This window comes from Weizmannia acidilactici, assembly GCF_008974185.1.
Taxonomy (GTDB): domain Bacteria; phylum Bacillota; class Bacilli; order Bacillales; family Bacillaceae_C; genus Weizmannia; species Weizmannia acidilactici.
The window spans coordinates 57,672-115,342 of record NZ_BKZP01000003.1 but is presented as its reverse complement, the minus strand read 5'-3'; the positions used below and the strand labels follow the sequence as shown (position 1 = coordinate 115,342).

47 protein-coding genes, 1 tRNA gene, 6 pseudogenes and 1 riboswitch (2 of these 55 cut by a window edge) are annotated in these 57,671 nt (G+C 45.5%); of the genes and pseudogenes, 51 read left to right on the top strand and 3 right to left on the bottom strand.

Annotated features, from left to right (window positions below; all coding sequences use genetic code 11):
- From cls to BpJC4_RS02265, 11 genes and pseudogenes are all read left to right on the top strand, one after another.
- Positions 1 to 606, top strand: partial view of a cardiolipin synthase gene (gene cls / locus BpJC4_RS02315; RefSeq protein ID WP_172967418.1) — the end only. The gene continues 843 nt to the left of window position 1, outside the view; only the last 606 of its 1,449 coding nucleotides appear in the window; its start codon lies off the left edge, out of view; it ends in the stop codon at positions 604 to 606.
- A gap of 138 nt (positions 607 to 744) precedes the next feature.
- A riboswitch (SAM riboswitch) is annotated at positions 745 to 852 on the top strand.
- 136 nt (positions 853 to 988) lie between these two features.
- The gene (locus tag BpJC4_RS02310) at positions 989 to 2,287 is read left to right on the top strand and encodes an O-acetylhomoserine aminocarboxypropyltransferase/cysteine synthase family protein (protein ID WP_151679988.1); all 1,299 of its coding nucleotides are present in this window, start codon (positions 989 to 991) and stop codon (positions 2,285 to 2,287) included.
- Between the two features lie 29 nt (positions 2,288 to 2,316).
- A complete protein-coding gene (gene metX / locus BpJC4_RS02305; RefSeq protein ID WP_253693506.1) occupies positions 2,317 to 3,375 on the top strand; it encodes a homoserine O-acetyltransferase MetX in 1,059 nt (352 codons plus the stop codon).
- A gap of 2 nt (positions 3,376 to 3,377) precedes the next feature.
- Entirely contained in the window at positions 3,378 to 4,358 is a 981-nt protein-coding gene (locus BpJC4_RS02300; RefSeq protein WP_151679986.1) for a homoserine dehydrogenase, read from the top strand.
- 118 nt (positions 4,359 to 4,476) lie between these two features.
- Positions 4,477 to 5,913 (top strand): S41 family peptidase, encoded by a 1,437-nt coding sequence (locus tag BpJC4_RS02295; RefSeq protein ID WP_151679985.1) that lies wholly within the window; start codon positions 4,477 to 4,479, stop codon positions 5,911 to 5,913.
- A gap of 84 nt (positions 5,914 to 5,997) precedes the next feature.
- The gene (locus BpJC4_RS02290) at positions 5,998 to 7,194 is read left to right on the top strand and encodes a PDZ domain-containing protein (protein ID WP_253693502.1); all 1,197 of its coding nucleotides are present in this window, start codon (positions 5,998 to 6,000) and stop codon (positions 7,192 to 7,194) included.
- 410 nt (positions 7,195 to 7,604) lie between these two features.
- Positions 7,605 to 7,838: pseudogene (locus BpJC4_RS16455) on the top strand (aldo/keto reductase); the annotation flags it as partial.
- 280 nt (positions 7,839 to 8,118) lie between these two features.
- Positions 8,119 to 9,063, top strand: a pseudogene (locus BpJC4_RS02280) (ABC transporter permease).
- Positions 9,056 to 10,005, top strand: a pseudogene (locus BpJC4_RS02275) (iron chelate uptake ABC transporter family permease subunit). The pseudogenes BpJC4_RS02280 and BpJC4_RS02275 overlap by 8 nt, the downstream one beginning before the upstream one ends.
- Positions 9,999 to 10,742 (top strand): annotated as a pseudogene (locus BpJC4_RS02270) (iron ABC transporter ATP-binding protein); the annotation flags it as partial. The pseudogenes BpJC4_RS02275 and BpJC4_RS02270, both read left to right, overlap by 7 nt.
- A 12-nt stretch (positions 10,743 to 10,754) precedes the next feature.
- Positions 10,755 to 11,314, top strand: a pseudogene (locus BpJC4_RS02265) (siderophore ABC transporter substrate-binding protein); the annotation flags it as partial.
- A 238-nt stretch (positions 11,315 to 11,552) separates the two neighbouring features.
- Here BpJC4_RS02265 and fdxA read toward each other — a convergent pair.
- Positions 11,553 to 11,789 carry a 4Fe-4S ferredoxin gene (gene fdxA / locus BpJC4_RS02260; RefSeq protein ID WP_172967415.1) on the bottom strand — a complete coding sequence of 79 codons (237 nt, stop codon included), beginning with the start codon at positions 11,787 to 11,789 and terminating at the stop codon, positions 11,553 to 11,555.
- Between the two features lie 299 nt (positions 11,790 to 12,088).
- Here fdxA and BpJC4_RS02255 point away from each other — a divergent pair, with 299 nt between their 5' ends.
- Positions 12,089 to 12,787, top strand: coding sequence for a response regulator transcription factor (locus BpJC4_RS02255; protein ID WP_151679981.1), 699 nt, complete (start codon positions 12,089 to 12,091; stop codon positions 12,785 to 12,787).
- 30 nt (positions 12,788 to 12,817) lie between these two features.
- On the top strand, positions 12,818 to 14,605 hold the full coding sequence (pnpS, locus tag BpJC4_RS02250; RefSeq protein ID WP_151697488.1) for a two-component system histidine kinase PnpS: 1,788 nt from the start codon (positions 12,818 to 12,820) through the stop codon (positions 14,603 to 14,605).
- A gap of 237 nt (positions 14,606 to 14,842) precedes the next feature.
- Here pnpS and hemG read toward each other — a convergent pair whose 3' ends face one another.
- Positions 14,843 to 16,249: a protoporphyrinogen oxidase gene (hemG, locus tag BpJC4_RS02245; protein WP_151697487.1), complete on the bottom strand. Its 1,407-nt coding sequence runs from the start codon at positions 16,247 to 16,249 to the stop codon at positions 14,843 to 14,845.
- 224 nt (positions 16,250 to 16,473) lie between these two features.
- On the opposite strand from hemG, the gene BpJC4_RS02240 reads away from it, so the two are divergent.
- The 28 genes and pseudogenes from BpJC4_RS02240 (at position 16,474) to BpJC4_RS02100 (ending at position 46,688) form a co-directional block, all read left to right on the top strand.
- A complete protein-coding gene (locus tag BpJC4_RS02240) occupies positions 16,474 to 17,373 on the top strand; it encodes a phosphate ABC transporter substrate-binding protein (protein ID WP_151679978.1) in 900 nt (299 codons plus the stop codon).
- A 118-nt stretch (positions 17,374 to 17,491) separates the two neighbouring features.
- A complete protein-coding gene (pstC, locus tag BpJC4_RS02235) occupies positions 17,492 to 18,430 on the top strand; it encodes a phosphate ABC transporter permease subunit PstC (RefSeq protein WP_151679977.1) in 939 nt (312 codons plus the stop codon).
- Positions 18,430 to 19,314 carry a phosphate ABC transporter permease PstA gene (pstA, locus tag BpJC4_RS02230; RefSeq protein ID WP_151679976.1) on the top strand — a complete coding sequence of 295 codons (885 nt, stop codon included), beginning with the start codon at positions 18,430 to 18,432 and terminating at the stop codon, positions 19,312 to 19,314. Before pstC ends, pstA begins: the two co-directional genes overlap by 1 nt.
- Positions 19,315 to 19,331: 17 nt before the next feature.
- Positions 19,332 to 20,177: a phosphate ABC transporter ATP-binding protein PstB gene (gene pstB, locus BpJC4_RS02225; protein WP_151679975.1), complete on the top strand. Its 846-nt coding sequence runs from the start codon at positions 19,332 to 19,334 to the stop codon at positions 20,175 to 20,177.
- Positions 20,178 to 20,205: 28 nt separating this feature from the next.
- The gene (gene pstB, locus BpJC4_RS02220; protein ID WP_151679974.1) at positions 20,206 to 20,991 is read left to right on the top strand and encodes a phosphate ABC transporter ATP-binding protein PstB; all 786 of its coding nucleotides are present in this window, start codon (positions 20,206 to 20,208) and stop codon (positions 20,989 to 20,991) included.
- Positions 20,992 to 21,006: 15 nt separating this feature from the next.
- Entirely contained in the window at positions 21,007 to 21,666 is a 660-nt protein-coding gene (gene phoU / locus BpJC4_RS02215) for a phosphate signaling complex protein PhoU (RefSeq protein WP_151679973.1), read from the top strand.
- A 153-nt stretch (positions 21,667 to 21,819) separates the two neighbouring features.
- Positions 21,820 to 22,464 carry an HD domain-containing protein gene (locus BpJC4_RS02210; RefSeq protein ID WP_151679972.1) on the top strand — a complete coding sequence of 215 codons (645 nt, stop codon included), beginning with the start codon at positions 21,820 to 21,822 and terminating at the stop codon, positions 22,462 to 22,464.
- Positions 22,465 to 22,551: 87 nt separating this feature from the next.
- Positions 22,552 to 22,797 (top strand): CsbA family protein, encoded by a 246-nt coding sequence (locus BpJC4_RS02205; RefSeq protein WP_151679971.1) that lies wholly within the window; start codon positions 22,552 to 22,554, stop codon positions 22,795 to 22,797.
- 174 nt (positions 22,798 to 22,971) lie between these two features.
- Complete coding sequence (gene uvrB, locus BpJC4_RS02200) at positions 22,972 to 24,954, top strand: excinuclease ABC subunit UvrB (RefSeq protein ID WP_151679970.1); 1,983 nt, start codon at positions 22,972 to 22,974, stop codon at positions 24,952 to 24,954.
- Positions 24,955 to 24,959: 5 nt separating this feature from the next.
- Positions 24,960 to 27,824: an excinuclease ABC subunit UvrA gene (gene uvrA, locus BpJC4_RS02195; RefSeq protein WP_151679969.1), complete on the top strand. Its 2,865-nt coding sequence runs from the start codon at positions 24,960 to 24,962 to the stop codon at positions 27,822 to 27,824.
- A 324-nt stretch (positions 27,825 to 28,148) separates the two neighbouring features.
- Positions 28,149 to 28,547 (top strand): glycerol-3-phosphate cytidylyltransferase, encoded by a 399-nt coding sequence (gene tagD / locus BpJC4_RS02190; RefSeq protein ID WP_151679968.1) that lies wholly within the window; start codon positions 28,149 to 28,151, stop codon positions 28,545 to 28,547.
- Positions 28,540 to 29,736, top strand: coding sequence for a CDP-glycerol glycerophosphotransferase family protein (locus BpJC4_RS02185; protein ID WP_151697486.1), 1,197 nt, complete (start codon positions 28,540 to 28,542; stop codon positions 29,734 to 29,736). Before tagD ends, BpJC4_RS02185 begins: the two co-directional genes overlap by 8 nt.
- A gap of 28 nt (positions 29,737 to 29,764) precedes the next feature.
- A pseudogene (locus BpJC4_RS02180) lies at positions 29,765 to 30,970 on the top strand (CDP-glycerol glycerophosphotransferase family protein); the annotation flags it as partial.
- Complete coding sequence (locus BpJC4_RS02175) at positions 30,967 to 31,770, top strand: ABC transporter permease (RefSeq protein ID WP_151697484.1); 804 nt, start codon at positions 30,967 to 30,969, stop codon at positions 31,768 to 31,770. The pseudogene BpJC4_RS02180 and the gene BpJC4_RS02175, both read left to right, overlap by 4 nt.
- Positions 31,771 to 31,933: 163 nt before the next feature.
- Entirely contained in the window at positions 31,934 to 34,582 is a 2,649-nt protein-coding gene (locus BpJC4_RS02170; RefSeq protein ID WP_172968342.1) for a CDP-glycerol glycerophosphotransferase family protein, read from the top strand.
- 173 nt (positions 34,583 to 34,755) lie between these two features.
- Positions 34,756 to 35,889 carry a DUF4097 family beta strand repeat-containing protein gene (locus BpJC4_RS02165; RefSeq protein ID WP_151697482.1) on the top strand — a complete coding sequence of 378 codons (1,134 nt, stop codon included), beginning with the start codon at positions 34,756 to 34,758 and terminating at the stop codon, positions 35,887 to 35,889.
- A 97-nt stretch (positions 35,890 to 35,986) separates the two neighbouring features.
- Entirely contained in the window at positions 35,987 to 36,340 is a 354-nt protein-coding gene (locus BpJC4_RS02160) for a phage holin family protein (RefSeq protein WP_151681330.1), read from the top strand.
- A gap of 247 nt (positions 36,341 to 36,587) precedes the next feature.
- Complete coding sequence (gene hprK / locus BpJC4_RS02150) at positions 36,588 to 37,529, top strand: HPr(Ser) kinase/phosphatase (protein WP_151681326.1); 942 nt, start codon at positions 36,588 to 36,590, stop codon at positions 37,527 to 37,529.
- Between the two features lie 92 nt (positions 37,530 to 37,621).
- Positions 37,622 to 38,434, top strand: coding sequence for a prolipoprotein diacylglyceryl transferase (lgt, locus tag BpJC4_RS16290; protein ID WP_151697480.1), 813 nt, complete (start codon positions 37,622 to 37,624; stop codon positions 38,432 to 38,434).
- Positions 38,435 to 38,452: 18 nt separating this feature from the next.
- Complete coding sequence (ppaX, locus tag BpJC4_RS16285) at positions 38,453 to 39,106, top strand: pyrophosphatase PpaX (protein ID WP_151697479.1); 654 nt, start codon at positions 38,453 to 38,455, stop codon at positions 39,104 to 39,106.
- Positions 39,103 to 39,612 carry an acyltransferase gene (locus BpJC4_RS02135; RefSeq protein WP_151681323.1) on the top strand — a complete coding sequence of 170 codons (510 nt, stop codon included), beginning with the start codon at positions 39,103 to 39,105 and terminating at the stop codon, positions 39,610 to 39,612. The genes ppaX and BpJC4_RS02135 overlap by 4 nt, the downstream gene beginning before the upstream one ends.
- A 99-nt stretch (positions 39,613 to 39,711) precedes the next feature.
- Complete coding sequence (locus BpJC4_RS02130) at positions 39,712 to 41,220, top strand: tetratricopeptide repeat protein (protein WP_151697478.1); 1,509 nt, start codon at positions 39,712 to 39,714, stop codon at positions 41,218 to 41,220.
- Between the two features lie 237 nt (positions 41,221 to 41,457).
- Positions 41,458 to 42,402, top strand: a complete 945-nt coding sequence (trxB, locus tag BpJC4_RS02125) for a thioredoxin-disulfide reductase (RefSeq protein WP_151681321.1) — start codon at positions 41,458 to 41,460, stop codon at positions 42,400 to 42,402.
- Positions 42,403 to 42,944: 542 nt separating this feature from the next.
- Positions 42,945 to 43,403 (top strand): NUDIX hydrolase, encoded by a 459-nt coding sequence (locus BpJC4_RS02120; protein WP_151697477.1) that lies wholly within the window; start codon positions 42,945 to 42,947, stop codon positions 43,401 to 43,403.
- Between the two features lie 40 nt (positions 43,404 to 43,443).
- Positions 43,444 to 44,334, top strand: a complete 891-nt coding sequence (rapZ, locus tag BpJC4_RS02115) for an RNase adapter RapZ (protein ID WP_151697476.1) — start codon at positions 43,444 to 43,446, stop codon at positions 44,332 to 44,334.
- A complete protein-coding gene (gene mgfK / locus BpJC4_RS02110; RefSeq protein ID WP_151681318.1) occupies positions 44,331 to 45,308 on the top strand; it encodes a gluconeogenesis morphogenetic factor MgfK in 978 nt (325 codons plus the stop codon). The genes rapZ and mgfK overlap by 4 nt, the downstream gene beginning before the upstream one ends.
- Before the next feature lie 109 nt (positions 45,309 to 45,417).
- Positions 45,418 to 46,371, top strand: coding sequence for a DNA-binding protein WhiA (gene whiA / locus BpJC4_RS02105; RefSeq protein WP_151697475.1), 954 nt, complete (start codon positions 45,418 to 45,420; stop codon positions 46,369 to 46,371).
- 62 nt (positions 46,372 to 46,433) lie between these two features.
- Positions 46,434 to 46,688: an HPr family phosphocarrier protein gene (locus BpJC4_RS02100; RefSeq protein WP_151681316.1), complete on the top strand. Its 255-nt coding sequence runs from the start codon at positions 46,434 to 46,436 to the stop codon at positions 46,686 to 46,688.
- A gap of 488 nt (positions 46,689 to 47,176) precedes the next feature.
- On the opposite strand, the gene clpP is transcribed toward BpJC4_RS02100, so the two are convergent.
- On the bottom strand, positions 47,177 to 47,818 hold the full coding sequence (gene clpP / locus BpJC4_RS02095; protein WP_151681329.1) for an ATP-dependent Clp endopeptidase proteolytic subunit ClpP: 642 nt from the start codon (positions 47,816 to 47,818) through the stop codon (positions 47,177 to 47,179).
- A 189-nt stretch (positions 47,819 to 48,007) separates the two neighbouring features.
- On the opposite strand from clpP, the gene BpJC4_RS02090 reads away from it, so the two are divergent.
- The 10 genes from BpJC4_RS02090 to gpmI form a co-directional block, all read left to right on the top strand.
- Positions 48,008 to 48,079, top strand: a tRNA-Arg gene (locus BpJC4_RS02090).
- A 672-nt stretch (positions 48,080 to 48,751) separates the two neighbouring features.
- Positions 48,752 to 49,264, top strand: a complete 513-nt coding sequence (locus BpJC4_RS02080) for a DUF3231 family protein (RefSeq protein ID WP_151681315.1) — start codon at positions 48,752 to 48,754, stop codon at positions 49,262 to 49,264.
- A gap of 250 nt (positions 49,265 to 49,514) precedes the next feature.
- Positions 49,515 to 49,760, top strand: coding sequence for a WGxxGxxG family protein (locus BpJC4_RS02075; RefSeq protein WP_151697474.1), 246 nt, complete (start codon positions 49,515 to 49,517; stop codon positions 49,758 to 49,760).
- Positions 49,761 to 50,458: 698 nt separating this feature from the next.
- Complete coding sequence (rpoN, locus tag BpJC4_RS02070; RefSeq protein ID WP_151681313.1) at positions 50,459 to 51,796, top strand: RNA polymerase factor sigma-54; 1,338 nt, start codon at positions 50,459 to 50,461, stop codon at positions 51,794 to 51,796.
- A 19-nt stretch (positions 51,797 to 51,815) separates the two neighbouring features.
- Positions 51,816 to 52,061, top strand: a complete 246-nt coding sequence (locus BpJC4_RS02065) for a glutaredoxin family protein (protein WP_151681312.1) — start codon at positions 51,816 to 51,818, stop codon at positions 52,059 to 52,061.
- Positions 52,062 to 52,194: 133 nt separating this feature from the next.
- A complete protein-coding gene (locus tag BpJC4_RS02060) occupies positions 52,195 to 53,223 on the top strand; it encodes a sugar-binding transcriptional regulator (protein ID WP_151681311.1) in 1,029 nt (342 codons plus the stop codon).
- Positions 53,224 to 53,290: 67 nt separating this feature from the next.
- On the top strand, positions 53,291 to 54,298 hold the full coding sequence (gene gap / locus BpJC4_RS02055; protein ID WP_151681310.1) for a type I glyceraldehyde-3-phosphate dehydrogenase: 1,008 nt from the start codon (positions 53,291 to 53,293) through the stop codon (positions 54,296 to 54,298).
- A gap of 90 nt (positions 54,299 to 54,388) precedes the next feature.
- Positions 54,389 to 55,576 (top strand): phosphoglycerate kinase, encoded by a 1,188-nt coding sequence (locus BpJC4_RS02050; RefSeq protein ID WP_151681309.1) that lies wholly within the window; start codon positions 54,389 to 54,391, stop codon positions 55,574 to 55,576.
- A 39-nt stretch (positions 55,577 to 55,615) separates the two neighbouring features.
- Entirely contained in the window at positions 55,616 to 56,377 is a 762-nt protein-coding gene (tpiA, locus tag BpJC4_RS02045) for a triose-phosphate isomerase (protein ID WP_151681308.1), read from the top strand.
- On the top strand, positions 56,370 to 57,671 hold the 5' portion of the coding sequence (gene gpmI / locus BpJC4_RS02040) for a 2,3-bisphosphoglycerate-independent phosphoglycerate mutase (RefSeq protein WP_151681307.1). It continues 234 nt past the right edge of the window; the window shows 1,302 of its 1,536 coding nt (coding positions 1–1,302); the start codon lies at positions 56,370 to 56,372; its stop codon lies off the right edge, out of view. Before tpiA ends, gpmI begins: the two co-directional genes overlap by 8 nt.

Sequence of the window (57,671 nt, the reverse complement as noted above, 5' to 3'; positions counted from 1 at the left end):
TCGCCGAACGATATTAAAAATGAAGAACGGTACTTTCCGGTGATCGAGCCGCAAGGGGAAACGGATATCCAAATTGTCTCAAGCGGCCCCGATTCCGAATGGGAGCAAATCAAAAACAGTTATATCAAAATGATCAATTCCGCCAAAAAATATATTTATTTGCAAACGCCTTATTTTATTCCAGATGACAGTTTGCTGAACGCGCTGAAGCTTGCGGCCTTATCCGGGGTTGATGTCCGGATCATGATCCCGAACAAGCCTGACCATATGTTTGTATATTGGGCGACGCTTTCGAATATCGGTCAGCTTTTAAAAACTGGCGTGAAAGTGTACATTTACCAAAATGGTTTTATCCATGCAAAAATGATTGTGGTGGATGGGAAAATTTCCTCTGTCGGGACGGCCAATATTGATGTACGCAGCTTCCGCCTGAATTTCGAAGTGAATGCTGTGCTGTACGACCGCAAGCTTTCGGGCAGGCTCTCCCACATTTTCAGAAAAGATATGGCGGATTCAACCGAACTGACGCTGCAAGATTATCAGAAACGCCCGCTTGTGATCCGTTTCAAAGAATCGATCTCCCGCCTGTTATCGCCAATTTTGTAAAAGTGTGCAAGGGGCGGAAACATCCCCCCCGCATGATCGAAAAGAAAAATTGAAAAAATGGGTTGACGATTCAGAAATTGTAATCTATAATTTTTACCAATGAGTCATTTAAAAATTTTCATAATTTTAATTGAAACACTCTTATCAAGAGCGGCGGAGGGACTAGGCCCTGCGAAGCCCGGCAACCTTCAGGCATATGCTTGAAAAGGTGCTAATTCCTACAGACATTCGTCTGAAAGATAAGGGGAGGAACTTACATAACGTAGCCCTCTTCCTTATGAAGAGGGTTTTTCTATTCCTCTTCTAAAAAAGTGCCTTGTCTTGTCGGAATTGTTTTTTATCTTTTCCTAGGCAAATTTTACTATAGTAGGAGGAATTGTAAATGACAGAAGAATCTTTACGCCCTGAAACTTTATTATTGCACGGAGGACAGGAACCGGACCCGGCCACAGGTTCGCGCGCGGTACCTGTATATAGAACGACCTCTTACGTTTTTAAAGATACGGATTACGCGCAGGGCGTCTTCAATTTAACGCAAGAAGGCTTTATCTATACACGGATCGGCAACCCGACTCTGGATGTATTTGAAAAACGCGTGGCGCAGCTTGAAGGCGGCACGGCGGCGGTTTCCTTTTCATCCGGCGCGGCGGCGATCGCATTTTCAATTTTAAACATTGTGCGGGCAGGGGATGAAATTGTTTCGGCCAGCAACCTGTACGGCGGCACGTACAATTTGTTCTCCGTCACGCTGCCGAAATACGGCATCAATGTCAAATTTGTCGACGGTTCTGATCCTGAAGCGTTCAGGAATGCCATTACCCCGAAAACGAAAGCATTGTACGCAGAAATTATCGGCAACCCGAGCCTGCAGGTGCTGGATATCGAAAAAGTGGCGGAAATTGCCCATGAAAACGGGATTCCATTAATTGTAGACAATACATTCGCATCCCCATACTTGTGCAACCCGATCAAATGGGGGGCGGATATTGTCGTCCACTCCGCCACAAAATGGATCGGCGGCCACGGCACGGCAATCGGTGGCGTTGCGGTCGACGGCGGCCATTTTGACTGGAATACGGAAAAATTCCCGGACTTCAGCGAACCGGATCCGAGCTACCACGGATTGCGTTACGGCGTCGATACGGCGGAGGCAGCTTTTGCTACGAAACTCCGCGTCCAATTGCTGCGCGATTTCGGCCCGACATTAAGCCCGGATAACGCATTCCTGTTCCTGCAAGGGCTCGAAACGCTGCATCTGCGTGTCGAAAGGCATAACGAAAATGCTTTGAAAGTGGCGAAGTTCCTGCAAAACCATCCGGACGTTGCTTGGGTGAACTACCCTGGGCTGAAAGATCATCCTTCACATGAACTGGCGAAAAAATATTTAAAAGGCGGTTTCGGTTCGATTGTCAACTTCGGGGTTAAAGGCGGCCGGGAAGCAGGCAGAAAAGTGATCGACAATATTAAACTGTGGTCGCATGTTGCCAATGTCGGCGATGCCAAATCGCTCATCATTCACCCGGCAACAACCACGCATTCGCAGCTGAGCGACGAAGAACTGAAAAAATCGGGCGTAACGGAAGACTTGATCCGCTTGTCTGTCGGCCTGGAAGCAGTTGAAGATATAACGGCCGACCTAGATCAGGCAATACGAAAAGCAACGGCAGTTACAGCACAATGACAAAAAATGTACTGTATGGGGGGAAGAAAGTGAAAAAGGTAGAAATCGGTACGTTGGTGCTGGAAAGCGGAAAAAAGATCCCTCATGCAGAATTGGCATATGAACGGCGTGGCCCTTTGGACGCGCCGGTTCTTTTAATATGCCATGCCTTAACCGGCAGCCAGTATGCGGTCGGGACTGATCAAGAACCCGGCTGGTGGGGCGGATTGATCGGTAGGGGCAGGCCGGTTGACACGGAAAAATACCAGATGATTACGTTTAATGTGATCGGCGGCTGTTACGGCAGTACCGGCCCGCAATCGATGAACCCGGAAACCTCAAAGCCTTACCGGATGGATTTCCCGGCCATTACGATCCGTGATATGGTGCATGCGGAGCGGAAAGCACTCGACAAACTCGGAATCGGGAAAATCAAAGCGGTGATCGGCGGATCGCTCGGTGGGATGCAGGCACTCGAATGGGGGCTTTTATACCCGGATGATATGGAGCAGATTTTTGTGCTCGCTTCAACCCCGTATTACAGCGATTACGGCATTGCATTCAATGAAATCGGCATTGCTGCAATTGAAAACGATCCGGCATGGAAAAACGGGCATTACCGGTCTTCAGCGGAAGTCAAGGGGCTTGAGATTGCGCGCATGGCCGGCATGGTCACGTACCGCAGTGCCGCTTTGTTTAAAAACAGGTTCGGTCGGGCAGTCAAAGAAACGAAAAACGGGGTGTCGGTATTTGAGACGGCTTCCTATTTGAGATACCAGGGAAAAAAACTGTCCGCCCGTTTTGACGCAAATAGTTATTTGTATTTGCTGCGCGCGATGAATACCCATGATATCGGTGTCGGACGCGGCGGATGGAAAAAGGCGGCGGCACGATACAAAGCGGAAGTGTTTGCATACAGTTTCGAGCATGATCTGCTGTTTCCTCCGGAGGAAATTGAGACATTTGCCCGCACTGTGAAACACGGGGAATATTTTTTCATTCCGACCGAATACGGACATGACGGATTTTTAGTCGAATTTGAGAAATGGGGCCATCTGATTACCCGGGCATTGGAGAAAAAGGACAAAATTCTGGTAGGGAGGTCATGATCATGGGGACCATTAAAGCAGCGCTGCTCGGCTTCGGGACAGTCGGCCAAGGTGTGTACGAAGCGGTCCGAAGTCATCGGCAACAGCTGAAGGCAAGGCTTGGCGCCGAAGTCGAAATTGTTGCGGTACTGATTAAAAACCCTTATAAAAAACGGGATGTCGGCCGTTCCGTGCTTGTCACAACCGATTTTGAAGAAATCCTTGCGATTCCGGGCCTTGAAGTGGTGTTTGAAGCCATTGTCGGGGAGGAGCCGGGTTTTTCCTATTGTATGAAGGCCATTGAAAAAGGTTGCCATGTGATTACAGCCAATAAAGTCATGTTTGCCAAATACGGGGAAATTTTATTGGAACATGCAAAAGCACATGGCGTGTATGTCGGCTACGAAGCGACTACGGCAGGCGGCGTCCCTGTCATCCGGACGATCGCTCATCAGTTGCAGGTGAATGATATCCAGCGTGTGCAGGCCATTTTAAACGGTACTTCCAATTTTATTTTAACGGAAATGCGGGAAAAACATCTGCCCTTTGAAGAAGCGCTTGCGATTGCTCAGCAGCACGGATATGCGGAAGCGGATCCGGGCAATGACATCGAAGGGAAAGACGCCTTTTGCAAGCTGATGATTTTGAGCAGGCTTGTCTTCGGCGGCCAGCCGGACTGGAAAGAAGTCGAAGTGGAAGGCATAAATGCGCTGACACTTGCCGATGTGGAAAAAGCGGAAAAAAAGGGGCTCCGTTACAAACATATTGCCGACGTCTACCGTTATGGGGATACGTTGAAAGCATCCGTCAAACCCGTTCTCGTCCCTCCTGAACATGCCCTCTATGCGATTGAAGGCGTCAATAATGCTGTGACCATTTACGGCAGCCTGATCGGAAAAATCACCCTAGCCGGACCGGGTGCCGGAAAATTCCCGACCGCAAGCGCGATGATCGAAGACCTTGCCGGAGGCTACCGGCGGATTCCGCAAATGAACGCCATATAATTCCCTTCTGCTTCTGCGAATATACCGGCATAAGAAACCCTGCTTGTACATATATTGAATTACCGAAAGGAAGAGCCCCGGTGCCGGCGGCTCTTCTTGTACAAGGAGGGCATCTTCCATGAAACGAAAATGGCTGTCGCTTGTCATCTCGGGTTCACTGTTTGCAGGCGCGGGAGGCGGTTACGCGGCGGGCCAATGGTTTTCACATGTGGACCATACAACCCCCGCCCGGCAAGAAGCATCTGGCAAAAAAAGCGATATCCCGGATTTAACGAAAATTGCCCAGGCATACCATTTAATTAAAAGTTCCTACGTCCAAAAAGTAGATGATGAAAAACTGGTGGAAGGCGCGATCAAAGGAATGGTCAGCACGTTAAACGATCCGTATTCCGTCTACATGGACAAAGAAACTGCCGCGCAATTCAATGGCTCTTTAGACTCCTCTTTTCAAGGCATCGGCGCCGAAATCACTAAGAAGAACGGAAAAATCATGATCGTCTCTCCTTATAAAAATTCTCCGGCAGAAAAAGCGGGGCTCCGCCCGGAAGATGTCATTGTGAAAATCAACGGAAAAAGCACGGCGGGCATGGATTTATATGAAGCGACCAAGCGCATTAGGGGGAAAAAGGGTTCAACCGTCACGCTTGGAATCATACGGGGCGGGACCGGAAAACAGATCACCGTTACAGTGGAACGCGACGAGATTCCGATGAAAACCGTTTTTGCCAAAATGGAGCGGGAAAATGGAAAAAAAATCGGTTATATCGCCATTACCCAGTTTTCTAAAGACACGGCGGAAGATTTTACAAATCAGTTGAAGAAACTGGAAGCCGGGAAGATCCAAGGGCTGGTGATTGATGTCAGGGGAAATCCCGGCGGCCTGCTTTCGAGCGTGGAAGATATATTGAAGCAATTTGTGACAAGGGATAAGCCTTATTTTCAAATCGAGGAGCGCAGCGGCCACCGTGTGCAGTATGTGTCCAAATTAAAAGAGAAAAAATCATATCCGGTTGCGGTGCTCGTCGACAACGGCAGTGCGTCCGCATCCGAGATTTTGGCGGCGGCGCTTCATGAAGCGGAAGATTATCCTTTAATCGGTGTCAGAACGTTCGGCAAAGGGACGGTACAGGAAGCGGTCCCGATGGAAGATGAGAGCATCATCAAGCTCACCATGTTTAAATGGCTGACGCCGGACGGCCACTGGATCCACCATAAAGGCATTGCACCGACGATTGAAGTCAAGCAGCCCGAATTTTTTAACGTCCAGGCTTTACAGGTGAGCCGCACTTTAAAAAGGGATATGAACAATGCGCTAGTTAAAACTGCCCAGCAAATATTAAACGGGCTCGGCTTTGCGCCGGGTAGGGAAGACGGCTATTACGATATCCAAACCGAAAATGCCGTGAAAGCCTTCCAGTTTGATAAAGGGTTGCCGGCAACTGGAGAAATTGACCAAAAAACGGCGGAGCAGATGGAAAAATCGCTCTATGCCGCGGCCCACGAAGAAAAAAATGATTTGCAGCTGCAAGTGGCTCTGAAAGTTGTCAGCAAATAATTTGTTCTATCCGCCTGCCCCTATAGAGATTTTTCGCCAAAATCTGCTAAAATAAAACTACAAGTATTGTACGTGCAGGGGACGGTGTTACGGTTGGAACAGCTTTGGCTCACAGAAATTTTGAAAAGCATTGGAAGGTTTTTTCTGCATCCGGTTTTCTATTATGCTATCATTCTCGCACTGGTTGCCGGGGCGGCCCGGGTAAAGCGGGAAAGAAACGATTTCCATATCAGAATTTACAGTAGTTTTCTCGAATTGCGCGATTTGTTTCCGGCCGGGCTACTCGCCGGCCTTGTCCTTTCCGCCGTCTCGGTTGCAGTAGGAGTTGCGGTTCCGCTTACGGTCCTCGCAGCTGTGGCAGCGCTCACGATTGTATTTTCGCTCGCCGGCAACTTCCGCTTTTTGTCGCCGGCTTTTACCATCGGCATTCCGATCCTTGCGTTTTCTGCTGTAAAATGGTTGCCGGCAGGGGTTCAGGAAAAGATTGGCAGTCCATCGTTTGGGATGCTGGCGGGGATTTCCGTGATGACGGGTCTCCTTCTGATTGCGGAAGGATTCTTGATGCTGACAAGCGGAGCCAAGAACATTCCACCGAAACTGCGGAAAAGCAGGCGCGGTTTAACGGTCGGCGCGTTTTCGGCTAAGCGGCTCTGGCTTGTCCCGGTTGTCTGTTTCCTGCCGTCCGGCCTGATTTCACTTCCTTTTTCGTGGTGGCCGGTAATGGGGTGGGGCGGGCATACCTTTTCGCTTGTGCTCGTGCCGTTTTTGCTCGGGTTTCAGCACCAAATCCAAAGCACCTTGCCTGCACCTGCAGTGAAGAGGATCGGAACCCAAGTCATTTGGGCAGGGGTGTTGACTGCCGCGATCGGTGCGGCGGGAATATGGCTACCTTACCTTCCTGTGTCGGCAGCCGGCTTTGCCGTTTTGGCAAGAGGCTGGATCTCGATCCGCCACCGCATACGCGAAAATAATGCATCGTATTATTTTACACAGCAAAACGACGGCATCATCGTTTTAAGCGTCATCCCCGGGTCGAAAGCCGACAAAATGGGGCTTGTCACAGGCGAAATCATCTCCAAGTGCAACGGGCAGGCTGTCCGCAATATGGATGAATTTTACCGTGCCCTGCAAATAAATCCGGCATATTGCAAGCTGGAAGTTATCGATACAAACGGTGAAGTGCGGTTTGCCCAGGGGGCGCTCTATGAAGGGGAACATTATGAACTCGGCATTTTGACGGTAGAGAATAAAATGAATTTGGAAACGGATGAAGCTTTATGATTGGGGGCTGTTTTGTCAGCCTCTTTTTTTTGATGGATCCGAGATTGCAATGGGCATGAAAAATTGAAAGGGTTCCGAAAACTTTGTAAAGGCCTAAATTCATGTCCGGAAACAAAGAAATGTCTTTTAGAAGTGTTTAACTAGACAACAGGGGCATCCCGCGAATAAAAAAACCACTAGAAGCAATGAAAATGACAAAATCCCAACCTGGAATCCTAATAAAGTCCTAAAGATTTCCACGATGGAAAATTTTACTTTTTTAGTAAAAGTTTCTGCCAAAGCTAGATTTTGATGCGTTATGATAAAATGGACTTGCGAAAACGCTTTGATATCGAATAAAGAAAATAGGCTTTTTCCTTGAAAAACATTCCGGGGGAGCCCTGCAAGCATCCGAAATTGCGCTTGGCTGCATGCGAATGGCGGAGCTTTCCGAAATAAGAAGCCGGCATTCATTTCTTTGACCATACCGATATTTACGGCGACAGCAAATCGGAGGAAATTTTTGTCAAAGTAATCGGCATGAACCATGTATCAGCGAAAAAATGCTGATACAGACAAAATGCGGCATCCGTGAAGGTTTCTATGATTTTTCAAAAGAACATATTTTGGAAGCGGTTGACGGCAGTTTGAAACGGATGAAAACATCATCGGTATGACCAATACGTGAAGGTTCCAGGAAATTGTGGAGGCGCCGGATGTCTATTTGACTAGGCAGGAATGGTATGAAATTTACCGTGCTGCCGGGGACAAACAGTCATAACTAAAAAACGGGGTGCCATGCTTACAGGGGTGCCCGCCCATTTGTTAGTATTTTAAGAAAATACTACAGAAATACTAATTGGTAATGATTATCAATATCATTATAATTGATAATGAGAATCAATTTCAATCATGAACAAAGGGAAACGGGGGAGTACGGATGAAATGAAAAAAAGATATTTAGTGCCCCTGCTTGCCGTATTCTCAGTAATCTCGATATTTATCGGCGCTGAGGATATCCCGCCGGCTGAAATGCTGCACTTAAGCAAAGAGCAGGTTGAAATTTTGTTGGCAAGCCGCCTGCCACGTTTAATCAGCATCATCATTGCAGGTATGGGCATGAGTATCTGCGGATTGATTATGCAGCAATTAACGAAGAATAAATTTGTCTCCCCGACTACTGCGGACACGATGGATTGCGCCCGGTTCGGGATTTTAGTATCCATCATTCTATTTTCTTTGGCCAGCCCGCTTGTCAAAATGATGATTGCCTTTTGTTTCGCCCTGTCCGGAACCTTTTTATTTATGAAAATATTGGACCGGATCAAATGGAACGACACGATTTTTATTCCCCTTGTCGGGTTGATGTAATATCGTTAGCTCGATATCGACTTTTTTTGCGTATAAATACGATTTAATCCAAAGTTTATCGGCTTGGCTGCAGGGCGACTTTTCCGGCATGCTGAAAGGCAAATATGAAATGCTGTGCTTAACGGTTCCTGTGGTCATTGTCGCTTATCTGTTTGCAAACCGGTTTACCGTCGCCGGCATGGGGGAAGATTTTGCGAAAAATTTAGGGCTGAACTATAAACAGGTGGTAAATATCGGCCTTATTCTCGTTGCACTGATTACTTCAGCTATTGTGCTTACGATTGGCACCATCCCGTTTCTCGGTCTGATCATTCAGAATATCGTTTCCATTTACCGCGGCGACCATATGAAAAAAACATCACGATGACTGCGCTGCTTGGTGCGGTGTTCCTGCTGTTTTGTGATATTTTGGGGCGCATCGTCATCTATCCGTATGACGTGCCGATCAGTTTGACAGCAGGTATGATCGGAAGCGGCATTTTCGTGTATTTGCTGCTGAGGAGACAGGTCTATGCGTAATCGTTCAAAGCTTTTTATACTTACCGTTACCGCGGTGGGGCTCATCACGGCATATATCTGCATCGGCTCTTATTGGGATCGGAAATACATTATCCCGTCGAGAATCGGGAAAATTTCCGCCATTGTATGACAGGCTGCGCCATTGCTTTTTCAAGCCTGATTTTCCAAACGATTACGAACAACCGGATTTTGACGCCGAGCGTGCTTGGCCTTGATTCACTTTACTTGCTGATCCAGACGGCAGTTGTATTTGCAATGGGGGATAAAGCGCTTACTATGATACAGAGTCATGTGAATTTTGCGGTTTCGCTTGCGGCAATGGTGCTGTTTTCTGCAATCCTGTTCCATCTCATTCTCAGCAGGGGAAGGCAAAACGTTTATTTTCTCCTGTTAATCGGGATAATTTTTGGAACCTTGTTTGGAAGTTTTTCCTCTTTTATGCAGATGCTGATCGATCCGAATGAATTCCAGGTGTTGCAGGATAAAATGTTTACAAGTTTTAACAATGTGAATGTGAGCCTGCTTTGGGTTTCGTTTGTGCTTGTTGTGTTTTCAGGGCTGCATTATATGCGATTTGCCCGTTATATGGATGTGATGCTGCTCGGCATGGACCAGGCTGTGAATTTGGGCGTCGATTATAACCGTGTGGTGCGCCACTTGCTGCTGATCGTTGTCATTCTCGTTTCTGTATCTACAGCTTTGGTCGGCCCGATTACGTTTCTCGGCCTGATCGTTGTCAATGTCGCCTACCAGTTTTTTTATACATACCGGCATAAAGTCCTGATTCCCGGGAAGATGCTGATCAGTGTTGTCTTCCTGACAGGCGGGCAGCTGGTGGTGGAAAGGATTTTCCAGTTTTCAGTGCCGCTGAGTGTCATCGTTAATTTTATCGGGGGCATCTATTTTATCTACTTACTGTTAAAGGAGAGTTGTGCATGGTAAATGTGATGAACGTCTTAAAAAACTATGGGAATAAGAAAGTCATTGATCATGTGTCCGTGAAAATTCCAAAGGGGAAAATCACCGCCTTCATCGGGCCGAACGGTGCAGGAAAAAGTACGTTGCTTTCGATTATCAGCAGGCTTGAATTTTCGGACGAGGGCGACGTTTACATAGACGGGGAGGCCGTCAGCCGGGCTGACAACAAAGAACTGGCCAAAAAAATCTCCATTTTGAAACAGTCCAATCATATGAATATCCGGTTAACAGTGCGTGAACTCGTTGCATTCGGCCGCTTTCCGTATTCGCAGGGGCGGCTGAATAAAGAAGATGAAAGATTGATAGATGAAGCGATTGCCTACTTGGGGCTCGAAGAATATGGGGACCAGTATCTCGGCCAATTGAGCGGCGGGCAGCGGCAGCGCGCCTATATTGCGATGGTGCTTGCCCAGAATACGGAGTACATTTTGCTGGATGAACCGCTCAACAATTTGGATATGAAGCATTCGGTGCAAATCATGAAAGTGCTGAGGGAGCTTGCCGATGAGCTGGGAAAAACGATTTTAATTGTCATCCATGACATAAATTTTGCCTCTGTTTATTCGGACTACATTGTCGCGATGAAAAACGGCAAAATCGTGAAGCAGGGAAAAACGGAAGAAATCATCCGGCCGTCTGTGCTCAAAGAAATTTATGACATGGATATCCATATTCAAAATTACTGCCAAAATAAAATTTGCTTTACCATAGATAAAGTCACAGGTGTGCCGCAGGATAATCTCCCGGCTTATTTGAAAAAATACAAGAGCAGCAAATACGAAAATGTCGGAAGTACATCGAACCGGATTTTGATAAAATCAGCCAAATCCACCCTGATTTAATCATCATTCCGGAAGGCAGAGAGACAATTACAACGAGTTCAAAAAGATTGCCCCGACAATTTATATTGGCGTGGACGACCGGCGGAAAAGTGAGCGCGTACGGCCCAGGCTCCCGATTCGGCATCATTCATGATGTGTTCGGAATTCCTGCTGCAGATAAAAATATTAATGTGTCGACGCATGGCCAAAACATATCGTTTGAATATATTTTAAAACAAAATCCGGATTATTTGTTTGTTGTGGACCGTGATGCTACAATCGGGCAGGACGGCAATGCAAAGAGCGTGATTGAAAACGACCTAGTGAAGAAAACAAACGCTTATAAAAACGGCCATATTGTGTATTTGGATCCGGGTTACTGGTACCTCTCCGGCGGCGGGCTTGAATCGGTGCCTGAGATGATGAAAGAAATCCAAAAAGCAATCGAATAATCGAAAGCAAAAGGGGCTGTCCAAAAAGTCCTTTTAAAACAAGAAAACCCGTTGAGCAATTAAATTTTCTAGACGGGTTTTCTCATTTAAAGCAAAATTTCTCGGAGAAACTGTTCTGAGAAGCTATGTCAGAACCGTAAGAGCAAAATTTCCCGGAGAAACGATTCTGAGAAGCTGCGTCAGGACCGTTAGAACAAAAATTCTATTTAAAAGGAGCTTTTGGTACAGCTCCTTTTGCTCACGTTGTATAAAATTTGCGCGCTTTTTCCAAAAAGGCCATATCTTCTTCCTGCAGTTCTTCTTCATGGTAGATTGCTTCAACCGGGCAGACCGCCTGGCATGCACCGCAGTCAATACAAATATCCGGGTCAATAAAGTATTGGTCTTCACCTTCAGCAATACAATCTACCGGGCATACCTCGACGCATTCCGCCGCTTTTTCACCGATGCAGGGTGAAGTGATTACAAATGCCATTTTCCAGACCACCTTTTTCATATGTGTATTTAGTATAAGTTTACCGTTACGATCGTATACAATTTTCGGCTGCATTGCACGGAGCACTAGCCCGGGTGTTTATGCTCCCCATCATCCCAGCCATCCCCAAGAATGATACTGTAACCGATCATTTCCAATATAGCAGAATGGTGTGAATCTTTCAATCAAAAGAGCCCGGTGCCGGATATGCCCGCACAAAATACTTTTCCGCCGGCTTTACAATTCAAACCGCTAAACTATACAATAAAGAAAAACAGGACAGGGAGCGGGGGGTAAAGTTGGCCAAAAAAGTTTTGGTTGTGGATGACGAACCTTCTATTGTGACGCTTTTGAAATTTAATTTGGAGCAGGCCGGTTTTGAAGTGCTGACTGCCTATGACGGAAAAGAAGGCTATGGTATGGCGTTGAAAGAAAAACTGGATTTTATCATTCTCGACTTAATGCTGCCGGGGATGGACGGAATGGACGTATGCAAACAGCTGCGCCAGGAAAAAGTCAACACGCCGATTTTAATGCTTACGGCAAAAAGCGATGAGCTGGATAAAATTTTGGGTCTTGAACTCGGCGCTGATGATTACATTACAAAACCGTTCAGCCCGAGGGAAGTCGTCGCGCGCGTCAAAGCGATTTTGCGGCGGGCAAAAACGGAAGAAGAAACAGATGCCGATACTGCTGTAACCATTGAAATCGGCGACCTGCGCATTTTGCCGGAACAATTTGAAGCTTATTTTAAAGGGAAAAAACTGGAGCTGACCCCGAAAGAATTTGAACTGCTTTTATATTTGGCGAATCACCCTGGGAAAGTCTTAAGTCGCGACCAGCTGCTGGATGCCGTTTGGAACTTTGATTTCGCGGGCGATACACGAATCGTGGACGTGCATATCAGCCACCTGCGCGAAAAAATTGAAGAAGATACGAAACAACCGCAGTATATTAAAACGGTCAGGGGATTCGGCTACAAATTAGAAGCCAATTGACGTCCGTATTTAAACAGGAAGGGCTTTTCAATGAACAAACTATGGATCCGCCTCACTTTGGCATTTTTAACAATATTAGCCGCCGTACTGCTCAGCATCGGCTTTTTTGTTGCCGACTTGATTAAAAATACATATATGGATATGACGAGGACGCAGCTTTCCCAGGATGCCGGCCTTTTGATGAAAACGCTCCGCCCACAAACGTTAAAAGACAAGACGGATGTGCTGCAAAAGAAGGTCAGGCATTATTATTCAAACCATGATCCGCGCATTACCATTATTGATACGAACGGCAAAGTGCTGGCCGATTCGGACGATGACCCGGCGAAAATGGAGAACCACGCAAGCCGCCCCGAATTTAAGCAAGTTGTCTATCAGCATAAAAGCAGCGGGGAGGCGATCCGTTTTAGCCATACGCTCGGGTACAACATGATGTATGTGGCAAAACCGCTGAAAGAAAACGGGAAGACCACGGCTGTTGTCCGTATTTCGATTGCGCTGGACCGGATTGATACGGTATTGGAGAGGCTGTGGTTCAGCCTTGCTGTCGCGATGGTGCTTGCCTTTCTGATTTCCGGCTGGATTAGTTATATCATGGCAAGAAAATTTACGCGCCCGATCGAGGCAAGCATCGAAGTCAGCAACCGCCTCATTGAAAAGGATTATGACAGCCGCGTCCATGTAAAAACAAGCGGAGAATTGCTGCAGCTCACAAAAGCGATAAATAATCTCGCGCATAATTTAAAACAGCAGATGGATGAAATCAAGGAAAACCAGCAAAGGCTGACTGCCGTTTTGGAAAATATGGACAGCGGTGTCATGCTCATCCAGACGTCAGGGCGGATTATGCTCGTCAATCGGGCAATGGAAGAGATGACGGGGATTTCTTCCGGCCAGCTGATCGGGAAACGCCATATTGAAGCGGGAAAAAGCTTCGGGCTCAGCCAGCTGATCGACCGCTCTTTAAAAACAGGCGAACGGTTTCACGATGAAGTGCATCTTTATTTTCCGAAAGAACGTATATTAGATGCCCACATTGCGCCTTATGTCGGTGAAAATGGGGAACTGCGCGGCGTTGTAGCGGTACTGCATGACGTCACGGAGACGAGGCGGCTGGAGCAGATCCGCAGCGAATTTGTCGCGAACGTATCCCATGAACTGAAAACGCCAATTACATCTGTAAAAGGGTTTGCGGAAACGCTCTTAGACGGCGCGATGTACGACGAAAAGACGTGCAGGGAATTTTTGCAAATCATTTATGAAGAAAGCGACCGTCTGCATAGGTTGATTTCGGACATTCTCGATTTGTCGAAAATCGAGCAGCACCGCATCCCGTTGAAAACGGAGAAGCTAAACGTCGTGGATGTGGTAATGGAGACGGTCAATACGACTCGGAAAAGGATTGAGAAGAAACAGCTGGAACTCATTTTGCCGGAGCAGAAAGCGGTCATGATGGAAGCGGACAAAGACCGGCTGCAGCAAATTATTTTGAATCTGGTCACGAACGCCATTGCCTATACGCCCGAAAAAGGCAGGATCGAAATCCGCTTGGAAGAAAGGGAAAGCGAGCTCGATTTGATTGTCAGCGACACGGGCATCGGCATTTCCAAGAAAGACTTGCCGCGCATTTTTGAACGTTTTTACCGGGTGGACAAGGCGCGGTCAAGGCAGTCCGGGGGCACCGGGCTCGGCCTTGCCATCGTCAAGCATCTTGTTGAATCGTACCACGGGAAAATCCATGTCGAAAGCGAAGAAGGAAAGGGCAGCACGTTTACCGTAACCCTGCCGAGAACACAAGAAGGGCCGGACGCCGCATAAATGGCGCCCGGACTGGCATCTAAAGGACATTTCTTTGCTTCGGGTTTGGGATCTGAAGGACATTTCACTTCTTCATTACACTTCCAAACTGCTTTGTTCCAAAATTTTCCCCTCAACGCAGGGCCCCTTTTGTCTATTTGAATGCTTTAAAAAGACATTCCCAATCGGCGCAGGTCTCCTTTTGTCTAGTTAACCGCTTCTAAAAGACATTTCCTTTCTACGCGGGTTTCCTTTTGTCTATTTAAACACTTCAAAAAGACATTTCCTTATCACCTTTTCCGCTGTTTTCTTCCCGTTCATGATGCAGTCGGCAATCCCGACACCGTAATAGGAGCAGCCTGCCAGCAGCACATTCGGATCGCTTTCGGCGAGTTTTCCGGTTAATGCTTCGATCGTTTTACGGTGGTTTAAATCGTATTTCGGCATGTTGTTCTGCCATTTTGTCACTTCCGCAGCCACCGGTTTACCGGTAACGCCCAATGCTTTTTCAACATCTTTCATGGCAGTTTTAATGAGCGCGTCTTTGTCCATCGCATTCAGACGCCCAAACCATTCCGGATCCGTACTTTTGTAAAAAAGGCGCAAAAGCAGGCGGCCGTTTTTCGAAGTGTGCGGCCATTTCCGGCTTGTCCATGTGCAGGCATCACACATAAGACCGCTGTCTTCCGAAACAATAAAGCCTGTGCCGTCATTTGGCAGTACCGCATCCGGCACATTGAACCCAAGATAGACGCTAATCAGCGAAGCTGTCTTCAATTTGTTAAATTCTTCATCTAAAGCAGCATTCCGGAGTAGCAATTGCGCGGCGGCATGCGGCAGCGCCAATACAACGACATCCGCTTCCAGTTTCCGCCCGTCCGATAACGCAACTACATACCCGTTTTCGCGCCGTTCAAGTGCAACGGCTTTTATCCCTTTTAAAATCTCCGCCCCGTCCGATTTCTGTTCCAAGCGGCCGATGATTTCAGAAAGTCCGTTTTCGAATGATACGAATTTTTTCCGCTCCGGCGACAAAAAGGCCTGCTTATGTTCGGACAAGCCTTTGATAATGCTGCCGTATTGGTTTTTATATTCAACGAGAAACGGCATCGTCGTCGCCAAAGTCAGCTCATGCAAATTGCCCGAATAAACGCCCGACAAAACCGGTGCGATTTGCTTTTCCACGAGTTCCTTCCCAAAAAAAGCCTCCAAAAACTCGCCGGCGGAACTGTCTTTTGTGAAAGATTGATTTTTTGTAAATAAGTCTTTTAATGCAACCAATTTTCCTTTCGTAGAAACGAGTTCGCTGCGGAAAAGCGCGTCAAGGCTTGCCGGGATGCCGAACACCGTTTCAGCGGGGATCGGCTTCAGCCCGTCTTCCCGGAAAAGGTACGAGATGCCGGTAGCGTTATGGCGTATCCGGTTTTGCAGCCCAAGTTCGTCTAAAAAGGCGGCCACCCCTTTTTTCCGCGCAACAATCGAGTCGGCCCCAGTTTCCATTGTAAATTCCCCGTGCCGGATCGTCCGGATTTTCCCCCCAAGCTCCGGGTTTTCTTCAACCAATGTTAAAGAAACTTTCGCCCCGGCCCGCTTGATTTGTTTTTGAAGTTCGTACAATGCGGTAAGCCCGGTAATCCCGCCCCCGATAATGGCAACTGATTTCAAATCCAATACCTCCGTTCAAATAAATTCTTCTTCTATTATAAATCAATCTGCGTTCTTCTATTTTTATTAAATTTGCCCAAAATGTGACAGCTTATCTTTTAAAAACTTACACCCGTTTCTATCATCTTTACAAACTCTTAACATTTCATTCATATCCGCTTAATACCGGGCCATTATCTTTAATAGTGTAAGGAGCAAGTAAACAAAACACAGGGGGCAATGAAATGAGAAAAAAGTTTGCAACATTATTTAGTTTATTAACCATCTTCGCGGTGATTGCGGCCGGATGCGGGAACGCAAACGGATCGCAGAAATCCGGCAGCAGTAATAGCAGCAGCGCGAAGCAGGAAAGCATTACTGCAGTGGGATCGACCGCGCTCCAGCCGCTCGTGCAGGAAGCCGCGACACAATACATGAATAACAATGCCGGGGCGACGATTAACGTACAGGGCGGCGGCAGTGGTACCGGGCTGAGCAAAGTTGTGGAAGGTGCTGTCCAAATCGGGAATTCCGATGTTTTTGCAGAGGAAAAAGATGGCATTGATGCAAGTAAAATCGTTGACCACAAAGTCGCTGTAGTCGGATTCGCGCCAGTTGTGAATAAAGGCGTCGGCGTGAAAAACATTACGAAGCAGCAATTAATCGGCATCTTTACCGGCAAAATTACAAACTGGAAAGAAGTCGGCGGGAAAGACCAGAAAATTGTCATCATCAACCGTGCGGAAGGCTCCGGCACAAGAACAGAGTTTGAAAAATGGGCTTTAGATGGCGCAACGACTGTAAAAGCGCAGGAACAGGATTCTTCCGGGACAGTTCAAAAAATCGTCAGCGAAACACCTGGGGCCATCAGCTATCTCGCATTCTCTTACATCAACGATAAAGTCCAGGCATTAAAAGTGGACGGGGTTGAACCGACGGAAGACAACGTCAAAACAAACAAATGGAAAATTTGGGCTTATGAACACATGTATACGAACGGCGAACCGAAAGGGTTAACGAAAAAATTCATTGATTACATGCTTTCGGATGAAGTTCAGAAAAACCTTGTTCCGAAACTCGGGTATATGTCCATTTCCGATATGAAAGTGGAACGTGATGCAAAAGGAAATGTAACAAACAAATAATATCCGCAATGGGAAATGGATGCCGGAGCAGCAAACCGGCATGCGGGACATGCACGGCGGTAGAACCCGCCGGCTTTGTCCGTTTTCCAGCTGCCGGAAATGAAAGGGGACAAACAGCATGAGCGAAAATGCACTCAAGTGGACAGAGCAGGCCGCCCATAAAGCAAAACCGCGTTCGAAAATCAAAATAGAACGGCGCGGCAAAATCATTACGTTTATCTGCATCGCCTTAATGGCGGTTGTCGCTGCATCGATTTTTGTTTTTGTTGCATCGAAAGGTTTAAGCACTTTCTTTGTCAACCATGCCAGTGTACTGGAGTTTTTTACCGGCAAGGATTGGGAACCGGGCAAAACGAATGCGGCCGGGAAGCCGATGGTCGGCGCCCTGCCGATGATTTTCGGTTCCTTTGCGGTCACGTTTTTGGCTGCCATCATTTGCGCGCCATTGGCGATCGGCGGAGCCATGTTTATGACGGAAATCTCTGCGAAAGCCGGGCAGAAAATATTGCAGCCGGTCATTGAATTGCTTGTCGGGATTCCTTCGGTCGTTTACGGGTTCATCGGTTTAAGCGCCGTTGTCCCGTTCATCCGGGAACATATATCGGGAAGTGGTTTTGGGATTGCTGCAGGAACAGTTGTGCTTGCGATCATGATTTTGCCGACGATGATGAGTTTGTCGGTGGATGCGATCCGTGCGGTGCCGGATTCGCTTCGGGAAGCATCGCTTGCGCTTGGGGCGACGCGCTGGCAAACGATCTATAAAGTTGTGCTGAGAACGGCGCGCCCGGGCATTTTAACGGCGGTCATCTTCGGAATGGCGCGTGCATTCGGCGAAGCGCTCGCCGTCCAGATGGTCATCGGCAACTCGGCTGTCATTCCAAAATCGTTGTTTGAGCCAGCATCGACATTGACCAGCATTTTAACGATGGGCATGGGCAATACCGTCATGGGGAGCGTCGAAAATAATGCGCTTTGGACGCTGGCGCTCATCCTGCTCTTGATGTCGCTCGTCTTTATAATCATCGTCCGCTTTATCGGCCGCAGGAGGAATGTATGATGAAAGCAAAAATTGCAGACCGTATCGCAACATCGGTTCTCTATTTGATCGCGCTGTTTATCGTGGCCATCCTCGTCGGGCTGCTCGGTTATATTCTGGCGAGTGGCGTTCCGCATATTAGTTGGTCTTTTATCACGTCTTCGCCGCAAACTTTTACAAAAGGCGGAGGAATCGGGCCGCAGCTGTTTAATTCCTTCTATCTATTAGTGCTGACAATGATAATCAGCATTCCGATCGCGCTTGGCGCAGGCATTTATATGGCCGAGTATGCGAAAAAGAACTGGCTCACGGACCTGCTCCGGACCGCGATTGAAGTGCTGTCATCCCTTCCGTCTATTGTTGTCGGGCTGTTCGGTTTCCTGTTCTTTGTCCTGTCAATGGGCTGGGGGTTTTCAATCCTGTCCGGCGCTTTGGCACTCTCGGTTTTCAATTTGCCGCTGATGGTGCGTGTTGTGGAAGATTCGCTGCGCGGTATTTCGCCGGCACAGCGTGAGGCAGGGCTTGCCCTCGGCGTATCGCGGTGGGAAACCATTAAATCGGTGATGCTGCCGGCTGCGCTCCCGGGGATTATCACAGGAATCATTTTGGCATCCGGCCGTGTTTTCGGAGAAGCGGCCGCCCTCATTTACACAGCGGGAATGAGCTCGCCGAATCTGGATTTCACAAATTGGAACCCGTTCGACGTCACTTCCCCATTAAACCCGTTCCGGCCGGCTGAAACATTGGCCGTCCACATTTGGAAAATCAACGGAGAAGGCATTATGCCGGATGCCGCAGCCGTTTCGAGCGGTGCTTCTGCGGTATTGATCCTTTTCATTCTCGTATTTAACTTTTCCGCGCGGTTCATCGGCAAATGGATCCACCGCCGGATGACGATGCATTAATGAAGGAGGAAACGAAAATGGTAGTATCGATGTTAGCCCGAAAAGAACAAGCAGTGATTCCGGCGGCCCCGCTTTCTGTAAACAAATCCCCGGAACAAGAGCCAAAAGCGCAGAAAATCGTGCTGGAAACGAAACATTTGTATGTCTATTACGGGGAAAAACCGGCGATTAAAAATGTCAGCCTTGCTTTTCCGGAACATCAGGTAACGGCATTGATCGGGCCGTCCGGATGCGGAAAATCGACTTATTTGAGGAGCCTGAACCGGATGAATGACGAAGTGGCGGGCTGCCGGATCGAAGGAGATATCCTTTATAAAGGGGAGCACCTGAACCGCCCGGGTGTGGATGTATTTGAAGTCAGGAAACATATCGGCATGGTGTTCCAGCGCCCGAATCCGTTCGCCAAATCGATTTTTGAAAATGTCGCTTTCGGCCCGAAACACCATGGCGTCAAAAAAGCGCTGCTTGAAGAAATTGTCGAGGAAAGCTTAAAGAAAGCGGCTTTATGGGACGAAGTAAAGGACCGCCTGCACACGTCCGCGCTTGCTTTATCAGGCGGCCAGCAGCAACGGCTTTGCATTGCAAGGGCACTTGCGATGAATCCGGAAGTATTGCTGCTGGACGAACCGGCATCGGCATTAGACCCGGTCTCAACAGGGAAAATCGAAGAGTTGATCGTGGAACTGAAGAAAGAATACACCGTTGCAATCGTCACCCACAATATGCAGCAGGCGGCGCGCATTTCCGATATCACCACTTTCTTTTACATGGGCGAACTGATTGAAGCGGGGGAAACTTCACAAATGTTTACGAATCCGAAGAAAAAACAAACCGAGGACTATTTATCCGGGAATTTTGGGTAAATTTTGGGAGCAAAAAGGAGAAGGCAAAATGGCGACAATGACGGAAGAGAGAACGGAAAACAAAACACTGATCCGCGCCGAACATGTGAATGTTTTTTACAAGGACTTTCAGGCACTGTATGATATCAATCTCGATATTTTACAAAATCATGTGACGGCATTGATCGGGCCGTCCGGATGCGGAAAATCGACGTTTCTCCGCACGTTGAACCGGATGAACGACCAGGTCCCCGGATTTCGCGCAGAAGGGAATATTTTCATCGGCGGCGAGAATATTTATGCCCCGAAAACGGATGTAGTAAGCTTGAGGAAAAATGTCGGCATGGTGTTCCAGCGTCCGAACCCGTTTCCAATGTCCATTTACGATAATGTCGCGTACGGCCCGCGCATCCATGGCGTGAAAAAGAAGCGTGTGCTCGATGACATTGTTGAAAAATGTTTGCGCCAGGCCGCTTTGTGGGATGAAGTAAAAGACCGGCTCCACACGTCAGCGATGGGGCTTTCCGGCGGCCAACAGCAAAGACTCGTGCTTGCCAGGGTGCTGGCGGTCGAACCGGGCATTATTTTAATGGACGAACCGGCGTCGGCGCTTGATCCGATTTCAACAGCAAAAATTGAAGAACTGATCCTGGAATTGAAAAACAACTATACGATTGTGATCGTCACCCATAACATGCAGCAGGCGGCAAGGGTTTCTGGCCATACGGCATTCTTTTTGAACGGCAGGGTCGTGGAATATGCTGAAACGAATACAATGTTTACCAATCCAAAATCGAAACAAACCGAAGACTATATTTCAGGGCGTTTCGGTTAATAGAAAGGCGGGACAATGGTGGCGCGGAAATTATTTGAAGAAAACCTGCAGGAATTGCACGAAAGCTTGTTGAGAATGGGGCTGCTTGTCGAAGAGGCCATCTATAAAAGCGTAAAATCTTTTACAGAAAACGATACCGTCCTGGCACAATCGGTCATAGAGAATGACAAAGCGATCAACCAATATGAAGTTGATATCGAAAAGAAATGTTTTGAACTGATAGCTACCCAGCAGCCGGTCGGGACGGATCTGCGGCGGATCGGCACGATGCTGAAAGTGGTCACCGACTTGGAACGGATGGGCGACCATGCGGTGAACATCGCAAAAATTGCGATTGAATTAAAGAATGACCTTTATTTAAAACCATTTGCCCGGATCCCGGAAATGGCGGAAACCGTCAAAGAGATGGTACATGAAGGCTTGAGTGCTTATATCACCCTTAATGAAGAAAAAGCGGTGGAAGTTTCCAAACAGGACGATCAGATCGACCGCGATTTCCGGATCATTTTTAACGAGCTGATGGAAGATATGAAGCAAAATAAAGCAAATATCCATCACGCATCGTTTATGATCCTCGTTCTCCAGCACCTCGAGCGGATCGGGGATTATGTCACAAATGTATGCGAATGGATCGTCTATTTAAAAACCGGTACGATCGTCGACTTAAACCGATAACCATGTGAGAAGATAAATCCAGTTGCTTGACGCTGGGTTTATTTTTTTTTTAGAATAGTGAGAATATCAAAAGCCGTTCCCTTTTGTTTTGCATAGCATACAAAAAGGGAAGTTTTACGGTTAATGTTGGACAAACAGCAAGGAGGGAGCAAGATGGGAGTCCATCAATATTTTAAAAGCTTATCAGATTTGGAAAAAATTTACCGCTGCCCGGGAAAGTTTAAATTTCAGGAACACTCGGTGGCCAGCCATTCATTTAAAGTGGCCAAAATTGCCCAGTTTTTCGGCCATGTGGAAGAGCATGCTGGAAATGAAGTCAACTGGCGCCTGCTCTACCAGAAGGCGCTCAACCATGATTATCCGGAGCTGTTTACGGGCGATATCAAAACGCCAGTCAAATACTCGTCAAAAGAGCTTCACCAGCTGTTCAGCCAGGTGGAAGAGGAAATGACAAAGAACTTCATTAACGGCGTGTTCCCGGAAGAATACCGGGCCATTTATTTGAATTTGTTCAAAGAAAGCAAAGATGATACGCTCGAAGGAAAAATTTTATCGGTTGCGGATAAAGTCGATCTGCTTTACGAGTCTTTTGGGGAAATCCAAAAAGGGAATCCGGAACCACTGTTTTTGGAGATTTACGAGGAATCATTGCGGACGATCCTGCAGTTTTCGGAAATGGCTTCCGTCCGATATTTTTTGGATTCCATCCTGCCTGACCTGCTTTCGGAACGTTTTATTGAACATAGCGAGCTGCGCGTGATTACGAACGAAATCATTGAAAATGAATTCAAAAAATAATTCATTTTCAATGATTTTTCTTGTATTTTCAAGCCTGTTGTTCAACAATAAGGATAATGGGGAGAATTGGCTTGGAGTGGGGTGATTATGATCATACAACTGTTTGCGGCCGCTTTTTTTCCGTGCTTTCTTGTCATCTTTTTTACGAGGGTCACATTCAACCAGCTGATCGGTTTAGTACTGACGGTCGCGCTCATTGTCGCTTCGGTTTACAAAGGGTATACGCGCACATGGCCGGTATACATTATGGATGCAGCTTCTTTGACAATCGGATTTTATTTTGCTAATACAATGATACAGAGGGAAAAGAAGAAAAAGGGGAAGCAAAGCTAATCATGCGGTAGGGGAATGGCCTTACCGTTCTTTCGCATGGAAAGAAAAGGGAAAGTTTGTTCGCTTTTTGTTGGTGATGCAAGTAGATATGTGTTAAAATAAAAAGACCGAAAGACGATGCACCACCTTTAATGGTTTGAAATAAAAGCCGATTGTAAATGAGGAGGCACATGAATGGAACAGCGTGCTTTTGAACTTGTTTCGAAATATCAGCCCCAGGGAGACCAGCCGGAAGCGATCCGCCAGCTTGTCGAAGGCGTCCGTGCAGGCAAAAAAGTACAGACCTTGCTTGGGGCAACTGGTACGGGCAAAACGTTTACGATTTCCAATGTGATCAAAGAAGTCAATAAACCGACGCTCGTTATCGCCCATAACAAAACATTGGCCGGGCAGCTGTACAGCGAGTTTAAGGAGTTTTTCCCGAACAACGCGGTCGAGTACTTTGTCAGTTACTATGACTATTACCAGCCGGAAGCGTATGTGCCGCAAACCGATACGTATATCGAAAAAGATGCGAGTATCAATGATGAAATTGACAAACTGCGTCACTCGGCAACATCGGCCTTGTTTGAACGAAATGATGTCATCATTATCGCAAGCGTATCATGCATTTACGGCTTGGGTTCGCCGGAAGAATACCGCGAACTGGTCGTTTCCCTCAGGACGGGAATGGAAATCGAGCGGAACCAGCTTTTACGAAGGCTTGTCGATATCCAGTACGCCCGCAATGATATCGACTTCCAGCGTGGGACGTTTCGGGTGCGCGGTGATGTCGTCGAAATCTTCCCGGCCTCCCGCGATGAACATTGCATCCGCGTCGAGTTTTTTGGCGATGAGATTGACCGGATCCGTGAAGTGGATGCACTGACGGGTGAAATCATCGGGGACCGGGAGCATGTTGCCATTTTTCCTGCCTCCCACTTCGTCACGCGCAATGAGAAGATGCAAATTGCGATACGCAATATTGAAGCGGAACTGGAAGAAAGGCTGAAAGAGCTCCGCGACAACGGAAAACTTCTGGAAGCACAGCGCCTTGAGCAGCGGACCAGATATGATTTGGAAATGATGCGGGAAATGGGCTTCTGCTCAGGCATTGAAAATTATTCCCGCCATTTGGCGCTGCGCCCGCCCGGCTCGACGCCTTACACGCTACTGGACTACTTCCCAAAAGATTTTCTGCTCGTCATTGATGAGTCCCATGTTACGCTTCCACAAATCAGGGGAATGTTTAATGGGGATAGGGCACGTAAGCAGGTCCTTGTCGATCACGGCTTCCGGCTGCCGTCCGCGCTCGATAACCGGCCGCTCCGGTTCGAGGAATTTGAACAACATATTTCCCAGATGATTTGCGTTTCCGCAACACCGGGGCCGTATGAACTGGAGCATACACCGAAAATGGTGGAACAGATCATCCGCCCGACAGGCCTTTTGGATCCGAAAATCGACGTGCGCCCGATCGAAGGGCAAATCGACGACCTGCTCGGGGAAATCCAGGACAGGATTGCAAAAAATGAGCGCGTGCTTGTCACAACGTTGACGAAGAAAATGGCGGAAGATTTAACGGACTACTTAAAAGAAGTGGGCATCAAAGTCCAGTATCTCCATTCTGAAGTGAAGACGCTCGAGCGGATTGAAATCATCCGCGATCTCCGCCTCGGCAAATACGATGTAATTGTCGGCATCAACCTGCTGCGCGAAGGGTTGGACATCCCGGAAGTGTCGCTTGTCGCGATTCTTGACGCCGATAAAGAAGGGTTTTTACGTTCCGAACGCTCACTGATCCAGACGATCGGCCGCGCCGCACGGAATGCGAACGGCCAGGTAATTATGTATGCCGATACGATCACAGAATCCATGGAAAAGGCGATCAATGAGACGAAGCGGCGCCGTGCCGTGCAGGAAGCGTACAACAAAAAGCACGGCATTATTCCGAAAACAATCCAAAAAGACATCCGCAATGCGATCCATGCGACTTACGCGGCGGAGGAACCAGCAGCTTATGAAACGGAAGAAGAGAAGAAGCCGCTCACGAAAGAAGAACGTATGCGGCTGATTGCGGAACTGGAAGCGAAAATGAAAGAAGCGGCAAAAGCGCTTGATTTCGAACAGGCCGCGCAGCTCCGTGATGCCCTTTTAGAACTGAAAGCGGAAGGATGACCACAATGGTATTAGATAAAATAGAAGTAAAAGGGGCCCGCGTCCATAATTTAAAAGATATTGATGTGACACTGCCGCGGGACCAGCTTGTCGTGCTGACGGGATTATCCGGCTCCGGCAAGTCCTCATTGGCGTTCGATACAATTTATGCGGAAGGGCAGCGGCGCTATGTGGAGTCGCTATCCGCATATGCCCGCCAATTTTTAGGGCAGATGGACAAACCGGATGTCGATGCAATCGAAGGGCTGTCCCCCGCGATTTCGATTGACCAGAAGACAACGAGCCGCAACCCGCGTTCCACCGTCGGGACCGTAACGGAAATTTACGATTACTTGCGGCTGCTATATGCCCGCATCGGACGGCCGATCTGCCCAAACCACGGTATCGAAATTGCTTCGCAGACGGTCGAGCAGATGGTCGACCGCATCATGGAATATCCGGAGCGGACGCGGCTGCAGGTGCTGGCCCCGGTCGTATCGGGGAAAAAAGGCCAGCACGTCAAAATGCTCGAAAATATTAAAAAGCAGGGTTTCGTCCGTGTCCGCATCGATCACGAAATGCACGACCTCGGTGAAGACATCGATCTTGACAAGAATAAAAAGCATTCCATTGATATTGTGGTAGACCGGATTGTTGTAAAAGATGGGGTGCAATCCCGTCTTGCCGATTCCCTTGAAACGGCGCTGCGGCTTGCTGACGGCCGCGTCATCATCGATGTGATCGGCGAGGAAGAGCTGTTGTTCAGCGAGCATTTCGCCTGCCCGATATGCGGTTTTTCAATTGACAAGCTCGAGCCGCGCATGTTTTCGTTCAACAGCCCGTTCGGCGCCTGCCAGGAATGCGACGGGCTCGGCTCGAAGCTGGAAGTCGACCTCGATCTTGTGATCCCCGACTGGTCGCTGACATTAAACGAAGGCGCGATTGCCCCGTGGGAGCCGATTAGTTCGAAATATTACCCGCAGCTTTTAAAATGCGTGTGCGAACATTTCGGCATTGACATGGACACACCGGTAAAAGATTTGCCGAAGCACCAGATGGATAAAATTTTATACGGCTCGGGCACGGAACGAATTTATTTCCATTATGAAAATGATTTCGGCCAGGTGCGCGACAACTATATTGAGTTTGAAGGCGTGATCCGCAATATTGAACGCCGTTATCACGAGACAAGCTCCGATTTTACGCGCGAGCAGATGGAAAAATACATGGCCGAGCAGCCGTGCCCGAAATGCAAAGGCTACCGCCTGAAACCGGAAAGCCTTGCAGTGAAAATCAACGGGAAACATATCAGCGAAATCACGGATTATTCGATTGCGGAAGCCCGCGATTTTTTCACACATTTGGATTTGACGGAAAAAGAGCAGGCAATCGCAAGGCTGATTCTCCGCGAAATTGATTCCCGCCTCGGTTTTTTGGTCAATGTCGGCCTCGATTATTTGACATTGAGCCGTTCTGCCGGGACACTTTCCGGCGGGGAAGCGCAGCGTATCCGCCTCGCCACGCAGATCGGTTCGCGGCTCACAGGGGTGTTGTATATTCTTGATGAACCGTCGATCGGACTGCATCAGCGCGACAATGACCGCCTGATTGCAACGCTCAGAGAAATGGCCAATATCGGCAATACCCTGATTGTCGTGGAGCATGATGAGGATACGATGCTCGCCGCCGATTATTTAATCGATATCGGACCGGGGGCGGGCGTCCACGGCGGACAGGTCGTTGCAGCGGGAACGCCGCAGGAAGTGATGGCGAACCCGGATTCGCTGACCGGACAATATTTGTCAGGAAAGAAATTTATTCCGCTGCCTGCCAAACGCCGGAAAGGGGACGGCCGTTTTATTGAGGTCAGGGGGGCTAAGGAAAACAATTTAAAAAATATCAATGTCAAATTTCCGCTCGGTACGTTTATTGCCGTTACAGGTGTGTCCGGTTCCGGAAAAAGCACGCTCGTAAACGAAATCCTGTATAAGGGGCTTGCGCAAAAATTGTACCGCGCAAAAGCGAAGCCGGGCGCCCATAAAGAAATCAAAGGCATCGAACATTTGGACAAACTGATCGACATTGACCAGTCTCCGATCGGAAGGACGCCGCGTTCGAACCCTGCCACCTATACCGGCGTGTTCGATGATATCCGCGAAGTGTTCGCGTCCACCAATGAGGCGAAAATCCGCGGCTATAAAAAAGGCCGCTTCAGCTTCAATGTAAAAGGCGGCCGCTGTGAAGCCTGCCACGGCGACGGGATTATCAAAATTGAGATGCACTTTTTGCCGGATGTATACGTACCGTGTGAAGTGTGCCACGGGAAACGGTATAACCGCGAAACGCTCGAAGTGAAATACAAAGGCAAAAATATTGCCGATGTGCTCGATATGACGGTCGAAGATGCGATTGCCTTTTTTGAAAACATCCCGAAAATCAAGCGGAAGCTGCAAACGATATTCGACGTCGGCCTCGGATATATCAAACTCGGGCAGCCGGCAACAACATTGTCCGGCGGCGAAGCCCAGCGTGTGAAACTCGCTTCCGAACTGCACAGGCGCTCGACCGGCCGTTCTTTCTACATTTTGGATGAACCGACAACCGGCCTCCATGTCCATGATATTGCCAAGCTATTGGATGTGCTGCAAAGGCTGGTGGACAACGGCGATACCGTTCTTGTGATCGAGCATAACCTGGATGTCATCAAAACAGCCGATTATATTATCGACCTCGGCCCTGAAGGCGGGGAAGGCGGCGGAACGGTTGTCGCCACCGGCACCCCGGAAAAAGTCGCCGACAATCCGGCCTCATATACCGGAAAATATTTAAAACCGATTTTGGAACGCGACCGGGCAAGAATGGAAAAACAAATGGAAAGCCTGGCGCGCTGAGCACAATTAACAGGCTTCCTCCTGCAAATGCAGGGGGAACCTGTTTTAAAAAGGCAATGGCGATATGATTAGATATCTCGTGAGATATGCGGGACTTATACGTGAAAAGCGAAAGGACTCCGGTGGAAGAAACAGTAAAAATTTGATAAAGCTTAAAATAGATAGTCTGGAACCATTTTGAGATAGAACCAGCTTGACACTTTTTAAAGAAGTATTTGAATTCTAATGTAAATAGACATATAATGAGAAAAGATTGGGGAAAAATAATAGAAGATGTCACATTATGAAAAATTAATGCCTATTACTTAACAGGGAGAGAACTGTATGAAAAAGGTGATCACATACGGAACATTTGACCTTCTTCATTGGGGGCATATCAATTTATTAAAACGCGCAAGGGAGTTGGGCGATTATTTAATCGTCGGCCTTTCAACGGATGAATTTAACGAAATTAAAAATAAAAAATCATACCACAGCTACGAAAACCGGAAATTAATTCTGGAAGCGATCCGTTATGTTGACGAAGTAATTCCGGAAAACACTTGGGAACAAAAAATAGACGATATTAAAAGGCACCATGTGGATATATTTGTCATGGGCGATGACTGGAAAGGCAAATTTGACTATCTGAAGGATTACTGTGAAGTGGTTTATTTGCCGAGAACAGTCGGAATTTCAACTACAAAAATTAAGCAGGATCTTTTCTCCGTGAAAAATGGTTAGGGAACTGTTTATTTCTTTATACTTATTGCTTTTCCGGATCATCTTTTTGATGTGCAGTATATTTCCGGTAAAAAGAAAAGTTACATTCGTTGCTTCATTTAAGCAAAATAGTTTACATGTATATGAAGAATTGAACAAGCATTCAAATCCGTATCAAGTTACTTTCGTTTGCACTTCTTCTTGCTATCAGCAGGTGGTTAAAGAAGTCCGGCAAGGGAAAGTATTTCTTTTTGAGCCGAAAAATCCGTGGCATTTTATCGGCAGTGTGTACCATATTGCCACTTCCCAATTTGTGATTGTGGATAATTACTATGGCTTTCTGGCAGCTGTCCGTTTTAAAAAAGAGGTGGAATGCATCCAATTATGGCATGCCGCAGGAGCCATAAAAACATTCGGCCTGGAAGATAAAAATATTCATAAACGGAGCAAAGGCGCTCTGAAAAGATTTAAAAAAGTGTATGCACAATTTGATCATGTTGTGGTTGGTTCTGAGAAAATGAAGCGTATTTTTATGAGGGCGTTCGGGCTTTCTCCTGAAAATTTTCTTTATACGGGCATTCCGCGGACCGATCTTTTTTTTAATGAGAATAAGAAAAAAGATGTTATTGAACAGATTTATTACAAGTATCCCGCTTTGGTGAATAAAAAAGTGATTCTGTATGCACCAACGTTTCGTGATGGTCAAATTGAGACATTTGAAATGAAATTGGATATAAAACAGATGTACGAAGCGTTACATGATGAATATGCTTTAATCGTAAAATTGCATCCTGCTATTAAAAAAAGTACAGGTATGTCACAGTATCCTGATTTTGTCGTTGATTGTTCCGAAGACGATGACGTCAATGAACTTTTATTGATTACCGATATTTTAATTACAGATTATTCTTCGATCCCTTTTGAATTTTCTATATTAAACCGCCCGATGATTTTTTATCCGTATGATCTTGAAAATTATCAAGCCACACGTGGTTTTTGGGAGCCATACAATCAATTGGTGCCGGGGCCGATTGCTTATCATACAGGGGAAATCATTGACCTTATCAAAAATTTTCAATTTGATTTTAATCGGATTAAAGAGTTTTCAAAAGCTTGGAATACTTATTCTACCGGCCATGCAAGCAGGAATTTGGTCCAATATTTATATTATCAGGAAAATAAACAGGAAGGTCAGCAACCAATAATTTGATTTTTCGTGCTTATATAAGGATGTATGTATAATGAAGCAAAAGCTGGTAACATTAATTAAGAAAAAATTCATTCAGCCGATTTATTTTTTGGCTTTTTTTATGATAGGAAAACTCCCGGTTAAAAAAAATTTAATTATTTTTGAAAGCTTTCAGGGCAAGCAGTACAGCGATAATCCCCGGGCAATTTATGAATATATAAGTGAACATTATCCCGATTATATTTGCTACTGGAGCGCCCATAAAAATTTTCTACATAACTTTAAAAACAAAGATCTTCATTATATTAAAAGGCTTTCCCCAAAGTGGATTTTTGTAATGGGAAGAGCACATTACTGGGTAACAAACAGCAGATTGCCGTTATGGATCCCAAAGCCTAAGCATACCATTTATCTTCAGACTTGGCATGGCACACCATTAAAAAAATTGGCAACTGATATGGATGAGGTCCATATGCCGGGTACCACAACTGAAAATTATAAAAAAAACTTTATTAAAGAAGCGGGCAACTGGGATTATTTAATATCACCTAATGCGTATTCTACTGAAATATTCCGCAGGGCATTCCAATTCAAGAAAACGATGTTGGAAACGGGTTATCCCCGTAATGATGTTCTTGTAAAAAACAACAACCCGGAATACGTGGGTGTTTTAAAAAGAAAATATGGGCTGCCGCGGGATAAGAAAGTGATTTTATATGCCCCTACTTGGCGGGATAATCAATTTTATCAAAAAGGTAAGTATAAATTTGATTTGAATCTCGATTTAGAATTCATGAAACAGCAGCTGGAGGAAGAGTATATTGTCATTTTACGGATGCACTATTTAGTTGCTGAAAAATTAGACTTAGGGCCTTATAAGGGGTTTGCGTATGATTTCTCAAATCATGAAGATATCTCGGAATTATATTTAATTTCGGATCTTTTAATAACCGACTATTCATCTGTATTTTTTGATTATGCAATCCTAAAGCGTCCAGTGATCTTTTTTGTTTATGATATTGAAGAGTACCGCGACCGTTTACGCGGTTTCTACTTTGATTTTGAAAAAAAAGCCCCGGGCCCGCTTGTTACAACAACCGCGCAAGTCATTGATGAAATTAAAAAGATCAATACTGCTGGGTATAAACTGCCGGATTCATTTGGCGATTTTTATAAAAAATTCTGTTATTTGGAATGCGGAAAATCAACTCAGCGCGTTGTTGAACATGTATTTGCAGAAAGGAAAGAGTTATGAAATCGACCATTACTGTTATAAAAGAGCAAATAAACAGCTTTTATTTAATTCTTCGCCTTTCCATGTATGAGGTTAGAAGCGAAAACCGTAATAATTATTTGGGTATCCTCTGGGAAGTTATTAATCCAATGATCCAGCTTTCCATTTACTGGTTCGTTTTCGGGTTTGGTTTAAGGGGAGGGCATCCTCGTCCAGGATATGTTCCTTGGTTGTTTGCCGGGGCTTCCATATGGTTTTTTATCAGCCCTGCCGTATTGCAAGGCTCCAGATCCATTTATTCGCGGATACGGATGGTTGCAAAAATGAATTTTCCGATGAGCGCTATTCCAAGTTATGTAATTATGTCAAAATTTTACCAGCATATGTTGCTACTGGCAATTGTTATCATTATTTTGCAGTTTCAAGGATATCCAGTTTCCATATACTATCTTGAACTGCCTTATTATATGATTTGCGTGTTTATTTTTACATTGTCATTATCTCTTATCACTTCCACGTTAGCGACAATTGTAAGGGATGTACAGAATATCGTTCAGGCAATCATGAGAATGATGATTTATATTTTGCCTGTATTATGGAATCCATCCACTTTAAAGGGCAGTATTGCTTTTATTTTAAAGCTAAATCCGTACTACTATATTATTGAAGGCTATCGTTCTGCACTACTTGGGAATATGGGATGGTATTTGGTTGAGCACCTGCATTATACGCTATATTTTTGGGGGGCAACCATTATCTTATTTATTATTGGTTCTGTTTTGCATATGAAGTTTAGGAACAGCTTTGTGGATTTTTTGTAATTGAGATGACCAAACATAAAAAGTATAGGTATGATATTTTTTTGCATAATAATTATATAATTTCAATAAATGTGCTCTTAGGAGTAAAGGTGTAAGAAAATATTGGATTATTTTCCGTCTTTAATTCACTTCAAGCAATCTTAATTAGAAAGGAAATATGAAAGTGAGTATATTTTCCAATATAATGACAAGATGGAATCGAGTTAAAAAAATTAGGATGAATAAAGGTTACTTATATCAGTATCCTAAGTACTATCGTAAAGAAAAAATTAAAAACAATGTTGTTTTGGTTGAATCCTCTCATGGGAACAATCTTGCCGGCCATCTTTTTTATATGGTGGAAGAATTGGCCAGCAATTATCCTGATTTAAAGCTTTATGTTGCAGTTAATAATGTAGAAGATCAAGTCCAGCTTTTATTGGATAAAGGTATTAAGAATGTTAATGTAATTCCCTATCTTTCCAAGGAGTACTGCCAAATTTTAGCGTCAGCCGAATATTTGTTAAACGATACCTCCTTTTACCCATTCTTTTCTAAAAAAGAGGGACAAAAATATATTAATATTTGGCATGGTACACCGTTGAAACATTTAGGGAAAGATATGGATGTTTTGACGGATATGGGAAATGTTCAACGTAATTTTTATATGTCGGACATGATTGTCGTAAGCAATAAATACACACAGAAAATTCTTGCGGATTCCCATAATTTGAATGGAATATATCGGGGGAAAATGGTAATTGGTCCATCGCCGAGAAATTCAATCCTTTTTAATGAAGACACCAGAAAAGAAATACGATCTGCTATAAAAGCAGACGATAAAAATATCATTTTTTACATGCCGACTTGGAGAGGAACAGTTGGTAAAGTATCAAATGACAATGAAAAATTATTTGATGATCTTCACATAATTTCCAAAAGTTTGTCAGAAAATGAAATCTTTTTTGTAAAACTACATCCTTTTCAAGCTGAAGTAGATCTCAGTGGATTTGATAATATTTTTCCTATGCCTGCAACTTATGAATTATACGAGTTTTTAACAGCTGTCGATGTATTGATTACGGATTATTCATCCATCATGTATGACTTTTTAAATACGGACAGAAAAGTTATCCTCTATACTTACGATAAGGACGAATACTTTAGTACAAGGGGCGTATATGAAGATATTGACCAGTATCCTTTTGTACAAGCTGATAATATTCATGATTTAATAAAAGAATTTAAAAACACGGAAAAAGAGATCTCTTATAAAGACATGCAACGTAAATTTTGTCCTTATGATTACAGTGAAGGTACTAAAGATATCTGCAAATATATTTTTAAACAAAAAAAATTGCCGAATATAGAAGAAATTTCTCTTTATAATGGGAAAGAAACAGTAGCATTGTTAAGCGGAGGCTTTTGGGATAATGGTATAACTACCGCATTGATAAATACTTTGGATAATATTGATACGACTAAAAGGAATTATCTTATCTTTTTTGGAAGATCAAAGTTAAAGCCAAAACACTATTTCAGAGTAAGAAATTTACCGGATAATGTGTTGTACTATCCTGTTCCCGGCTCGATGAACGGTACATTCTGGGAAAGAGTTATGATGTCTCTATATATGAAAAACGAAAAATTCAAAGGGCCCTTGATCAATAAGCTGGTCGGCAGGTTAATGCGGAATGAATTCAAGCGTATTTTTGGGGATTTGAAGATTGATACTTTTATCCATTACACCGGGTTTGAAAGAAAATATGCTGAAATGATTAAACATATCCGTGCAAAATCGATTATTTGGGTTCATACAGATATGTTTAAAGAATATGAAATCAAAAAAAATTTCAGCAAAAAGATTGTTTTTTATTCAGCATACAAATATGCGTCGAAAATTGTCCTTGTCAGTGATCAATTATTTGATAAAATGGTCAAAAACCTGCCATTTACAAAAAGCAAATTACGTACGATAGATAATTTTCTTGGAGAGGAAAGAATCCGCAAAGCTTCTGAAGAAAATATTTTTTACACTTTAAAACAGACAGCTGTAGAGTATGCATCAAATCCGGATGATCTTAGTGGGTTACCAATACCAAATTTAATAAAGCATAAAAAGTTATTTTTTGAGTCTGATCAGCTCTTATCCGAATATAATCATGACTCACTTGACGAAGAGTTAAATAACCTTATCAATGAAATTGAACCAAAGAAACAAACCATTCTACTTGACACGATCAAAAAACTTCATGCCGGCGATGAATTGTTAATCAAAAAAACGCTTGGTTTAACGAAATGCAGATTGATAAATGACCTGTTTGATCCGGACATTAAATTCTTTATCAATATTGGCCGTTTTGATTACCAAAAGGGGCATGAACGTCTTATCCATGCTTTTGAAAAAATATATCATCTGAATAAGAACACACGTCTTGTCATTGTAGCGCCGCATGGCCCGCTTAAAAAGAAAACCATTTCATGGATAAGGGAAAGTAGTGCAAGGAGTGCGATATTTTTATTAGGAAGAATGAGCAACCCATACAGTTTGTTGAGATTGTGCGATTGCTTTGTCCTCTCCTCACATTATGAGGGATTAGGTTTGGTTCTCTATGAAGCTTTGGCTGTAGGAACCAAGGCTGTAACAGTTGATCTCCCGCAAACGATCCAGCATTTAAAAAACAATGAAGTGATCATTGTAAATAATTCTGAAGAGGGCATTGCGGATGGCATGAAACAAATATTGGATGGAACATTCCATTTTGAACCATTTGATTTTTCACACTTGAAAAAGAGATCACTCGAAAGATTTGAAGCCTTATTTGCTGAATAAGATTGGAATTAAGCAATCTAATTTACACTGCCGGAAAAACATCATTTTCCGGCAGTTTGATTATACTTGGCAATGTACTTCACATATGGACGATTTGGTAAAGAAAATGTAGCGAAACTTTTTTTAAAAATAATCGTAATCATAATAACCAGTGCGAAAAAGGAGGCACCCCTATGGAAAATAAGCGAAAACGGATTTTGGATATGGTAAAAAACGGAAAATTGTCAACTGATGAAGCTTTGACGCTTTTGGAGGCATTGGACAGGGAAGAGTCCGGAAATGTGGAAAAGGGCGAGGGGAAAACAACGGAACAAAGCGGCAGAGACGGGGAAGGCCAAAAAAGGTTCCACGACACGGCACAAAATTTCAACGAGACGAAAGAAAAACTGTTTGATCTGGTCGGCGGGGCATTGAAAAAAATAAAGGAGTTTGATTTCCAAATCAGCCAGTCCGCCGAGGTTTCCCATGTATTCCAGCAACATATGCCCGAGATCGAAAATATTGAAATCGACATTGCAAACGGAAACCTCACGTTTAAGCAATGGGACCAGGAAGATGTGCGGGTGGAATGCCGGGCAAAAGTCTTCCGTACAAATGACCGGGAAGAAGCGCGCAGTTTTTTATTGAATAACAGCACTTTTTCTATTGAAGACGGAAGGCTTGTATTTGCTACCCAGTCAAAATGGATGAAAGCCGACACAGCCGTTTACATTCCGGCAGCCCAATACCGGAAAATTATCTTAAGCACCTTCAGTGGCAATGTCCAGGTAAAAGAAATCCAAGCCGATCACTTAAAGATCAAAACACTGCATGGCAAGGTGCTGCTTGAGCGTGCCGAATTGGAAAAAGCGGATATTGAGACAGGGAACGGCACCGTTGAATTTGACAGGACTGTCATCCGGCAGGTCGAAGCGCAGACGATGAACGGCGACATCCGCTGGAACGGCTCTTTCGGGCGCTCGGATTTTGAAGCGTTCAACGGCAATATTACCGTAAATATGGCTTCCGAAGGCGACACTTTGCATGCCAAAACTGTTTCCGGAAATATTGAAATTGCCATTCCGGAAAATACGTCCGTGCATGGGGAAGGAAAAACGAATTTCGGCAGCTTCGCGATAGAACTGGAAGGCATGGAGAAATATGAAGAACGGAAAGAAATGATTCAAAAGATTGCCCGGTTCAGCCGAAAAGGCATTTCCGAAACCGAACTGTATGTATTTGCCGATGCCAAAACAGGCACCATTACGATAAAAGAGCAAAGCACTAACAAGCATCGTGAGCCGGAAGACCACGGCCAAAAAGCATAAAAGGTTAGGCTTTTCCAAAAAACGGGGTGTGTGGCGGGATTTTTTGCAGGTGCGGATATATACTGTAAGTAAGAATTGAAGAAAAGGTTTGATGACCATGCGCTGGATACTCGGAATTTTGATCAACGCCATATTGTTTATCGCACTTTCCGGCTATTTCCAGGGGTTTTATGTTGAAAGTGTCGGCTCCGCCATTATGGCAAGCCTCATATTGTCCATCTTGAATATTTTGGTGCGGCCGATTTTAATCCTGCTCACTTTACCGATTACGATCCTCAGTTTGGGCATTTTTCTACTCGTCATCAATGCCATTACCTTGGTCATGACCGATGAGCTGATGGGCCCGAGTTTTGAGATTGACAGCTTCGGCATGGCTTTTCTAGTGGCGGTGATTATGGCGGTTGTAAATTTAATTTTGCAGGAAACAGTATTCCGGAAACAATCGGGCTGACCGGGAAAGGTTTTATGAAATTTGCAGGACTGCTGCGGAATGATGTGGCCATCCATGATATTCATGAAGTACGGCAGGAGAACCTGCCGTCTTTTTATTGTCCTGCTTCGCGGCTGGAAAATCATTTTTATCGAAAAGGGCTGGTACGGCCCCTTTATGAAATGATAAAATAATAAGAAGCCTTTGAATCATCAAGTATAATCCATTCCGGTTTTTTTGCAGCCGGATTGATACAGGAGGAATCATAGTGGCAAAGGTGCGCGTAGCAGACATTATTAAACAGTTTAATCTTGAGCTGATCAGTGGAGAAGAAGGCATCCACCGCCCGATCACCACGAGTGATATTTCACGGCCGGGCCTGGAGATGACGGGCTTTTTTGATTATTATCCGGCTGACCGCATCCAGCTGCTTGGCATGACGGAAATCACCTTCAGCAACAGGCTTACGCCGGAAGAACGGAAAAGCAGGATGGAAAATTTGTGCAGCGATATAACACCGGGCATTGTGATTTCGAGAGGCTTGGAAATTCCCTCGGAATTGATCGAGGCTTCTGAAGAACATTCGGTCCCTGTGATGCGGACACCGATGAAAACAACGCGGTTTTCAAGCCGTTTAACGAATTATTTGGAATATAAGCTTGCCCCGACGACAGCCGTCCATGGCGTGCTTGTTGATGTATACGGGGTCGGCGTTCTGATTACCGGAAAAAGCGGTGTCGGGAAAAGCGAGACTGCGCTGGAACTTGTGAAAAGAGGGCACAGGCTTGTTGCCGATGACTGTGTCGAAATTGTCCAGGAAGAAGAAGGTTCCCTGATCGGGCATGCCCCGGAATTGATTGAACATTTGCTGGAAATCCGCGGGCTCGGCATTATCAATGTCATGACGTTATTTGGCGCAGGTGCGGTGAGAAGCCACAAACGGATTACGATGATCGCCAATTTGGAAATTTGGGACCAGCATAAGCAGTATGACCGGCTGGGGCTCGATGAAGAAAAAGTCAAAATCCTCGATACGGAAATCACGAAGATGACGGTGCCGGTGCGCCCCGGCAGGAACCTGGCCATCATCATTGAAGTGGCCGCCATGAATTACCGTTTGAAAAACATGGGCGTAAATGCTGCCCGGCAGTTTACGGACAAGCTGGCGGATGTCATCGAAGAACATGAACAGGAGAATAACCAGGGCTGACCATGCGCGGCCGTGGATAAAAGAAGTTAACGGACGCCTGGCATTTTCCGGGCGGACCGTATTGTAACGGGTGAAAAAGGAGTTGTGATGAAATGGATCCAAATATTACCCCCCTGAACCCGATTGCGTTCCATTTAGGCGGGTTAGAGGTGCATTGGTACGGGATTATTATCGGCTTCGGCATTCTTTTGGGGCTGTATCTTGCCATGCGCGAAGCTGCCCGGCTTTCAGTCGACCAAAATATCATTGCCGATTTATGCATATGGGCGATTCCGGTTTCGATTATATGCGCCCGGATTTACTATGTCATTTTTGAATGGGGTTATTATTCGGAACATCCAAATGAAATCATCAAAATCTGGAACGGCGGCATCGCGATCCACGGAGCGTTGATCGGGGCCGTTGTCACCGCGATTGTATTTACGCGTGTAAAAGGCGGGTCTTTCTGGAAAATTGCCGATATTTCCGCGCCAAGTTTAATTTTGGGGCAGGGGATCGGGCGCTGGGGCAATTTTATGAACCAGGAAGCGCACGGCGGGCCGGTTTCCAGGGCGTTTTTGGAGAATTTGCATCTGCCGGATTGGATGATCAACCAAATGTACATAAACGGCACCTATTATCAGCCGACATTTTTATATGAATCGCTGTGGGACATTTTAGGATTCATTGTCCTGATGTTACTAAGAAGGGCAAAAATGCACAGGGGAGAAATTTTCTTAAGCTATTTGATCTGGTACTCGATCGGCCGTTTCTTTATCGAAGGGTTGCGGACGGACAGCTTGATGCTCACATCCCATATCCGCATGGCGCAGGTCGTTTCGGTTACTTTGATTATTGCAGCTGGGATTGTATGGATTTACCGCAGAAAAACAGGATTATCGTCCAAACTGTACGGGGAGCAGTAAGAAGAAAGAGGGAAACAAATGGGAAAACCGATTACCACGCTTTTGTTTGATTTGGATGGAACTTTGATTGACACGAATGAATTAATCGTTCAGTCCTTTTTGCATACGTTGAACCATTATTATTCGGGGCGCTACAGCCGGGAAGACGTGCTCATTTTTAACGGGCCGCCTTTGATTGACAGTTTTTCATCCATCGATCCGGAGCGGGCGGAAGAAATGGTCGCCATATACCGCGCCTATAATGTCCAGCAGCACGATTCCCTCGTAAAAGAATTCCCGGGCGTCTTTGATACGATTAAAATGCTGAAAGAACACCGCTTTAAGCTGGGGATTGTATCGACCAAAATGAAGGATACGGTCATGAAAGGGCTGAAGCTGACCCGCTTGAATCCGTTTTTCGATGCCGTCATTACGCTTGACGATGTAAAGCGGGCCAAGCCGGATCCGGAACCTGTTGAAAAAGCGCTGCACCTGCTCGGTTCGGCGCCGGAAGAAGCAATCATGATCGGCGACAATTACCATGATATCCAGGCGGCGAAAAATGCCGGCACGTATTCGGCCGGGGTTTCGTGGTCGGCAAAAGGGCGCGCTTTTCTTGAAAAATATAAACCAGATTTTATGCTTGACCATATGTCCGACCTTGCAAAGATTGTCGGGGTTAAAGCCAGATGAGGAAAACGGAGCGGTATCCGGTTGAAGGCGCGAATGCACTTTGGCAAATTTACAAAACCGTTTCTTTTTGGAAAGTGTTGAAAAATGTCATCATCATCGAAATTGCCCGCTATATGCCGTTTTTGCGCGTAAAAAATTGGATGTACCGGACATTTTTGTGCATGAAAGTCGGGGACAAAACGGCTTTTGCGTATAAAGTGCTGGTGGACATCATGTTTCCCGAAAAAATATCGGTCGGGAAAAATTGCGTGATCGGTTATAATACGACCATTCTCGCACATGAATATTTGATAGACGAATACCGGATCGGGGAAGTGGTGATCGGCGACGAAGTAATGGTCGGTGCAAATACGACCATTCTCCCTGGGGTGGTGATCGGGGACCGGGCAGTGGTGGCCGCCGGTTCCGTTGTCCATAAAGATGTGCCTGCTGGTTCCTTTGCAGGCGGAAATCCATTGCAAATCATCCGCGAAGCAAAGGAAAGACCCGAACAGACAGAACAGTGAATAAGGGAACAATTACTTGAGCCGAAAAGGTTAAAGGCGCCCCGGATGTATGATATACTACAAGAAGCGACTAATGTTTATTGTTTGTGAGGGAACAACATGAGCAAAGATTCCAAATTAAGGCAGGAACATGGGAATGTGCTGTCTTTTATACCGACGGGAGAATACTATTTTAATAAAGGTGTCCAGGCTTTTGACCGCCATGACATCAAAAAAGCACGAAAATATTTGCAGCGCGCCGCCCAGTTGGATCCGAACGACCCGGTCATTGCCTGCCAGCTTGCGATCATTTATACCCATTGCGAAGAGTTCCAGCAGGCAATTGACATTTTCCGCCATATTTTGGAGAAACTCGATCCAAGTATGGTGGAGTGCCACTTTTTTTTAGCCAATAATTATGCGGAACTCGGGTTTTTTAACGAGGCTTTGTACCATGCCCGCCAATACTTGGAAAAAGACCCGTTCGGCGAGTATAGGGAAGAAGCGGAAGAACTCATTTACATGATTGACTTGGACGATGGGGAACTCGAATCCATCTCTTATGAGCAGGATGAACTCATGATCAAGCAGGAAGAAGCAAGGCGTCTTTTGGAAGCGGGAAATTTTGAAATGGCGCTTAACGAGCTAAACAAACTGATCGAAAAATATCCGGATTTTTGGTCCGGCTACAATAATATTGCGCTTGCGTACTTTTACCTCGGCCAGGCGGAAAAAGCGATCGCGGTGCTGGAGGACCTGCTGGAAAAGAACCCGGGCAATCTTCATGCGCTATGCAATTTAGCCGTTTTTTTCTACCATAAGCAAGATGACGAAAAACTTGAAAAAATTGTGAAAGGGCTTGAAAAGGTCCGGCCGGTTTTAATCGACCACCAATACAAGCTCGGCGCAACATTTGCCACTATCGGCCGTTTTGAAGAGGCTTACCATTGGTTGAACCGGTTGAAAAAAGCCGGATTTGGCGGGGATGCATCGTTTTACTACTGGCTGTCGCAGGCTGCCTATTATACCGGCCGCCAACAGGCAGCGGAATCGGCATGGGAGCAGCTCATCGAACTGAACCCAGGGAAAAAGGGATATGAACCGTGGAACCGGGATTTGGAAAAAAAGCTGAATGAGAAAAATGTCCAATTTATTTTAAACCGGCTCAACAGCGGGGAGATGCCTGAGCGTTTATTCGGGATTTTTCTGATCGGTCTTTCTTCCAATCGTTCGGACATCGTTTCGCATCCTGATTTTAAAAACTTCGAAGATTTTACGCTGATTGAGAAAATTTATTTGGCGCATGTCCTTGAGTCGGGCATCCGTGAGCATTTTGACCCGGACAAAGTGTTTGCGCGCGGGCACAATATTGCATGTATCCTCCACGGACATTACGGGCCGATGTTCCCAGGATATACCGATTTGATGCTCGTTTGGTTTTCGATCTTTTTAAACGGCCTAAAGCACGGAGAACGGTTTAAAAACGAAGCCGGATTCGCCGCCGCCACCGATTATTTGTGGCACCGCCAAAAGGGTGATAAAGTGTCCCAGCAGGCTGTCGCGGCAGAATATCAAATTTCGGCCTCCACGTTAAGAAAGTACGCCAACCAAATTAAGTCACTGTTTTAAAAGCTGCCCTCCGCTTTTCTATGAGCAAATCAATGGACGGGGGGCTTTTCTTCCTATAGTATAAAAAAGGAAAGATGATTTCTTTTCTCTGGTTGGAACAAAAACCCCACACATGGTTGGTGGGGTTTTTTTAAAAACGGGTATACCGTGTATGGAAAAACTGCTTTGTGGAACGATTAAAATAGGGTGGCTTGCATTTCTACAGCTGCAGCCATGAATAAGGAGTGTTGCTAATAAATGGGTGAAGAACAGGTTTATGACGTCATCATTATCGGTGCTGGGCCTGCCGGGATGACGGCTGCCGTTTATGCTTCGCGCGCGGATTTGAAAACATTGATGATCGAGCGCGGCGTCCCGGGCGGCCAGATGGTTAATACAGAAGAAGTGGAAAATTATCCGGGATATGAATCCATCCTCGGTCCGGAACTGTCAAACAAAATGTTTGAACACGCCAAAAAATTCGGCGCGGAATACGCTTATGGCGATATAAAAGAAATTGCCCTGGACGGGGATTATAAAATTGTCAAAGCCGGCGCAAAAGAATACAAGGCGTTGTCTGTAATTATCGCAACGGGCGCCGAATACAAAAAACTCGGCGTAAAGGGCGAAAGTGAACTTGGCGGACGCGGTGTTTCCTACTGCGCTGTGTGCGACGGCGCATTCTTTAAAGGAAAAGACCTTGTGGTTGTCGGCGGCGGGGATTCGGCCGTTGAAGAAGGCACCTACTTAACGCGTTTTGCCAATAAAGTGACGATTGTGCACAGGCGCGACAAACTGCGTGCGCAAAAAATCCTCCAGGACCGGGCTTTCAAAAATGAAAAAATCGATTTTATCTGGAACCATACGGTAAAAGAAATCCATGAAGAAAACGGAAAAGTCGGTTCCGTCACGCTCGTTTCCACCGTTGACGGATCAGAGAAGCTTTTTAAAACGGACGGCGTTTTCATTTATATCGGGATGGTGCCGCTAACCAAGCCGTTTGAAAACCTCGGCATTACAAACGAGGCCGGCTATATTGTGACAAACGAAGAAATGGAGACAAAGATTCCGGGGATTTTCGCAGCCGGAGATGTCAGGGAAAAAACGCTCCGGCAAATTGTCACGGCAACCGGGGACGGAAGTATTGCGGCCCAAAACGCCCAGCATTATGTCGAAGAATTGAAAGAAACGTTAAAGGCATAAAAAAGTCAAGCGGTTTTAACTTTTTTGTAACCCGTATGAAACAAACTTCGGGTAAGATATCAATATAAATTGACCCCCTTTTTTTATATAAGCCCTATTGGAGATGCACAGGCGCATGCCTGTGCTTTTTTTGCGAGACCGGTTGAATTAGGCAGGTTTCCGGCAGGCGCCATAAACAACCTGCTGGAAAGGAAACAGCAGCATTTTTTCGTGTTTTGCGGATACGCTCATTCATTGTTCGCTTGTTTTATTAATAGTATAATAAAAAGTAACATGGTTTTATGCTGAAGGCTATTCTATTGTTTGGGACAGTCCAGATAGGCGCGCGGAATTTACAGGGTTCCTGCGGAAAAGGGTTCCCTAAAAGCCCGCGGCATGCCGGGCCATCAACCGTATATCGGGTAGTACAGTATTGAAGATTTCAGTGGCGTCGTCCCTAACCATATTTTTATTTTTTAATGGCTGAAAACAGCTATTCTGGGCTGCGTTGCGTACAGGCGGCCGTTTCGCATCATTTCTGTTCAGACATGAGGTGTTTTCCTGTGCAAAGAGTGACAAATTGCGTATTGGTCAAAGGCGACCAAGTATTATTGCTGCAAAAGCCGAGGCGCAATTGGTGGGTCGCGCCCGGTGGAAAAATGGAACAAGGGGAATCGGTCCGCGAAGCCATCATCCGGGAATACCGGGAAGAAACTGGCATTTACTTGAAACACCCCGAATTAAAAGGGGTTTTCACCATTGTAATGAAAGACGGGGACAAAATCACGTCTGAGTGGATGATGTTCACATTTGTCGCAACAGAAGGCGATGGGGAAAATGTAGAGCAATCCGCCGAAGGAAAATTGCAATGGCATTCCATACATGACATCAAAGACCTGCCGATGGCGGTGGGCGATACCCATATTTTGGAATACATGGTCCACGGTAGCGGCATGATCTACGGGCAATTTACGTACACCCCAGATTTTGATTTATTGTCGTACAGGCTCGATCCAAGCTGAATAAACCATGTGCCAATTTGTTCCGTCAGGGGGAAAAAGAATGGGTTTAGAAGGAAACCGAATGCAGCTCGTCATCATTACAGGTATGAGCGGTGCCGGAAAAACCGTTGCGGTCCAAAGTTTTGAAGACCTTGGTTTTTTCTGCGTCGATAATTTGCCGCCGACGCTTCTGCCAAAATTTCTGGAACTCATGAAAGATGCAAATAATAAAATGAATAAAGTCGCGCTCGTCATGGATTTGCGCGGGCGCGAATTCTTTGATGATTTATTTAAGGCATTAGATGAACTGGATAAATCTTCATGGCTCACGCCAACCATTCTGTTTTTGGATGCGGATGATTCCGTTTTGGTGCGAAGATATAAAGAAACACGGAGGTCGCATCCGCTTTCTCCTTCAGGTCCGCCCTTGGAAGGGATTAAACAGGAAAGAAAAATATTGGAAGAGCTGAAAGGACGCGCGCAAATCATTTATAACACGTCCAATCTGAAGCCGCGGGAACTCCGCGAAAAAATCACAACGGAGTTTTCGGCGAATAAGCAGTCCGTTTTTACCGTGAATGTGATGTCATTCGGGTTTAAAAACGGGATCCCGATTGACTGCGACTTGGTTTTTGACGTCCGGTTTTTGCCCAATCCGTTTTATATTGAACATATGCGCCCGAAAACCGGCTTGGACAAAGACGTTTATGACTATGTTTTAAAATGGAATGAAACACACAAATTTCTTGAAAAATTGACCGACCTGCTTGCTTTTATGCTGCCCCACTATAAACGTGAAGGGAAAAGCCAGCTCGTGATCGGTATCGGCTGCACGGGCGGCCAGCACCGTTCAGTTGCTTTGGCGGAGTATATCGGCCATTATTTTGAACGGGATTACAACACGAAGATTTCCCATCGCGACATAAAAGGAAGGGAGGAAAAAGCGCAATGAAGCCTAAAATTACCATCATCGGGGGAGGCACCGGGCTCCCTGTTCTTTTGCGGGGGCTGAAAAAATATCCGGTCGAAATCAGCGCGATTGTAACGGTTGCCGATGACGGCGGGAGTTCTGGGAGAATCCGTCATGAAATGGATATCCCAGCACCCGGCGACATCCGCAATGTGCTTGCGGCTTTGTCGGACGTGGAGCCATTGCTTGAAAAAATGTTCCAGCACCGTTTTGAAACAGGCGATGAACTTTCCGGGCATTCGCTCGGCAATCTGATCATCGCGGCGCTGACTTCGATTACGGGCGATTTTGTGCATGCGGTAAAAGAATTGAGCAAAGTGCTAAACGTGCGCGGAAAGGTGCTTCCGTCCGCCAATCAAAGCGTCGTGCTGCACGCCGAAATGGAAGACGGCTCGATTGTATCGGGCGAATCGAAAATCCCGTTTTCGGGGAAGAAAATCAAAAGGGTATTCTTGACGCCGGAGGTCATTAAGCCGCTGCCAGAAACATTGGAAGCCATCCATGAAGCGGATTTGATCGTGATTGGACCGGGTAGCCTTTATACGAGTATTTTGCCGAATTTAATGGTACCCGGGTTGGGGGAAGCAGTATGCAATGCGCGCGCGAAAAAAGTGTATGTGTGCAATTTAATGACCCAGGCGGGGGAAACGCTTCACTATACCGCCAGCGACCATGTTGCTGCCATCCATGAGCATATGGGCAGCGCATGTATTGATACGATACTGGTAAATGATGAAGAAGTGCCGGAGCCGATTCGGGAAAGGTACCGCGAAGAACTGGCACAGCCGGTTGTATATGATGTTAAGCGATTAATGGGGCTTGGCCTCGAAGTCGTTTCGGGAAACATTTTGACTTATAAAGGCGGGGTGATCCGCCACGATACCGATAAAGTTGCTGAAATCCTCTATGATATATTGAAAAAACAGCAGCTGTATTCCCGTTTTGGCGCCCAGTGAGGAAACACCGGCCGCTTTTTAAGTGGATGAACCTAAAGACGTCATCCCCTTTTCACGTGTGTACAATTGGTTTGCGCACGAATAATTCTGATGGAGGGGGCTTTGAGGGATGTCATTTGCATCGGATATCAAAAAAGAGCTGACCAATTTAGAACTGAAAGATTGCTGTGTGAAATCCGAATTATCGGCGCTGATCCGCATGAACGGGTCTTTGTCTTTTTCCAACAGGGCGCTGGTTGTGAATGTGCAGACAGAAAATGCGGCCATTGCCCGGAGAATCTACATCCTTGTAAAAAAATTATATGACGTCCCTGTAGAATTATTAGTCAGGAAAAAGATGAGGCTGAAGAAAAACAATGTCTATATTGTGCGGCTGAAATCCCATGCCAAAGAAATTTTGGAAGACCTGCACATACTGGGAGAAAATTTCACTTTTATCCAGCATATTTCCCCGGAACTTTTGAGAACGAAATGCTGCAAACGCGCTTATTTGCGCGGCGCCTTTCTCGCAGGCGGATCCGTCAACAATCCGGAAACTTCCTCGTACCATCTGGAAATTTCCTCCCAATATAAAGAGCACAACGATTCGCTCTGCCGTCTGATGAATTCTTTTCGTTTGAATAGCAAAACGCTTGAAAGGAAAAAGGGATATATTACGTATTTAAAAGAGGCGGAAAAAATTACGGAATTCCTCAATATCATCGGTGCCCACAAAGCCCTGCTCCGTTTCGAAGACGTCAGGATTGTGCGGGATATGCGCAATTCGGTCAACCGGCTTGTAAATTGTGAAACGGCCAATTTAAATAAAACGATCGGGGCAGCCCTCCGCCAAGTGGAAAATATCCGCTATATTGAAGAAACGGTCGGCCTTGACGTGTTGCCGGAAAAACTGCGTGAAATCGCGGAGCTTCGCGTAAACCACCAGGATGTTACCTTGAAGGAACTGGGGGAAATGGTGTCAGGCGGGCATATCAGCAAATCCGGCATTAACCACCGGCTGCGGAAAATCGATGAAATTGCAGAGAAACTACGGGCAAACAAGCCCATTACAAAAGATACTTAAGAGGAGAGGCGGGCCGGAAAAAGCGGTAACGCCTCTGCCTAACATAAAGGAGAGGATTAAGGATGATCGAAAAACAATTGGAAGTTAAATTGAAAACCGGTTTGCAGGCGCGCCCTGCGGCACATTTTGTCCAGGAAGCCAGCCGGTTTTCGTCTGAAATTTTTCTTGAAAAAGACGGCAGAACGGTCAATGCCAAAAGCATCATGGGGTTGATGAGCCTTGCTGCTGGGCATGGGGAAACCGTAACCCTGAGCGTCGACGGCAGCGATGAAGAAGAAGCTTTTGAATACCTGTCAAAATATATTGAAGGAAACTAATGCATAAGCCCGTGGATCCGGATGTAAGCGTATGCGCAAAGATGATTGCTTAGCCCGATATACACCGGACTCCTGCGGGAAACGCGCACCGCTTATACGCGTAACGAGATGGGAGGGGCGCGGAACGGTTCGTATAAGACTTATAGGGACCATTTGGAGGAAAAAAGAAGTTCTACCCGGTCTTGAGAAAGCTTCTCATACCCATTTCCACGAAAAAACTTTCCTTCAAACGGTCCTGAGTAAGTTTCTCAGAATCGTTTGAGGAAAAAAGGAATTCGGACGGTCTTGAAAGAGCTTCTCGGAACCGTTTCGGGACAAAAATGAATGCGAACCGGTTCTCATAAGGCACTTAAACCTTTTCAAGGCAAAAATAAAGTCGGAAGGGGGTCCTTATAAAGCTTCTCAGGACTCTCAAGGTAAGTCAATACGTGTTTTTATATTAAATACCGGGCCGTCCGAAGTTGGGGCGGCCCGGTTCGTTTACCTCATTATTTCAATTCATTCCTAGCCATAATATGGTCGATTAAGCCATATTCTTTTGCTTTTTCCGCGCTCATGAAGTTGTCGCGGTCTGTATCTTTTTCAATCACTTCAATCGGCTGGCCGGTATGTTCGGACAAAATTTTGTTCAATTTCGCCCGTGTATAAAGGATATGTTTTGCTGCAATTTCAATTTCGGTTGCCTGCCCTTGTGCACCGCCTAAAGGCTGGTGGATCATGACTTCACTGTTCGGCAGGGCAAAACGTTTCCCTTTCGCGCCGGCGGTTAACAACACGGATCCCATCGATGCAGCCATCCCGATGCAGATCGTTTGCACATCCGGTTTAATGAACTGCATGGTGTCGTAAATCGCCAACCCGGCTGTTACGCTGCCGCCGGGGCTGTTGATGTACAGGTAAATATCTTTTTCAGGATTTTCCGCTTCCAGGAATAAAAGCTGCGAAACAATCGAGTTTGCGACATTGTCGTCAATCGCGCTGCCGAGCATAATGATCCGGTCTTTCAGCAAGCGGGAATAAATGTCGTAAGCGCGTTCCCCGCGGTTCGTCTGCTCGATTACTGTAGGAATTAAATTCATCTTGTTTTCCTCCTTTTTCTTTTTGGAATGGAATGGGCCAATCTTATGCATTTTCATGTATAGGGATAGTTTTCCATCCTTATGTACTGATCATACAATAATGGTCAATGAAGGTCAAACAAATCGTCTCCATCCTGAATTACAATACCATAATATCCAAATTCCATTAAAATAAACAGAAAAAGGTATTGCATTTCTCGTTTTTCTCCTTTATAATCTATTATTGTTGAATAACATATTGCCCTCGTGGTGCAACGGATAGCACGTGAGATTCCGGTTCTCAAAATGTGGGTTCGATTCCTGCCGAGGGCGTTTTAAGTGTCCGGCTGGCTCGGTTTAAAATTTTTAATCTCCTTGATACGACTGCGTTTGCAGTCGTTTTATTTTTTTGGAATCCGAAAGATCTGAGAGAATTTGAAAAAATTTGCACGGCTATTTTTGCATGGTAAAGCTCCTTCATCGCGACCCTCCAAAAAAATGTGAACTGTCCACTGTTAATCCTAAGCCCCCACGTTCCAATTAAGTTGGTATCCATATTTTGGATTCTGACCTTTGATGGGGTCCGCCTTAATAAGCTCAATGCAATCGAAAGGGAACTAATCATTAAACGATATGTGTCTTTAGAGGAACCACGTGATTGTGATATCTACAATGAAATGGGAATTAGCTGGCCGGCATTTTATCGTATCCGTGAGAAGACGTTTTACAAATTAGCTTTTGCTTTGCGTATTGAAGTATATAAAGAGGTGAAAAGTGAGGTGACTTCACATGAATTCTGTGTAACCGATTTTCGTGGGGCAGAAAAGGTTGATCTACTCTATCATATATTACACAAACTTCTTGACGGTATCATCACTCAGCAGTTTTCGTATAAAATTACACTGTTTTTCCAATAACACTTCACTTTTCTTTGCATAATTTATTTCAATCAATCCACATTATCTAAAGAAAAGGTGATATATGAATTTTGTTAGGAGGGTTATTATGGGAATTTTAAGTGGTAATCCAAAAGAAGAACCGATGCACTACGGAGAAGTATTTGGTGTATGGACGAATTTACTGACAGCTAAAGGATTATTAGCCGGATATCAAACATTACTCAACCATACGGGTGATGAGGATTTAAAAAGTTTTATCCAAGATAGCATTGAAAACGTTCTAAAACCGGAGATACAAGAAACAGAAAACTTGTTAAAAGAAAATGGAATAGCACTTCCGCCATCACCGCCAGAACGGCCAAAAGCATGTTTGGAAGATATTCCTGCCGGTGCGAGATTTACTGACCCGGAAATTGCTGCAATGCTTAGTAAAGATATTGCAGCCGGTTTAGTGGCATGTAGTACAATTATGGGACAGTGCATCAGGGAAGATATTGCTTTAATGTATGGGCAATTTCACATGAAAAAAGCGCAATATGGTGCCAAATTACTTAGAATGAACAAAGAAAAAGGTTGGCTAGTTCCACCACCGCTCAATGTAAAAAGTTCGGAGTGTTAATCTAAAAGCTTGCGATGCCGCAAGCTTTTCCTTTTTTATTGAACTTTGATAATGACTATACTTTACCTTTTTTTGTAGAACGATCTTTTCTCCTTTTCTTACGTTTGTAATCAAGCGTTGCTAACCTCATTCGTTTTGTTGAATAAGTTGTTTCAAAATAACCCCTAATGGCTCCTTTTTATCTTAAAGAATAATTGTTCCTTTGATTGTACATCATTAAAGTGAACAGTTAGAAAAGGAGGTGAAAACTGTGTTCAAAAAAATTCTTCATTCGCTTTGTGCCCTATTAGTTACATTTATGCTTTGTGGGATAGCTGTTTATGCTCAAAATAACAACATTGACAGCGGTAGCAACACAAACAAAATAACTCATATGGCTCAAAATAACGATGCTGTTGATAACAATGATGATGGCGATACAGATTGGGGTTGGATTGGTTTAGTTGGTTTAGCAGGACTGTTCGGGTTAATGAGAAAAAATGACAGAAGAGATTAGAACCAATAATTATTATAAATGGATCTTTTCTGATAGAAAAATGGCAGAAAGACGACAGATTATTTTTGTTTAGACTTGTTATGAGATATCGTAGGATATGTTGAAGCAGGACGTCACTCCGATCGGGGTGGCGTTTTTATTGTAGTGAAAAGTAGTGTTACGACATGGCAGAAATGCGCGAGTCGAACAATCTTAAAATTAGTGAAAAGGCATTGTATATAATGAGAAAAACCGTTGAACGATGTTTAGAAGATCGCTTTTGCTTAACCCTGGAACAGGCGAAAACAGAAACTCGAGGAAGGTATATTGGAGAATCTCTAAAAACCCAATCTTACACAAAGCTATTGCCGTCAAGGGCTGAAAAGCTTGTATGATCAGTATTGCGAAAAGCGTCATTTATTTGGTTGAACCGCAATATACGGAACCGTACGTACGGTGGTGTGAGAGGTCGGGGGCCCTACTCGATTCTTGAAGAAAATAATGCAGGCAGGTTATTCACAGAACGTATCCCGGCATTACTTTTTGGCTGCTTTTACAGATGTCCGTGAATCTGTGCCGCTTATCCGCGATTTACAGGAGCGCGATCATGGGACTTCCTGCCAATGCATATACTTAAACACAAAAATGTTGTAAAATAAAAAACGAAAGTGCCGGGACATGTTCATAATGAAACCGGCTTCGTTAAAGGGGGGAATGATATGGATCTGCAAGTTGGATTATGGCAGAAGCAATCAATGAAACTGGCGATGACACAGGAATTAAAGCAGGCAATTGAAGTCCTTCAGTTTTCATCCCAGGAGCTCATGTCTTTTCTTGAGGAAAAGACGGCGGAAAACCCTCTCATCGAATTGTACAACACCCATATTAAACTGGTCGATTCCCGTTTTTCCGGGCTGTACCGCATGAAGGGTCAGAAAAAAAGCCAGGAAAAAAATTGGATTGAACAAATCCCCGAACAAATTGAAACGCTTCCGGATTACTTAATCAGCCAATTGAACATGAAATCGTTACCAAAAACAGTTGCGGAAGCTGTTAAAGTTTATGCCGGGCATTTGGATGCAAACGGCTATCTGGCTATTACCGCCCCAGAAGCGGCACAGATCGCCCAAATCCCGGTTGAAGATGCCGAAAAAGGGCTGGAAATCCTGCAAACGCTCGACCCGGCCGGAATTGGGGCAAGGTCGCTCCAGGAATGCCTTTTAATCCAAATCAAAAGGGATCCGGACGCGCCGACACACGCGGCAGAACTGATCGGCAGCCATTTTCTCGAATTTGCCGAGAAAAAATGGAAAGGCATTGCGAAAAAGATGGATATCTCCATGCAGGAAATCCAACAGGCGGCCGACTATATCCAAACATTAAACCCCCGGCCCGGAGCCGGATTTTCCCATGAAACCCCGCAATACATCGTGCCTGATTTGATGGTCAAAAACAGCGGCGGGGAACTGGAACTTTTCCTTGTAGAAGGCCAGGTGCCGAGGGTGCGTTTTAATGAAGATTATTCAAGCATGCTCAAGCTGTCCGGGGATGCCCAAGCCGTCCGTTATTTGAAAGAAAAAACGCAGGAGTACCATTGGATCCAAAAAAGCATTGAAAGCCGGAAAGAAACGCTGCTGAAAGTCGGCAAAGCGCTTTTGGAAAAACAGCGGGATTTCTTTTTATACGGAAAAGGACATTTAAAACCGCTAACGATGAAAGAAGTATCGGATGCGATCGGGATGCACGAGTCGACCGTCAGCCGTGCCGTCAGGGAAAAATATATTGAAACCCCGTTCGGGACTTTCCCGTTAAAACAATTCTTTACAACAGCGCTTCCGGTCCGGTCCGGCACAAGGGAAGAAGCGGCATCGAGCGCTGAAATCAAAAATCAAATCGCTACGCTTGTGAACCGGGAAGACAAGCGGAAACCGCTTTCGGACCAGACAATCGTCACATTATTAAATAAGAAAGGTTTTGAAATTTCGCGCCGGACGGTTGCTAAATACCGTGAGCAGCTCGGGATTCCGTCCTCGGCGAAAAGAAAAAGGTACGAATAGCCGGAAAGGGGATTTGCCGATGGAGCTGACACTTTACACAAGAAAACATTGCCCGCTTTGCGAAGAGGCGAAAGAACTGTTGCATCTTTTGCAGAAGGAGATCCCTTTCCGGCTCGTTGAAAGAGATATAGAAAAAAACGATGGATGGATGGAACGTTACGGATTGATGATCCCGGTTGTCGAATTTGAAGGTGAAGTCATTCAATACGGGCGAATTCACGAATTCGCCATAAGACAACGTTTACACGAAAAAATTGATCCATAATAGTTGAAATGCAAAATTTATCCTGCTAGAATAAAAATCGTAGCGAGGGTAATTTTTTTGGAGTAAGTGGGACGAAAAATGTCTCTGTGGGACTCAACACGGCCTACATAATTTTTTAAGGAGTTAATCATCTATGCGATCGTTGATAGAGGTTCAAAGGAAATTATTACCCGATATCCTCGCGGTTATGCAAAAACGATACCAGATTTTGCGGTCCATCTCATTTGTGGAGCCGATCGGCAGAAGGACGCTGGCGCAAATGCTCGGCATGTCGGAACGCGTGCTGAGGGGCGAAGTGGAATTTTTAAAAAACCAAAAGCTCATTGACATTAAACCTTCGGGAATGTCGATTACAAAAATGGGCGCCGGGCTTTTGCAGGATTTGGAAAGTATGATGAGGGAAATTTCGGGTATTAATGAAACAGAAGAAAAGCTAAAAAAAGCTTTGGGCCTCGAAGACGTTGTCGTGGTCCCGGGAAACAGCGATGAAGAACCGTGGGTAAAAAGCGAACTCGGAAGAGCATGCGCTTATAGAATCAAAGCCGTCTTAATGGGAAACAATATAATCGCTGTTACAGGAGGATCCACGATGGCTGCAGTCGCAGATGCGTTAACTCCCGATTTCAGCGCCCCGGAGCAGCTTTTATTCGTCCCGGCAAGAGGCGGCATTGGCGAAGATGTGCAAAACCAGGCCAATACGATTTGCGCAAAGATGGCGGAACGGACGGGAGGAAAACACCGGGTATTGTATGTGCCTGACCAGGTGAGCCTCGAAGTGTATAAATCGGTTGTGAACGAGCCATCCATTAAAGAAGTCCTTACCCTTATCAAACAAGCGGAAATTGTGCTGCACGGCATTGGTGAAGCGATTACCATGGCGAAGCGCCGCAAAACCGGCAAAGAAGAAATGGAAAAAATTATACAAGGGCATGCAGTAGGCGAAGCGTTTGGATATTATTTTAATGAACAAGGTGAAGTCGTTCACAAGGTTCAAACGATCGGCCTTCAGCTGGAAGATTTACAGTATATTCAACACGTATTTGCTGTTGCCGGAGGGGCGTCCAAGGCGAAAGCGATTAAAGCCTACATGAATTCAAAACCGAAATCCACCGTCCTGATTACGGACGAGGGTGCAGCCAAAAATATTCTCGCTTGCAGCTAACCATGTTTTTAAAAGGGAATTCCCTTTTGAAATATAAAATCTTTACGAACTCAAGGAGGAAACACAAATGGCAGTTAAAGTTGGTATTAACGGATTTGGACGTATCGGACGTAACGTATTCCGCGCTGCATTGAACAATCCTAATGTTGAAATAGTTGCGATCAACGACTTAACAGATGCAAAAATGCTTGCACACTTGTTAAAATACGATTCTGTTCATGGAAATCTTGAAGAAGAAGTAACAGTTGACGGCGATTACATCGTTGTAGGCGGCCATAAAGTGAAAGTGCTTGCTGAACGCGAACCTGCAAATCTCGGCTGGGGCGACCTCGGCGTAGAAGTTGTTGTTGAATCAACAGGCCGTTTCACAAACCGTGATGCTGCAGCAAAACACTTGGAAGCAGGCGCGAAAAAAGTTGTAATTTCTGCTCCGGCTAAAAACGAAGACATCACGATCGTTATGGGTGTTAACGAAGACAAATACGATCCTGCAAAACATAATGTCATTTCGAATGCATCCTGCACAACAAACTGCTTGGCTCCATTTGCAAAAGTGCTGCATGAAAAATTTGAAATCAAACGCGGTATGATGACAACTGTTCACTCTTACACAAACGACCAACAAATCCTTGACTTGCCGCACAAAGACTACCGCCGTGCTCGTGCAGCAGCACAAAGCATTATTCCTACAACAACTGGTGCTGCAAAGGCTGTTGCCCTTGTATTGCCTGAATTGAAAGGCAAATTAAACGGTATGGCAATGCGCGTTCCGACTCCAAACGTTTCTGTTGTTGACCTTGTTGCTGAACTTGGCAAAGACGTAACGGTTGAAGAAGTAAACGCAGCATTGAAAGCAGCTGCTGAAGGTGAATTGAAAGGCATCCTGGCTTACACTGAAGAACCGCTTGTATCCCGTGACTTCAACCATACAACGGTTTCTTCCACAATCGATGCGCTTTCCACAATGGTTATCGAAGGAAACATGGTAAAAGTTGTTTCCTGGTATGACAACGAATTCGGTTACTCCAACCGTGTTGTTGACCTTGTTGAATACATCGCTTCTAAAGGCCTTTAATTTGAATCGGAAGAGCAAAAGCAGGGGGGCGGGGGAGAATCCCCTCTCCCTTTTTCCATGCTCGTGAATAAAAAGGAGGTTCGTTTTGCCATGAACAAAAAATCAATTAAGGATGTTGAATTGCAAGGGAAACGCGTTTTCTGCCGCGTTGACTTTAATGTTCCGTTAAAAGACGGCAATGTAGCGGACGATACAAGAATCCGCGCAGCACTGCCGACTATCCAGTATTTGGTGGATAACGGCGCGAAAGTCATTTTGGCTAGCCACCTGGGCCGCCCGAAAGGCAAAGTAGTTGAAGAATTGCGCCTGACGCCGGTCGCAAAACGCTTGAGCGAATTGCTGAAAAAAGACGTAAAAAAAGCAAATGAAGCTTACGGCGAATCCGTCAAGGCGGAAATCGCGAAAATGGAAAACGGCGACGTGCTTTTGCTTGAAAACGTCCGTTTCTACCCTGGCGAAGAAAAAAATGATCCGGAACTGGCAAAAGAATTTGCTGCACTTGCTGACCTTTATGTCAATGATGCTTTCGGTGCTGCACACCGCGCACATGCATCAACGGAAGGCATCGCCCACTACCTTCCTGCAGTATCCGGCTTTTTAATGCAAAAAGAACTCGATGTACTCGGAAAAGCATTATCCGACCCTGAACGTCCTTTCACGGCCATTATTGGCGGTGCGAAAGTCAAAGATAAAATCGGCGTCATCGACAACCTGCTTGACAAAGTGGACAACCTGATCATCGGCGGCGGGCTTGCTTATACGTTCATTAAAGCGCAAGGCCATGAAATTGGACAATCTTTGCTGGAAGAAGACAAAATCGACCTTGCAAAATCCTTTATGGCAAAAGCGAAAGAAAAAGGCGTCAACTTCTACATGCCGGTTGATGCAGTAGTTGCGGATGAGTTTTCCGAAACAGCCAATAAAAAAGAAGTGGACATTGAAGAAATTCCGGCTGACTGGCAAGCACTGGACATCGGCCCGAAAACAGTCGAATTGTATGCGAAAGTCATTAAAGAATCGAAATTGGTCATTTGGAACGGGCCAATGGGTGTATTCGAAATGGATGCCTATGCAAATGGAACTAAAGGCGTTGCCGAAGCCCTCGCAGAAGCAACAGGTACTTACAGCATCATCGGTGGTGGCGACTCTGCGGCAGCTGTAGAAAAATTCCATCTTGCCGACAAAATGGACCATATTTCCACAGGCGGCGGCGCATCGCTTGAATTTATGGAAGGAAAAGTGCTTCCTGGCGTCGCAGCTTTAAATGACAAAGAATAAGAAGTTCGTTTGATTTTATATAGAAAGGGAGTGTCCTTATTGCGTAAACCGATCATCGCGGGAAACTGGAAAATGAATAAAACTTTGCCAGAAGCGCTTGCTTTTGCCGAAGAAGTGAAAAATTCGGTGCCGAGCGAGTCTGTTGTCGACAGCGTGATTTGTGCTCCTGCGCTCTTCCTAGAACGCCTTGTGGAAGCCACAAAAGGCACCAGGGTGAAAATTGGTGCCCAAAACATGCACTTTGAAGAAAGCGGTGCTTTTACAGGTGAAATCAGCCCGGTTGCACTCGCTGATTTACACGTTGAATATGTCATTCTGGGACACTCTGAACGCCGTGAAATGTTTAATGAAACGGATGAAGCAGTTAACAAAAAAGTGAAAGCTGCTTTTGCGCATCATTTAACACCGATCGTATGCGTTGGAGAAACACTGGAACAACGTGAAAATAACGAAACAAAAGAACTTGTCGGTTCGCAGGTAAAAGCTGCTTTCGCCGGCCTTTCCGACGAAGAGGCGATAAAAACGGTTGTTGCCTATGAACCAATCTGGGCAATCGGCACCGGGAAATCTTCGACTGCCGAAGATGCCAACGAAGTTTGCGCGTATATCCGCAGCGTGATTGCGGAACAATTCAACCAGGATGTAGCAGATGCCGTGCGCATCCAATACGGCGGCAGCGTAAAACCGGGAAACATTAAAGAATTCATGCAACAGCCTGATATTGACGGTGCGTTAGTTGGAGGCGCAAGCCTTGATCCACAATCTTATTTGCAATTATTGGAGGCGGTAAGCCATGAGTAAAGCACCTGTGGCATTGATTATTTTAGATGGCTTTGGCTGCCGGAAAGAAACAAAAGGAAATGCAGTAGCCCAAGCAAATAAACCGAATTTTGACCGCTATTGGAAGGAATTCCCGCATAACCAGCTTGGCGCAAGCGGCGAAGCGGTAGGTCTTCCTGAAGGCCAAATGGGGAACTCCGAAGTCGGCCATACAAACATCGGTGCCGGCCGGATTGTATACCAAAACTTAACCCGCGTGGACATTTCGATCCGCGAAGGCGAATTTGGCAAAAACGAAACGTTCCTTGGCGCAATTGAGAATGTGAAAAAATATGGGACAGACCTTCATCTGTTTGGTTTGTTATCCGACGGCGGCGTGCACAGCCATATCCGCCATATGTTTGCGCTGTTGAAACTTGCTGCCGACCATGACGTGAAGAACGTTTATGTCCATGCTTTCCTAGACGGCCGTGATGTTGGCCCGAAAACAGCGGAAAAATACATTAAAGCAACGGAAGAAAAATTCAAAGAATATGGTGTTGGCCAATTTGCAACGGTTACCGGACGCTACTATTCCATGGACCGCGACAAACGCTGGGACCGTGTTGAAAAAGCATACCGTGCAATGGCGTATGGCGAAGGCCCGAAATATCCGAATGCAATGGCGGTTGTGGAAGATTCCTACAAAAACGGCATCTTTGATGAATTCGTTATTCCTTCCGTCATTACGAAAGAAGACGGGACGCCGGTTGCAACGATTAAAGACCATGATTCGGTCATTTTCTACAACTTCCGCCCGGACCGTGCCATCCAGATTTCCAACGCGTTTACGAACGAAGACTACCGTGAATTTGATCGCGGCGCAAACCATCCGAAAGATTTGTATTTCGTTTGCATGACCCATTTCTCTGAAACGGTAAAAGGTTATGTGGCGTTCAAACCGGTCAGCCTGGACAACACGATCGGCGAAGTTTTATCGCAGCATGGATTGAAACAGCTTCGCATTGCAGAAACTGAAAAATATCCGCACGTTACATTCTTTATGAACGGCGGGCGCGAAGAAAGATTCCCTGGAGAAGACCGGATTTTGATCAATTCTCCAAAAGTGGCCACATATGACCTGAAACCGGAAATGAGCGCGTATGAAGTAACGGATGCGTTGTTGGAACAAATCCGGAACGACAAATATGATGCCATCATTTTGAACTATGCGAACCCGGATATGGTCGGCCACTCCGGCATGCTGGAGCCAACCATTAAAGCAATTGAAGCTGTTGATGAATGCCTGGGTAAAGTCGTTGACCTCATTCTTGAA

Bases quoted from the DNA above. Each gene is read 5' to 3' on its own strand.
- BpJC4_RS02310 (WP_151679988.1), top strand. From the start codon at position 989: ATGACAGAAGAATCTTTACGCCCTGAAACTTTATTATTGCACGGAGGA.
- BpJC4_RS02300 (WP_151679986.1), top strand. From the start codon at position 3,378: ATGGGGACCATTAAAGCAGCGCTGCTCGGCTTCGGGACAGTCGGCCAA.
- BpJC4_RS02295 (WP_151679985.1), top strand. From the start codon at position 4,477: ATGAAACGAAAATGGCTGTCGCTTGTCATCTCGGGTTCACTGTTTGCA.
- fdxA (WP_172967415.1), bottom strand. From the start codon at position 11,789: ATGGCATTTGTAATCACTTCACCCTGCATCGGTGAAAAAGCGGCGGAA.
- pnpS (WP_151697488.1), top strand. From the start codon at position 12,818: ATGAACAAACTATGGATCCGCCTCACTTTGGCATTTTTAACAATATTA.
- BpJC4_RS02240 (WP_151679978.1), top strand. From the start codon at position 16,474: ATGAGAAAAAAGTTTGCAACATTATTTAGTTTATTAACCATCTTCGCG.
- pstC (WP_151679977.1), top strand. From the start codon at position 17,492: ATGAGCGAAAATGCACTCAAGTGGACAGAGCAGGCCGCCCATAAAGCA.
- pstA (WP_151679976.1), top strand. From the start codon at position 18,430: ATGAAAGCAAAAATTGCAGACCGTATCGCAACATCGGTTCTCTATTTG.
- pstB (WP_151679975.1), top strand. From the start codon at position 19,332: ATGGTAGTATCGATGTTAGCCCGAAAAGAACAAGCAGTGATTCCGGCG.
- pstB (WP_151679974.1), top strand. From the start codon at position 20,206: ATGGCGACAATGACGGAAGAGAGAACGGAAAACAAAACACTGATCCGC.
- phoU (WP_151679973.1), top strand. From the start codon at position 21,007: ATGGTGGCGCGGAAATTATTTGAAGAAAACCTGCAGGAATTGCACGAA.
- BpJC4_RS02210 (WP_151679972.1), top strand. From the start codon at position 21,820: ATGGGAGTCCATCAATATTTTAAAAGCTTATCAGATTTGGAAAAAATT.
- BpJC4_RS02205 (WP_151679971.1), top strand. From the start codon at position 22,552: ATGATCATACAACTGTTTGCGGCCGCTTTTTTTCCGTGCTTTCTTGTC.
- uvrB (WP_151679970.1), top strand. From the start codon at position 22,972: ATGGAACAGCGTGCTTTTGAACTTGTTTCGAAATATCAGCCCCAGGGA.
- uvrA (WP_151679969.1), top strand. From the start codon at position 24,960: ATGGTATTAGATAAAATAGAAGTAAAAGGGGCCCGCGTCCATAATTTA.
- tagD (WP_151679968.1), top strand. From the start codon at position 28,149: ATGAAAAAGGTGATCACATACGGAACATTTGACCTTCTTCATTGGGGG.
- BpJC4_RS02185 (WP_151697486.1), top strand. From the start codon at position 28,540: ATGGTTAGGGAACTGTTTATTTCTTTATACTTATTGCTTTTCCGGATC.
- BpJC4_RS02175 (WP_151697484.1), top strand. From the start codon at position 30,967: ATGAAATCGACCATTACTGTTATAAAAGAGCAAATAAACAGCTTTTAT.
- BpJC4_RS02165 (WP_151697482.1), top strand. From the start codon at position 34,756: ATGGAAAATAAGCGAAAACGGATTTTGGATATGGTAAAAAACGGAAAA.
- BpJC4_RS02160 (WP_151681330.1), top strand. From the start codon at position 35,987: ATGCGCTGGATACTCGGAATTTTGATCAACGCCATATTGTTTATCGCA.
- lgt (WP_151697480.1), top strand. From the start codon at position 37,622: ATGGATCCAAATATTACCCCCCTGAACCCGATTGCGTTCCATTTAGGC.
- ppaX (WP_151697479.1), top strand. From the start codon at position 38,453: ATGGGAAAACCGATTACCACGCTTTTGTTTGATTTGGATGGAACTTTG.
- BpJC4_RS02135 (WP_151681323.1), top strand. From the start codon at position 39,103: ATGAGGAAAACGGAGCGGTATCCGGTTGAAGGCGCGAATGCACTTTGG.
- BpJC4_RS02130 (WP_151697478.1), top strand. From the start codon at position 39,712: ATGAGCAAAGATTCCAAATTAAGGCAGGAACATGGGAATGTGCTGTCT.
- trxB (WP_151681321.1), top strand. From the start codon at position 41,458: ATGGGTGAAGAACAGGTTTATGACGTCATCATTATCGGTGCTGGGCCT.
- rapZ (WP_151697476.1), top strand. From the start codon at position 43,444: ATGGGTTTAGAAGGAAACCGAATGCAGCTCGTCATCATTACAGGTATG.
- mgfK (WP_151681318.1), top strand. From the start codon at position 44,331: ATGAAGCCTAAAATTACCATCATCGGGGGAGGCACCGGGCTCCCTGTT.
- whiA (WP_151697475.1), top strand. From the start codon at position 45,418: ATGTCATTTGCATCGGATATCAAAAAAGAGCTGACCAATTTAGAACTG.
- BpJC4_RS02100 (WP_151681316.1), top strand. From the start codon at position 46,434: ATGATCGAAAAACAATTGGAAGTTAAATTGAAAACCGGTTTGCAGGCG.
- clpP (WP_151681329.1), bottom strand. From the start codon at position 47,818: ATGCATAAGATTGGCCCATTCCATTCCAAAAAGAAAAAGGAGGAAAAC.
- BpJC4_RS02080 (WP_151681315.1), top strand. From the start codon at position 48,752: ATGGGAATTTTAAGTGGTAATCCAAAAGAAGAACCGATGCACTACGGA.
- rpoN (WP_151681313.1), top strand. From the start codon at position 50,459: ATGGATCTGCAAGTTGGATTATGGCAGAAGCAATCAATGAAACTGGCG.
- BpJC4_RS02065 (WP_151681312.1), top strand. From the start codon at position 51,816: ATGGAGCTGACACTTTACACAAGAAAACATTGCCCGCTTTGCGAAGAG.
- BpJC4_RS02060 (WP_151681311.1), top strand. From the start codon at position 52,195: ATGCGATCGTTGATAGAGGTTCAAAGGAAATTATTACCCGATATCCTC.
- gap (WP_151681310.1), top strand. From the start codon at position 53,291: ATGGCAGTTAAAGTTGGTATTAACGGATTTGGACGTATCGGACGTAAC.
- BpJC4_RS02050 (WP_151681309.1), top strand. From the start codon at position 54,389: ATGAACAAAAAATCAATTAAGGATGTTGAATTGCAAGGGAAACGCGTT.